Here is a 55,560-nt window from a genome sequence, read left to right on the forward strand (position 1 = left end):
CGCCTGCGGAACCTCCAGGCCACGATCCCCCAGTTCCTGGCCGAGCTGCGGGTTCGCCTGGGTGAGGTGCGGCGACGCGTACCCGTGGCCGAGCAGGAGCTGGCCGGCCTGTCGGCACAGTACCTGCCCGAAGCGCTGCGGACGGTCGCGGGCAACGTCACCCAGGCCACGCAGCTGCTCGACTCGGCCGAGGACTTCGTCGAGACCGGCGAGGAGAATCTGCGCGAGCGCGACGACCGTCCTGCCGCGGTGGCCGCGGGCCGCGCGGCGGAGGAGGCAGTCGGCCAGGCCGACCGGCTGCTGACGTCGGTCGGCAACGCTCGCCAAGAGCTCGCGACCGCTGCCACCCGGCTCGATGCCGCCCTGGCGTCCATCTCCTCCGACGTCGCCGACGCCGAGCGGCTCGGCGCCGACGACCAGCTCACGCGCACGGCCCTGGCCGCGGCCCGCGAGGCCATCTCCCGGGGCACGGCAGCCCGGGAGGGCGGCGACCCGCTCGAGGCGCTTCGGGTGCTCGGCCGGGCCGAGAGGGACCTCGACAACGCCCTGTCCCGCTACCGGGAGGCCGAGCAGCAGCGTCAGCGCAGCCGTCAGCTCCTCGACCAGCGGATGGCTCAGGTGCGCGCCCGGATCGCCAGCATCGACGAGTGGATCCAGAGCCGTCGCGGCGCCGTGGGGAACCGTGCCCGGATGCACATCGCCAACGCCTTGCGCCTCTGTGACGAGGCCGCGGCCCGGGCCGACGACGACCCCCAGCAGGCCGGCGCGCTGCTGAACCAGGCCGAGGCCGAGGGCGAGGAAGCCCTGCGTTCGGCCCAGGACGACGTGGACTCGTGGGGCCCGCCCGGCGGCAACACGTGGGGCACCCCGACCGGTGGTGGACGCCGGGGCCTGGACCCGACCTCTCTGATCCTCGGGGGCATCCTCAGCGGCGGTTTCGGCGGCGGCTGGGGCGGTGGCCGAGGAGGCGGCTGGGGCGGCTCGCAGGGCGGCTTCGGAGGGGGCGGCGGTGGCGGTGGCTTCGGCGGGGGTGGTGGCTTCTGAGGACCGGACCACCCGAACGAAACGACCAGCTCACGATCAGCAGGACAGACACGGCGGAGACGCCGGGAGGAGAAGCAGATGACCCAGAAGACCAGCATCCTCGGACGCATCAGCCAGCTGGCCAAGGCCAACATCAACGCGTTGATCGACCGGGCCGAGGACCCAGAGAAGATGATCAACCAGCTCGTCACCGACTTCACCAACTCGATCGCCGAGGCGGAGGAGGCCGTTGCCCAGACCATCGCCAACACCCGTATGGCCGAGCAGGACCTGCAGATCGACAAGGACGCCGCGCGCGAGTGGGGCCACAAGGCCGCTGCCGCTTCGGCGAAGGCCGACGAGCTGCGCGCCGCGAGCGACACTGCCGGCGCCGACAAGTTCGACAACCTCGCCAAGGTGGCCCTGTCGCGACAGATCGGCTACGAGCGCGAGGTCAAGGAGGGCGAGCCGCGCATCGCCCAGATGAACGCGACGGTCGACCAGCTCAAGGCCGGCCTGACGACCATGCGCACCAAGCTCGAGGACCTGCAGAACCGGAGGTCCCAGCTCGTCGCCCGGGCCCGGGCTGCGGAGGCCCAGGCGCAGGTGCAGGAGTCGATGGGGGCCATCGACGTCATGGACCCGACGAGCGAGCTGTCGCGCTTCGAGGACAAGATCCGCACGCAGGAGGCGATGGTGCAGGGCCGCGCCGAGGCCCGCGCCACGACGCTCGAGGACCAGTTCGCCGAGCTCGAGGACCACGGCGACGACGCCGAGGTCGAGGCCCGGCTCGCCGCCCTCAAGGGCGGGGCCGGCGGATGAGTCACGAGCGCGGCAGCGCCTAGGCCGAAGGGAGGATGCGGCCGTCGCGGAGCACCACGTCCGCGGCGGCCGCCCCAGCGGCGACGAGCACGGCGTTGGCCTCGTCGGAGCGGTGCACCCACTCCACGGCGTCGTCCGGCTCACGACCGGCTGCCACGTGGCGGGCGACCAGCCGGTCGCGCCGCACGTCGTCCGCCAGCGCGCAGAACCACACCTCGTCGAGCAGGGCCCGCACCGCACGCCACGGGCCGCCGTCGAGCAGCAGGTAGTTGCCCTCGGTCAGCACGACATCCGCGCCGGCCGGCACCGTGATCGAGTCGGGCACCGGCTCGCCCTCCGCGTGGTCGAAGCTCGGCGCGGTGACCACCGGGCGAGCAGGGTCGCGGACGGCGGCCAGCACCGCGGCATACGCGTGGGCGTCGAAGGTGTCGGGGGCGCCCTTGCGGTCACGCCTCCCGAGCCGGTCGAGCTCGGCGTTGGTCAGGTGGAAGCCGTCCATGGGCACGTGCGCCACGCGGCCGGCGAGGCCGGGCCGGTCCTCGGCGGCGGCGAGCAGGTCGAGGACGAGCGAGGTCTTACCGGCCCCCGGCGGCCCCGCGACCCCGACGACCACGCGGCGGCGGTGCTGTCCGCACAGGCGTTCGACGCGGTCGAGGAGGCGGTTGACGTCGGGGGTCATGTCAGGACCAGACCCCGAGGACCGACCCGCCGATGCGGATGATGAACGCGACCAGCACGATGATGAAGACGATGCGCACGAACGCGCTGCCCTTGGCCACCGCGGTCCGGGCGCCGGTGTAGCCCCCGGCCAGGTTCATCACCGCCATCACCGCACCAACCTTCCACATGACGTGCCCGCCCGGGATGAAGACGACCAGCGCGCCGAGGTTGGTGGCGAAGTTGGCGATCTTGGCCTTGGCGCTGGCCTCGAGGAACGCGTAGCCCATGAGGCCCACCAGGGCGAAGACCATGAAGGAGCCGGTGCCGGGCCCGAGGGCGCCGTCGTAGACGCCGATGCAGAAGCCGGTCAGCATCGCGATGACCGTGTGCTTGTGGCCGTCGAACCGCAGCGCGGTCTCGTGGCCCATCTTCGGCCGGGCGACGGTGTAGGCACCGACCACGACGAGCATGACGAGGATGATCGGGTTGAACGCGCTCTTGGGTATGTGCAGCCCGATGAGAGCACCGCCCACCGCTCCGAGGAAGGCCACGGCCGCCATGGGCAGGGCGGTCCGCAGGTCGGGCCGCACCCGGCGCACGTAGGTCAGCGAGCTGGTCGCGGTGCCGAAGATCGACCCGAACTTGTTTGTCGCGAGCAGCTGGGCCGGGGTGGCACCGGGGAAGCCGAGCAGCAGGGCGGGCAGCTGGATCAGCCCCCCGCCACCGACGACCGCATCGATCCAGCCGGCGCTGAAGGCGGCCACGGCCATCAGCGCCAAGGTGGTCAGGTCGGGATCCGGCACGGGGCTACCGCGACAGCTCCGCCAGCCACCCGTCGACGATGTCGAGGATGTCGAGCAGCTCGTGGGCCTTGGCGTCGGGGGTGGCGTCGACCGACACCTGCTGGTCGAGCGGGATGTCGGAGTGCGGGATCCAGATGGCGCGCATGCCGACCTGCTGCGGCCCGTGGACGTCCTCGAACAGCCGGTCGCCGACGTAGACCGACCGCTCGGGAGCCACCCCGACGGAGGCGCACGCGGCCCGGAACGCGTCCGGGTGGGGCTTCACCACGTGGATCTCGGAGGAGTACACGTCGCCGTCGAGCAGGTGCAACACGCCGTCGCGCTGGAACACCTCGCGGTGGAAGGCACGGGTCCAGATGGTGTTGGAGAGCACGCCCACGCGGATGCCGCGGTCGCGCAGCCCCTCCCACAACGGTCGCACCTGCGGGTCGGTGTGGGTGTGCGGCTCCCAGAAGCGCCGGTATGCCGCGAGCGCCAGGTGGTGCCGGTCGTGCCCCGGGTCGACGCCGGCCTCCTCGAGGATGGCGGCGATCGAGGCGCTCTCGTGCGTGGACCTGCCGCGCTTCCAGGCACGCTCCTCCGCCTCGTGGATGCGCAGGGCGAGGCTGTCCGCCTCCGCGAGGTCCTCGGCGGGCATCGCGGTGTCCTCGATGGCCAGGCCGTGCACCTCGCGGGCGAAGACGCGCCACTGCTGCGGCAGGTCGACCTCGTGCCAGGGCGTCAGCGTGCCGCCCCAGTCGAAGATGACCGCCTCGATGGCCGGGGTGCGCTCGCTCACTCCCCCGCTCCGCGGACGGCTCCGGCCACCGTCGCCACGACGTCGTCGACGGCCACCTCGGTGCGCTCGCCGGTGCGGCGGTCCTTGATCTCGACCTTGCCCTCGGCGAGGCCGCGGCCGACGACGACGATGGTCGGCACGCCGATGAGCTCGGAGTCCTTGAACTTCACGCCCGGGCTGACGCCCTTGCGGTCGTCGTAGATGACCTCGAGCCCCTCGCCCTCGAGGGCCCGGGCGATCTCGGCGGCCCTGACGAAGACCTCGTCGTCCTTGCCGGTGGCCACGAGGTGGACGTCGGCGGGGCTGATCTCGCGGGGCCAGACCAGGCCGAGCTCGTCGTGGTTGCCCTCGGCGACGGCGGCCACCGCGCGCGAGACCCCGACCCCGTAGGAGCCCATCGTCACGACGACGAGCCTGCCGTTCTGGTCGAGCACCTTCAGGTCGAGCGCCTCGGCGTACTTCCGGCCCAGCTGGAAGATGTGGCCCATCTCGATGCCGCGGGCGGTCTCGAGCACGTGCCCGCAGCTGGGGCACTCGTCGCCCGCGCGCACCTCGGCGGCCTCGATGGTGCCGTCAGCGGTGAAGTCGCGGCCGACCACCAGGTCGAGGACGTGCTTGCCGGGCTCGTTGGCGCCGGTGACCCAGCGGGTGCCCTCGACGACGCGCGGGTCGAGGAGGTAGCGCACCTTGGCGGTGCCGGTCTCGCCGAGCGCACCGGGCCCGATGTAGCCCTTGACCAGCGCCGAGTTCTCGGCGAACGCCTTCTCATCGAAGGCCTCGACCTCGGCGGGGGCCACCTGGGCCTCGAGTCGCTTCTCGTCGATCTCGCGGTCACCGGGCACGCCGATGGCCAGCGGCTCGCGGTGGCCGTCGGGGTAGGCGAGCGTGACGAGCACGTTCTTGAGGGTGTCGGCCGCGGTCCAGGATCGGTCCGCGCGCGGGAAGCGCTCGTTGAGGTGGTCGACCAGCGTCTCGATCGTCGGGGTGTCCGGGGTGTCCTCGACGTGCGCCGCAGGCGCGTCGTCGTACGGCAGCGCGTCGGGCACCGGCACCCGCACGGCCTCGACGTTCGCGGCATACCCACAGCTGGTGCAGCGCACGTAGGTGTCCTCGCCGTGCTCGGCGGTGGCGAGGAACTCCTCGGACTTGCTGCCGCCCATGGCGCCCGCCATCGCCTCGACGATGACGTAGTGGAAGCCGAGGCGGTTGAAGATGCGGACGTAGGCCTCGCGGTGCAGCTGGTAGGCCTTCTCCAAGCCGGCCTCGTCGACGTCGAAGGAGTAGGAGTCCTTCATCACGAACTCGCGGCCGCGCAGAAGGCCGGCGCGGGGGCGCGCCTCGTCGCGGTACTTCGTCTGGATCTGGTACAGCGACAGCGGCAGGTCCTTGTAGGACGAGAACAGGTCCTTGACCGTGAGGGTGAACATCTCCTCGTGGGTCGGTCCGAGCAGGTAGTCGGCGTCCTTGCGGTCCTTGAGGCGGAAGATGTTGTCGCCGTACTCCTCCCAGCGGCCGGTCGCCTCGAAGGGCTCCTTCGGCAGCAGGGCGGGGAAGAGCAGCTCCTGGGCGCCGATGGCGTCCATCTCCTCGCGGACGATCTGCTCGACGTTGCGCAGGACCTTCAGGCCGAGGGGCAGCCAGGTGTAGATGCCGGGGCTGACGCGGCGGATGTAGCCCGCCCGGACCAGCAGCTTGTGGCTCGGCAGCTCGGCATCGGCCGGGTCCTCGCGAAGGGTTCGCAGGAACAGGGCGGACATGCGCAGAACCACTGGAGTCTCCTCAGGGGGTGTCGGAACCACCCGAGGATATCGGTCGGGCTCGCACTCCCGGCACCGCGGCGTGCTCCGGCTCGGCGTAGCGGCCCGGCTGCCGTGGACGGTGAAGCCCAGCCTCTCGTAGAGCGCGCTGGCGCTGGGGTTGTCGACGTTGACGCGCTCCGTCCTCGCGGAGACACGCCTGGGTCAGGCGGCGCAGCCCGGGCAGGTCGGCCTCCGTGAGAGGCGCCCACGCGAGTCCGGGCACTCAGAACCTGCCGGCAGCGCGCAGGGCTGCGCGGATCAGGGGGACCTGCAGCGGCAGCCGGGCGAGGGTCGCCGCGAAGGTCGCCTTGGCGGTCGTGTCGTCGCGGCTCGCCGCTCGCCTCCCGTGGCTGACGCTCATCTGGACGTTGCCGGGAAACACCGCGAGCAGCAGTGCGGCGCTCGCCCAGCCCGCGGCGCGGCGCGTGCGGGGGTGGAGCAGACCGGCGGCGCAGACGAGCTCCGCGACGCCGGAGGCGTAGACAAGCCCGCGCCGGGTCGGCAGGGCTCGGGGCACGAGCGGCTCGAAGACGTCGGGCTTGACCAGATGCGTGACTCCCGAGACGAGGAACAGCCCCGCCAGGCCGGCGATGTCCCTCGTGAGGGCCGGGGGCTCCGTGGTCCGGACCAGGTCGGGGAGGTCAGCGCTCATGCGGCCATCCTGTCAGACCCCCGGGGGCCGATCCGGTGCCTCGGTGTCAGAGCAGGACGGTGGTGAAGGAGCCGACGTCCTCGAAACCCACATGGGCGTAGGTGGCCCGGGCGCTGGTGTTGAAGTCGTTGACGTAGAGCGTGACCCACGGCGCACGCGCGTCCATGACCTGCTCCACCACGGCTGCCATGGCCGGCACCGCGATCCCCTGGCCGCGCAGGCGAGGGGCCAGCCACACGCCCTGGATCTGAGCGCAGCCCAGCGCCACGGAGCCGATGTCGGCCTTGAAGACGACCTCGCCGTCCTCGACGATCACGTAGGTGTGCTGCCGCTCGATGAGCGCGAGGAGCGACGTGCGGTAGGCGTGCCCGCTGCCGGTGTAGGGCGCGTAGCCGATCTCGGCGGTGAACATGTGGGCCGCGGCGGGCAGGACGAGGTCGACCTCGTCGGGGCTGGCCGGCCGCACCCTGGGGTCGAGCGGCACGCCGAGCTCGGAGGGTCGCTCCATGGTGCTCATCAGGGGCTGGTGCGGTCGCACGGCGCGGGCCGGGCCCCAGGACGGCGACAGCAGCCGCCACAGCTCGTTCACCTGCTCGGTGGGGCCGAGCAGGGAGGCGCAGTGGCGGCGCCAGCGGCGCACACGCTCGGCGAAGGCGGGGATGCTGTCGGCGTCGGCGGCGACGGGCACGAGGTTGGCGCTGGCCCAGCACAGCGACTGGAGCCGACCGTCCTCCCGGTAGCCGAGGAGCGTGCCGGGCTGGCTGCTGAGCACCCCTTCGAGGATGCGCGCCGCCACGAAGACGTTGGCGGCGAGGTCACGGCTGCAGAGCTCGAGCGCGTCGTCGCGGTCGGCTGTGGTCAGCGCCTGCACAGGCGACTTGGTGCGCAGCACGGGGCCAGCCTATGTGCTGGCGTGCTCGGCGGGCGCGTCATTGAGCCCTTGACTACGGTCGGCACCATGCGCATCGGCAGGAACCTCGAGGTCCGACCGCTCGGCGGCCTGCCCGGCTGCCTGGCCATGATCCTCTTCTCGATCGTGGCCTCGATCCTGCTCACGGTGCTGCTGAACCTGTTTCTCCGCTGACGCTGTCGGCGCCGATCGCGGACGCTGTCCACACAAGGACCGCGCCGCCGCCACGTCGTCCACAGACGGTGACGCTCGGGTTGCCTTTCAAGCATCGGTATGCAGTCGAATCCCCTTGTGCGCCACTGTTTTCCGCGCAGGTGTGGTCCATCTGGGTTGTCGGTGGTCGCCCCTACTGTGGTCGTCATGGAGGGGAAGCAGCTGCGTCTGAGCCTGGCGGAGCGCCGGGCGGTGCTGGCTGCTGCGCGGGAGGCACTGGTCGGGTTCGACGCCGAGCTGTGGCAGGCACCGTCAGGTGGTGGGCCCGACTGCCTGGCCGGGCTGCTCGGTGAGGTCGACGCACTCGGTGTGGCCTGCGGCACCGCGATGGTGGCGGTGGTCGGTGAGGCCATGGGCCGCGGTGAGACTGCCGGTGGGGCGGCGGCGATGTCGGTGACCCAGTGGGTGCGCCATCACGCGCCGTCGACCAGGGCCGGCGGCGCCGGGACCATCGTCAGCGTCGCGCTGGCGTTCCAGAAGCGGGTCAACGCCCCGGTGAAGGAGGCGGTGGACGCGGGCCGGTTGCCGGTGAGGTCGGCGGCGGCGGTGGTCTCGGAGGCGGACAAGCTGCGGCCGTTGCTGGCCGAGGGCGTCGAGCCCCCTGTGCTCGAGGGCCTGGTCAGCCTGGCCGAGCAGCACGGGCCGTCCGGGTGCCGGATGCTGCGTGACGCCCTGCTGGCCAGGTACGGACGCCAGGGGGTGCTGCAGGACCAGCAGAACCTGGGCAAGTCCTTCATCTCCCTCTCACAGCCGCAGGACACCGGCGCGGAGACGTTCGAGTACCGGCTGACCCTCGACGTCGAGGGCAAGGCAGTCCTGGAGGCCGCGCTGGGGCCGTTGTCGGCGCCGAAGCCGGTCGACGGGGAACGCGACCTGCGCTCCAGCGACCGCAGACGGGGCGACGCCCTGGTGACGTTGGTGCGGCGGGCGGTGGCGGCCGGGGACGAGGTGGGCAGGACGAACAAGACCACCCTGCTGCTGACCATGGACTTCGAGTCGCTCAAGGCCGGGCTCGGCGCGGCGACCACCCTGGGTAGTCTCGACGCCGGCACCCACCTCGCCCCGGAGACGGTGCGCCGGTTGTGCTGCGACGGCTCGGTCATCCCGATCGTCCTGGGCGGCCGGGGTGAGGTCGTGGACTGGGGGCTGGAGAAGCGGTACGAACGCAGTCGCCCAGACCAAGCGGCTCTGGCTCCGCGACGGCGGGTGCACCTACCCCGGCTGCGATGCCCCGCCGCAGTGGACCGACGCCCACCACCTGGTCCACTGGGCAGATGCCGGCCCCTCGAACCTGGGCAACGCTGCCCTGCTGTGCGAGCGGCACCACACGGTCGTGCACAGCCGCCGCTACGCCGGCCGGGTCGTGCGCGACGCGCACGGCGAACGGGTCGAGTGGGACCTGGTCCGCGGCTCCTACGACGAGCTCCTGGCCCGTCGTGCCGCGCAGGAGCCAGCGTGACCCCGCCCCACACCCCGCCAACCCCGGCGGGGTGTCACGCGTGGATGCGGTCAGCGCGTGAGCGAGACCTGGGCATCCAGGGTGAGGTCGCCGGGGCTGTTGCCGCGCTGGTGCACCTCGATGGCCAGCGAGTTGGTGCCCGTCACGACGGCACCGGAAGGCAGGCTGATCGTCACCGGCGTCGTCTCGTCGTCTCCGCCCACCGCCGTGGCCGCCTTGGTCGTGAAGGTGACCGCACCGGAGGGCATGTTCGACCGGGCGACCTCGACGCCGTTCAGGTAGACCACCGCGCCGTCGTCCCGGAGCAGGTCGAGGGTCACGGCCGTGACGGGGTCGCCGGCCGGCACGGAGAACGAGGTGCGGAAGTAGTAGGTGTTGCGCCCGTTGGTCGCGGGGATGGTGGTGGCGTTGCGGTTGCGGAAGCCGAGGTCGCCCACACCGGTCGGCCAGGCGGAGTCGTCGTAGGTCGCGGCTCGCCACGCGGTGCCCAGGTCGCCGCCGGTGGCCAGGTAGCGCCACGTGGACCCGAAGGGCAGGACCGTCCCCCCGCCGCCACCGCCGCCGCCGCCGCCGCCGCCGAAGACGCTGTTGCGGGCCACAGGCGTGCCCCCCGTGGTGCTGGCGGCCCAGCTGGAGGAGTCGGCGTTGTCGAGCGCCGGGTCCTTGAGCTCCAGGGAGGAGCCAACGCCCACCGACGGCCACGGCGCCGCGGCCGAGTAGGCGACCTCGTCGACCAGCCTGCTCCCCTGCCGGAGGCGCACCGTGCCACCGGTGTCGCCGAGCGAGCCGGGGTACTCACCGCCCACCCACAGGGCAGGGCCGTGCACCGACCGGAACGTCGGGTCGTCCTTGACGAACACGGCATACGCACCGGGAAGGAGCACGGTGCCGGGCGGGATGGCGTAGGTGCCGACACCCTCGAGGACCCAGTCGGACAGGTCCACGGACTCGGTGGTCGAGGGGTTGTGGAGCTCGACGTACTCGGCTGCGGGGTTCGCGGGCGCGTACTGGATCTCGTTGATGACCACCGCCGGTGCGCTGGTCTGCGAGATCGGGATCTCCCCCGGCCCGGTGTGGGCCGCGATCTGGTCGCGGCGCTCCTGCACCCCGTCGACGACCTTCTGCCGGCTGTTCGTCAACGAGGGCGTGCCCCACCGCTGCCGGTCCAGCGAGATGTCGCTCGCGCAGCAGGTGGTCCAGGAGTCGAAGGTGCCGAGCAGGCCGTTTCCGACGAGGAAGCGGTCGTGCAGGGTGCGGACCCTGCGGAAGTGCATGGCCTTGACCTCGGGGATCGCCAGGAGCGAGGCGTGCAGCTTGTTGAAACTGGTGGTCGGCGTGACGAGGTCGCCCTTGCCGTCGCGGCCCGCCGAGAAGATGCCGTCGAGGTCCCAGTGCAGCAGGCGCCAGCGACCGTCGCCCTCCACGTCCCGCACGATGTAGAAGTTCTTCCCGCCGACGTCCCACTGCCGCATCGCGACGACCAGCGCCATGAAGTTGACCATCTGGCTGATGTCGACGTGCTCGTGGAGCCACGCCCGCTTGGCCGCCGAGTCGGGCTTGGCCAGCCACTGCGTCAGCTCCCAGGCATCGGTGTAGTCGCCCTCGCCGTTCTTCTTGTCGAGGTCCAGGGACGCCTCGAGCTCTGCCGGGGTGGCATAGGTGCGCAGCCCACCGGCATCGACCTTGTAGATGGCCCAGTCGTCGTAGCCGCGCTGGCCGCGCCACACGTTGTCGTACTTCTCGAGCAGCTCGACGACGCTGTAGAAGTCGCCGTTGCGGTGGGTGCGCACCATCGAGTATCTCAGCGGGGCGTTGCCCGCTTCCTCGACCATCTTCCACCCCAGCCCGGGGATGGGGGCGTTCTTGCTGTTGAGGGCGAACTCGTCCATCGGGTAGGCGTACGGCTCGCCGAGGTCGATGAGGTGCCCCTTGGGCAGGGTGACGTCCCACTTGACCTTGGCGTCGGTGCAGCTGCTCTGGCCGCGGATATGCATCAGCGCACCGTCGAACACCTTGCCCTGCCAGGCGATGACGGCGGGCGCGTCGACCCCGTCGCACCGGTGGTTGGTGAGCAGGTCGTTGTAGTCGGCGTCGGCCATGAACCACTCGAGCACCCGGTACCGGGCCGTGTCCTGCTCGGGGTCAGTGGCGACGACGCCCTCGTAGCGCCGCGAGTCCCCGGCCGGCGGGTGGGCCGCGGTCGAGGAGCCGGCCACGACGTCGACGCGGTAGCGCAGCAGCTGGCCGGCCGGGACGCCGGGGACCGTCGCGGCATACACGCCGTCGCCCGCCCCTCCGGGGCTCGCCGCGTCGTCGAGCATCGGTCGGGTCGTGTCCGGCCCGAACATGGCCTTCGTGGTCAGGGTGACGGCCGCACCGAGGGTGGCGCGGGCGCTGACGGTGACGGCCTCGTTCGGCGCCGGGCGCTGTGGCGAGGCGGTGACCTGGCTGATGCCGGCCGGCGGGTTCAGCTCGACCGAGTTCACCGCCCGCGGCGTGCCGTAGGCGGCCTGGCTCGGTGCCCAGCTCGCCGCGTGGGCATTGTCGGCTGAGAGGCCGAGCAGCTCGAGGGAGGGGCCTGCCCCGTCGGGCGAGACCGGCCAGGGTGCCGCGTCGTCGTAGGTGACCTCGTCGACCACCGCCGAGGAGTCGTCGACGAGGGTCACCTGCTCCCCACCGTTGGAGAGGCTGGTGCCGGCGAAGGTGAAGTCCGGTGCGAAGCCGTAGCGCTGTTCGAAGACCGCCGCGTCGGGCGCACCCACGACCCGCGAGCGGCCCGGGACCACCGTCCCGGCGGGGAACGGCGCCGCGAGCGTGATGCCCGCCCCGAAAGACCACCCCGAGATGTCGACCGGGTCGCTCCCGCGGTTGGCGAGCTCGATGAACTCCAAGGGGTCGGGGTCGACCGCGTGGTACATCAGCTCGGAGATCACGATGTCGGAGGGTGCCGCGCTGGCGCCCGTCGGCTGGGCCACGGCGAGCCCGCCGACGACCGTGGCGGCCGCGCAGAGCGCAGCCAGTCGCTGTGTGGTCCGAACGCCCATGGCACACCCCTCGTGGTCGTGCCATGCAGTCTTCCTACGCACCCTCCCGGGCCACAGCGCAGTTCTCCGTAGGGCGCCTACGCAGATCGGTCGAGGCACCGCCCGGTTCGCACTACTCCGGCGCGAACACACACACGAGCGGTCCAGCCCCCTTCCCGAGGCTGGGGGGCGTGGGTGGCCGTGGGTCAGCCGACGGTGACGCTCGGTGCGCCCGCGCTCTCCTCGTCGATGGGCTCCCCCATCTCCTCGGCGATGCGCATGGCCTCCTCGATGAGCGTCTCGACGATCTGGGACTCGGGCACGGTCTTGATGACCTCGCCCTTGACGAAGATCTGGCCCTTGCCGTTGCCCGAGGCCACGCCGAGGTCGGCCTCGCGGGCCTCACCGGGGCCGTTGACGACACAGCCCATGACCGCCACGCGCAGCGGCACGGTCATGCCCTCGAGGCCGGCGGTCACCTCGTCGGCGAGCTTGTAGACGTCGACCTGGGCCCGGCCGCACGAGGGGCAGGAGACGATCTCGAGCTTGCGCGGCTTGAGGTTGAGCGACTGGAGGATCTGGTTGCCCACCTTGACCTCCTCGACGGGAGGCGCGGACAGCGAGACGCGGATGGTGTCACCGATGCCCTTCGACAGCAGCGCGCCGAAGGCGGTGGCCGACTTGATGGTGCCCTGGAACGCCGGGCCGGCCTCGGTCACGCCGAGGTGCAGCGGCCAGTCGCCCCGCTCGGAGAGCATCTCGTAGGCGCGGACCATGACGACCGGGTCGTTGTGCTTCACCGAGATCTTGAAGTCGTGGAAGTCGTGCTCCTCGAAGAGGCTGGCCTCCCACACCGCCGACTCCACGAGCGCCTCGGCCGTGGGCTTGCCGTACTTCTCGAGCAGCCGGCGGTCGAGCGAGCCCGCGTTGACACCGATGCGGATCGAGACGCCGGCGTCCTTGGCCGCCCGGGCGATCTCCTTGACCTGGTCGTCGAACTTGCGGATGTTGCCGGGGTTCACCCTCACCGCTGCGCAGCCGGCGTCGATCGCGGCGAAGACGTACTTCGGCTGGAAGTGGATGTCGGCGATCACCGGGATCTGCGACTTGCGGGCGATCGCCGGCAGCGCGTCGGCGTCGTCCTGGCTGGGGCAGGCAACCCGCACGATGTCGCAGCCGGATGCCGTGAGCTCGGCGATCTGCTGGAGGGTCGCGTTGATGTCCGTGGTCGGCGTGGTGCACATGGACTGCACCGAGATGGGGGCGTCGCCCCCGACCTCGACCTTGCCCACCCGGATCTTGCGGGTCTTGCGGCGCGGGGCCAGCACGGGGGCGGGGGCGGAGGGCATGCCAAGCGAGACGGTCATGGAGGAAGTATCTCCCAGGTGTCGTGGAGGGCCGTGTCGTGAGGGCGGTCAGCCGCCGAGGCGGACCGGTTTGACGATGTCGGCGTAGATCAGCAGCACGGACATGACGATGAGCACCGACGACACGGCATACGCCACGGGCAGCGCCTTGGCCACGTCGACGTAGCCGGGGTCCGGCCGTCCGAGCAGCCGCGCGGTGCGGCGCTTCAGTCCCTCCCACAGGGCGCCCGCCACGTGGCCCCCGTCGAGGGGCAGCAGCGGGATGAGGTTGAAGACGAACAGCGCGAGGTTCAGCGAGGCGATCAGGCCGACGAGCGTGACGAACTTGGCCATCGCGCCGCCGTCGATCTGCGAGGTGTCGGTGCTGGCGACCTCGCCGGCGACCCGGCCGACGCCCACCACGGAGATCGGGCCCTCGGGGTCGCGCTCGCCGGAGCCGAACGCGGCCTCGGCCACACCGACCATCTTCTCGGGGATCCGCAGCACGACCCCGGCCGTGCGGGCGACCTGCTCCCAGATCAGCCCCGGCACCGCCGCAACGGGCTGCTGGACGATCTCCGGGGTGCCGCTGGTGCCGAGGAACCCGGCCCGCTCGGTGATGACCTCGCCGGAGGCATCGGTCTCGGGACGGCCCTGCTCGTCGTAGACCGGCAGGTCGAGCACCAGCGGCTTGGCGGTGACGCTCTGCTGCTGGCCGTCGCGTTCGAACACGATGGTCATCGGCTTGTCGAGGTTGCCCCGGATGGCGGCGCGCACGTCGTCCCAGGTCGAGACCTGCCGGCCGGCCACCGAGATGAGCTCGTCGCCCGGCTTGAGCCCGGCGGCGTTGGCCGGCGCGACCGGCATGTCAGGGGTGCACTCCTGCGAGGTGTTCTGCCCCGCCTTCTTGACGTCGACGCACTCGCTGACGCTGGACAGCTTCGGGGTGACCTCGGGCAGCCCGTAGAGGGTGAAGATGGCGCCGAACAGGACGGTGGCGATGAGCAGGTTCATCACCGGACCACCGAGCATGACGGTGAGCTTCCTGGGCACCGAGAGGCGGTAGAAGACGCGCCGCTCGTCGCCCGGCTGGACCTCCTCGAGGCTGGCCTGCCGGGCCTCGTCCATGAGCTGGGAGAACCGCCCGGTGCTCGACACCCGCAGCGTGTCGGGGTCGTCGCCCGGCCGGGGCGGGAACATGCCGATCATGCGGATGTAACCGCCGAGCGGGATCGCCTTGACGCCGTACTCCGTCTCGCCGCGGTGCCGCGACCACACGGTGGGCCCGAACCCGACCATGTACTGGGTGACCTTGACCCCGAACCTCTTGGCCGGCACGAGGTGGCCGATCTCGTGGAGGGCGATCGAGGCACCGATGCCGACGGCGACGAAGAGGACGCCGAGGAGGTACATCACGTGGCGGCCCCTGCGATCTCGGTGGCTTCAGCGTCGATCTGCGGCAAACCCAACACCTTCCGTGCGCGTGCGCGGGCCCAGGCGTCGGCCCGCAACACCTCCTCAACGCTCAGGGCGTCCGATTCACTCCCCGCCGCGTCACCGTGCCCGTCGACACTGTGCTCGTCGACGACCCGCGACACGGTGTCGACGATGTCGAGGAACCCGATGCGGCCCTCGTGGAACGCGTCGACGCCCACCTCGTTGGCCGCGTTGTAGACCGCTGGGTAGGTCCCGCCGGCCGTGCCGACCTGCCGGGCCAGCCGGACCGCGGGAAACGCGTCGTCGTCGAGCGGGAAGAAGTCCCACGACTGCGCCTGCGTCCAGTCGCACGGCACGTCGACGTCGGCCAGCCGCTCGGGCCACGAGAGCCCGAGGGCGATCGGCACGAGCATCCGCGGCGGCCCCATCTGCGCGATGGTCGAGCCGTCGTGGAACTCCACCATCGAGTGGATCCACTGCTGGGGGTGCACGACGACGTCGATCCGCTCGAACGGGATGTCGAAGAGCAGGTGGGCCTCGATCACCTCGAGGCCCTTGTTGACCAGCGTGGCGGAGTTCGTGGTGACGACGCGGCCCATGGCGTAGTTGGGGTGGGCCAGCGCCTCGGCGGGGGTCACGTGGCGCAGCTGCTCGCGGGTCCGCCCGCGGAACGGCCCGCCGCTGGCGGTGACGACCAGCCGCCGCACCTCGTCCGACCGTCCGCCGCGCAGGCTCTGGGCGATGGCCGAGTGCTCGGAGTCGACGGGCACGATCTGGTCGGGTCGGGCCAGCGCCTTGACGAGGGGGCCGCCGACGATGAGCGACTCCTTGTTGGCCAGCGCGAGCACGGAGCCGGCCTCGAGTGCCGCGAGCGTGGGCCGCAGCCCGATGGAGCCGGTGATCCCGTTGAGCACCACGTTCGCGCCGCAGCCGGCGGCGAGCACGCTCGCCTCCTCGCCCACCACCACCTCGGGCCGGTATGCCGTGCGGCCGGCCCGGGCGGCATACGCACCGATCGCGTCGGTGACCTGCTCGCGGGTGGCGCCCGCCACGGCCACGAACGGGGCCCGGGTCGCCACGGCCTGCTGCGCGACGAGGTCGACGTTGCCGCCGGCGCTGAGCGCGGCGACGGTGAACCGGTCGGGGTTGCGGGCGATGACGTCGAGGGCCTGGGTGCCGATCGAGCCGGTCGACCCGAGCACGGCGACGGAGCGGGAGGAGGTCACTGCCCCATTCTCCCCCATGGGACCCGTGCGACCGGACGGGCGGGCGTGGGCCCGGTCCGGAGCAGGGTCAGTCGACGAAGATCCGCTCCTCGATGAGCTGCTCCTGCACGATGCGGCCCTCGCGCTCGAACCGGCCCTGCTCGAACCGCTTCATGAACTCGAGCTCGACCTTGTCGATGCCGCCCCGGTTCTTCTCGATGGTCAGCACCACCCACTGGCGGAACCGCTCGGCGTTGTCGAGGTGGTACATCAGGTGGTGCCGGGCGACGATGTCGTACTTGTCGTTCAGGATGAAGACGACGTCGGCCTCGTAGGCGAGCGCGGAGGAGCCCCGCAGGTCGTGCACGCGCATCCTTTTGCCGGCGACCAGGCTGGCCTTGTCGGCGGCGACGACGGCGAGCACGGGGGCCTCCATCGTCAGCGCGATGTCCTTGAGCTGCTCCACGACGTGGGTGATGCGGTCCTCGTCGTTCAGTCCCGAGCCTCGCACCGGCACCTTCTGCAGGTAGTCGACGAGGACGAACGGCGGCTGGCCATGCTCCTCGGCGACCGCCTCCACGGCCGCCCGGATCTCGTCGATGCCGGTGTGCATGCCGCTTGAGCTGTGGATGTGCAGGCGGTCGGCGTAGCGCTCGAGGGCTCGCACCGCGTGGGCCCCACCCTTGGTGCTCCCGAACTGCTCCTCGAGGGAGGTCGCCCGGGTGTGGCGGGACTCGAAGACCTGGCGGATCGTGTTGAGGGTCAGCGCTTCCGTGCCGCCGAGGTCGGCAGCCTCGATCGCGATGAGGCGCTCGAGCACCGCGTGGGCGTCGTGCTCGTAGGAGAAGAAGATCGCCGGGCGCGTGCCGGTGACGACTGCACGGCGGAGCATCTGCAGCGCCATGGTGGTCTTGCCGAGGCCCTGGGGCCCGCCCATGAGGATCAGCTCACCCGAACGCAACCCGCCGGCGAGGGCGGTGTCGAGCGCGTCGAACCCCGTGGGCCACACCCGTGCTCCCGCCGAACGTCCCTGCTGGATCTTGTGGGTGGTGTCCGCGAGGACGCTGGTGAGGGACTTCAGGCGCGGGTCGGCGGGCGCAGTGGTGGACGCCCCGTCCTCCTCGAGGAGGCCGGCCTGGTCTGCGGCGGAGACCGTGGCTGTCATGGCGCAATTCGACCCGCGCATCGGCAGGGCCCGAAAGGCCGTTGCGCGAAATGTGCCCGAACGGCCCATCCGCAAACCGGGCGAAGAGGGACGAAACCCTCCCGTGCCGGTCAGCCCCGTTCGGATCGCGGGAAGGAGATGCCCGAGCTGAGGATGCGCAGGGCCGTGCCGATGTAGATGAGGTTGAAGAGCATCTGCACCGTGACCATCAACCGGGCCACCGTCTCTGCCGCGTGGATGTCGCCGAAGCCGACGGTCGCCGTGGTCGTCACGGAGAAGTACAGCGCGTCGGAGCGGTTCTCCAGGCCGGAGAACTGCTCGGGGGCGGCGGCCGAGGTGATGGCGTAGAGCAGCGCGAAGCCGAGGACGAGCAGGTAAAGGGATGTGAGCAACTGCTGGACCCGGTGGTACTCGGGCGGCTGCCGGTCGTGGCTGCGCCGGGCCGCCGTCCGCAGGAAGAACAGCAGCACACCCCAGGCGACGACGGAGCCCGCGAGCCTGCCCGCCGCGGTCGCGTCGCCCCAGGGTGACCGGAGCGGCAGCAGGTAGTAGCCGATGGTCAGGAGCACCAGGACGACGGTGGTGTGCCACAGCAGACCCACCAACGGTTCCTGCCTGCCCCGGAGCGGCATACCCGGTCCCGCCTCTCCCCTGCTCGCCCCCGGTCAGGGGGCGATGCCGACGTACTTGGTCTCGAGGTACTCCTCGATGCCCTCGAACCCTCCCTCGCGGCCGAACCCGGAGGCCTTGACACCTCCGAAGGGGGCCGCGGGGTTGGAGACGATCCCCTGGTTGAACCCGATCATGCCGAACTCCAGCGCCTCGCTCACCCGGATCATCCGAGACAGGTCCCGGGTGAAGACGTAGGCGACCAGCCCGTACTCGGTGCCGTTGGCCATCTCCAGCACCTCCTCCTCGGAGGTGAACGCCGCGATGGGGGCGACCGGGCCGAAGATCTCCTCCGTCATCACGCGGGCGTCCTTCGGCACACCGGTGACGACGGTCGGCTCGAAGAAGTAGCCCTTGCCCTCGGAGGGGCTGCCACCGAGCACCACGTTGGCGCCCTTGTCGCGGGCGTCGCGCACCAGCTCGGCGACCCCGTCGCGAGCCTTGGCGTCGATGAGCGGGCCGACGTCGACACCTTCCTCGGTGCCGCGGCCGACCGTGAGGGCGCCCATCCGCTCGGCGAAGCGGCGGCCGAACTCGTCCATGAGGCTGTCGTGGACGTAGAACCGGTTCGCCGCCGTGCAGGCCTCTCCGATGTTGCGCATCTTCGCGAGCATGGCGCCATCGACCGCACGGTCGAGGTCGGCGTCCTCGAAGACGATGAACGGCGCGTTGCCGCCGAGCTCCATCGAGACGCGCAGCAGCTGCTCCGCCGACTGCTCGACGAGCTTGCGACCGACGGGCGTGGAGCCGGTGAAGGTGAGCTTGCGCAGCCGCGGGTCTCGGATGATCGGCTCCATGACCTCGCCGGTGCGCGTCGTGGTGACGACGTTGAGCACCCCGTCGGGCAGGCCGCACTCCCGCAGCACCTCGGCCAGGGCCAGCATGCTGAGCGGGGTCTGGCCGGCTGGCTTGACGACCATGGTGCAGCCGGCGGCGATCGCCGGACCGATCTTGCGGGTGCCCATGGCGAGCGGGAAGTTCCACGGCGTGATCATCAGCGTCGGGCCCACCGGCGCCTTCATGGTCATCAGCCGGGTGGCGCCGTTGGGCGAGGTGGACCAGCGGCCGTGGATGCGCACGGCCTCCTCGGAGAACCAGCGGAAGAACTCGGCCCCGTAGGTGACCTCGCCCTTGGACTCGGCGAGCGTCTTGCCCATCTCGAGGGTCATGAGCATCGCGAAGTCGTCGGCACGCGCGGTGATCGTCTCGAAGGCCGCCCGCAGGATCTCCCCCCGGTCGCGCGGCGGCGTCGCGGCCCAGTCCTTCTGGGCGGCGGCCGCCGCGTCGAGCGCAGCCAGGCCGTCCTCGACGGTGGCGTCTGCGACCTCGGTCAGGACCTCGCCGGTGGAGGGGTCCTCGACCTTGATGGTGGCGCCGTCGGCGCTGTCCCGCCACGAGCCCCCGATGAGGAGCTGCGTCGGAACGGAGTCGATCAGGTCCTTCTGCGACATGGCCATCAGGTGCTCTCCTCGGTCTCGTCTGGGGTCTCGTGGGCGGTCGGCGTGCCATGGGGGTATGCCGGGTGGCCGCCCTTGGGCGGCCAGGTCTCGTTGTGGTCGTGCGACAGGCCGGTGCTGTGGTGCTGGCCGTGCGCGTGCGGCGTGCCGCCGAACGGCTGCGTGGGCTCGGGCACCCGCCCGGCGAGGAGCGGCTGTGCGGGGTCCCAGCGGGTGCCGTCGCGCTCGTCCCTGCGCTTGCGGGCGATGGCCGAGAGCGCTTCCAGCACAACGCGGTTCGCGAGGGCCGCCGTGATGTCGGCGTGGTCGTAGGGCGGGCTGACCTCGACGACGTCGATGCCGACGACCGGCAGCTCGAGGCAGATCCGCCGCACCGAGTCGAGCAGCTCGCGGGCGGACAGGCCGCCGGGCTCCGGTGTGCCGGTGCCCGGGGCGTGTCCCGGGTCGCACACGTCGATGTCGACCGAGAGGAAGACGCCGTCGCACTCGTCGGTCGCGATGGTGAACGCCTCGGTGAGGCAGTCCTGCAGGCCGCGGTGCACGATCTCCGTCATCTCGAACGAGCGCATCCGCTGGCCGGCCATCCAGTCGAGGGTCTCCGGCGGTGGCCAGTAGCCGCGCAGCCCGACCTGGAGGAAGCGGTCGCCGCGCAGGGCCCCCGACTCGATGAGCCGTCGCATGGGCTGCCCGTGCCCCCACAGCGAGCCGAACTCGATGTCGCCGGTGTCGGCGTGCGCGTCGAAGTGGATCATCGAGACCCGCCCGTGCCCGAGGACGTTGGCCACGCCCTTGGCGTCGGGGAAGGCGATCGAGTGGTCGCCGCCGAGGACGACGGGGATGGCTCCGGCCCGGGCGACCTTCTCCACCGCGGCCTCGAGCGCCGGGAGCGCCACCTCGATGTCCCCGGAGTACATCTCGACGTCGCCGGCGTCGACGACCTTGAGGTCGACGAGGCCGTCGGTGCGCAGCGCCAGCGACGGGCGCGAGCCGTCGTGCGGCAGGTAGTCGGTCATCCGGATGGCCTGCGGGCCGAACCGGGTACCGGGGCGGTGGGAGGTGCCGCCGTCGAACGGTGCGCCGAGCACCACGACGTCGGCGCCGGCATACGTCTCCGGCTCGTCGAGGTCGCAGGCGGGAACACCGAGGAACGTGATGTCGGGCCCGAACTGGGCGCCGTAGCGGGTCATGGCTCGACCCTAGTCCGCCGACGTGGCGGCCGTCGGGCGGTCCTCCATGCCCCACGGGGAGCCGTAGCCCTCCGGCTTCGGCGCCTTCAGCAGGTCGAGGAAGGGCACGGCGTCGAACGCCTCGGGGCCCAGCACACCGGCGCCCGACCACGCGCCGGTCGCGAGGAGCTCGAGGGCCACGACGGGGTTGACCGCGGTCTGCCACACCACGCACTGGGCGCCGTAGTCGCGCATCGTCTGCTCGTTGTCGGCGACGTGGTAGAGGTACGTCGCGCGCGGCCTGCTGTCCTTGCCCCTGCCCGTCACCCACAGGCCCGCACAGGTCTTGCCGGTCATCCGTGGCCCGATGGTCGCGGGGTCCGGCAGGCACGCGGCCACGACGTCGCGCGGCGAGACCTCCACTCCCCCGACCCGGACCTTCTCGGTGCGGTCGAGGCCCAGGGTGTTGAGGGTCTTCAGGACGCCGATGAACTCGTCACCGAGGCCGTACTTGAACGTCACCCGCCTGGCGTCGACCCAGCGCGGCATGAGGAGCACCTCCTCGTGCTCGACGTTGACGCACTCGACCGGCCCGATGCCCTCGGGGAAGTCGAACACCTCCGGCTCCGAGAAGGGCGCCGTGGTGTACCAGCCGCGCTCCTTCTCCCAGACGACCGGCGGGTTCAGGCACTCCTCGATGGTGGTCCAGATCGAGAAGCTCGGCGCGAAGACCTCGTTGCCATCCTCGTCGTGCACCGCGAGGTTGGCGCCGTCGCGGGTGCCCAGCTCGTCGATCTCCGAGAACAGGTGGTCGGCGGCATACCGGGCGAACACGTCGGACAGGCCGGGCTCGACGCCGATGCCCACCAGGGCCAGGCGTCCGGCCGACTCCCAGTCCCCCACCATCGCGAACTGCTCATCCCCGAGCTTGACCCCGGTCTGCGCGTAGGGCTGCTCGGGGTGCCGCTGCGACAGGCTCATGGCCATGTCGAGGTAGTCGGCGCCCGCGGCCAGCGCACCACGGAAGATCGGCATGACGAAGCGCGGGTCGACGGCGTTGAGGACGTGCGTGATGCCGTGCTCGCGCGCCAGCGCCTCGACCTCCTCGGCGCTGGAGGCGTCGACGCGTGCGGCCACGAGCCGGCCCTCACCGGGCCGGCGGGCCGTCGCCGCCTCGACGGTGGCCTTGGCTCTCGCCTCGTCGTAGTCGGCGACGACCAGAAGGTCGAAGAAGTCTCGCTCGACGGCGATCCGGGCTGCGGCGTCACCGACGCCGCCGGAGCCGACCAGAAGGATGCGCACGGGAGTCAGGCTGCTTTCTCTCGGCGGCTGGCGAGGACCTGGCCGGTGATCACGGCGAGCAGCGCCAGCAGGAACATGATCGTGCCGATGACGTTGACCTGCACCGGCGCTCCGCGCTGGGCGGCGCCCCACACGTACATCGGGAAGGTGATCGAGCTGGGGCTCGCGTTGAAGTTGGTGATGATGTAGTCGTCGAAGCTCAGCGAGAACGCCAGGAGCGCACCGGCCGCGATGCCCGGTGCTGCCAGGGGCAGCGTGATGCGCACGAACGTGTGGAACGCGTTGGCGCCGAGGTCGGCGGCCGCCTCCTCCAGGCGGGGGTCGAGGGTGGCCACCCTGGCCTTGACGGCGACGACGACGAACGAGATGCAGAACATGATGTGCGCGATGGTGATCGCGAGCCCACCCGCGGGCAGGCCCATCATGAGGAACAGCGTCAGCAGGCTCGACCCCATGACGACCTCGGGGGTCGCCATGGGCATGAAGATGAGCAGGTTGGTCGACGAGCGCCCGCGGAAGCGGTGCCGGCCCAGGGCGAAGGCGATCATCGTGCCGAGGGCGGTGGCGACCAGCGCGGCGACGAACCCGATCCGGAGGCTGAGCCCCACGGACTCGCAGATGCCCTGCGCCCCACAGGGGTTGGCCCACGCCTCGGTGGAGAACTTGGTCCACGTGTAGTTGTAGCGACCGACGGGGTCGTTGAAGGAGAAGACCGCGACGATGATGTTGGGCACCAGCATGTACGCGAGCACGGCCAACGCGGCGAAGGCCAGCAGGTGGCGGCGGATCCACGCCATGGCTACACCAGCTCCTCGGTGCCGGCCCGGCGCACGTAGAGGGCGACGAGGGTGACGATCAGGATGAGCAGGATGAAGGAGAGGGCCGCGGCCATCGGGTAGTCGAGGACGCGCAGGAACTGGCTGTCGATGACCTGCCCGACCATCACGGTCTGGGTGTTGCCGAGGAGCCGGGAGTTGATGAAGTCACCGGCGGCGGGGATGAAGGTGAGCAGCGTGCCGGCCACGACGCCCGGCAGCGAGAGCGGCCAGGTGACGTGCCGGAAGGCCCGCCACGGCGTCGCGTACAGGTCACCGGCCGCCTCGACCAGACGGGGGTCGAGGCGCTCGAGGCTGGCGTAGAGCGGCAGGATCATGAACGGGAGGAAGTTGTAGGTCAGGCCCGCGATCACGGCGAACTTGCTGGCGAGCAGCGTCTCGTTGTTGGTCAGGCCGACGGCCTGCAGCAACGTGGTGAAACCGGTCGCCTGTGCGAGCTCCGTCACGGGGCCGGTGTCGGAGAGGATCGTGCGCCACGCCAGGGTGCGGATGAGGAAGCTGGTGAAGAACGGTGCGATGACCAGCACCAGCAGGACGTTCTTCCACCGCCCCGCCTTCTGCGCCATGAAGTAGGCCAGGGGGTAGCCCAGCAGGAGCGCGACCAGGGTCGCGGTCGCGGCATACCCCACGGACCGCAGCAGGTGCGGCCAGTAGCGCGAGAGGGCGTCGGCGTAGATCGCCACGTTGCCGGTGAAGGTGTAGCCCTCGTCGACGCTGCCCTCCTGCAGCGACTGCGAGCCCAGGGTGATCATCGGCGCGACGAAGAAGACCACCAGCCACAGCAGGCCCGGCGCGAGGAGCGCATAGGGAACCCAGTTCCGGCGTGCCCGGGAGGGGTGGTCGCTGATCCCGGTCGACAGCGCCGGCGCCTCAGCCACGGTCGTCTTCCAGCTCGGCCCCTGCCTCGGCGTCCTCCCTGGCGTCGAGCGCGAACCCGTGCTCTGCCGCCCAGGAGATCGTCACGTTCTCCCCCACGGTGGCCCGCGCGGAGCCGTCGTTCTGTTGCACGACGACGAGCTCGCGGCCCCACGGCATGCGCACGAGGTACTGCGTGGCGACGCCGGAGAAGGAGACGTCGGTGACCGTGCCCTTGAGCTGGTTCGGGCCACCGGTGGTGCCGAGCCGCAGCTTCTCCGGGCGCACGCCGAGGAAGATGTCGCGGATGCCGTCGGGCAGGTGCTCGCGGGAGACCTCGAGGTCGGCGTCGTGGGTGCGCACGATGACCGTGCCCTCCGAGCCGGGCTCGCCGGTGACGGTCGCCTTGAGCAGGTTGGACTGCCCGAGGAAGTTGGCCACGAAGGTCGACCGCGGCTGCTCGTAGAGCGTCGCCGGGTCGCCGAGCTGCTCGAGCCTGCCGGCGTTCATCACCGCGATGGTGTCGGCCATGGTCATGGCCTCTTCCTGGTCGTGGGTGACGTGGATGAACGTCAGGCCGACCTCGGACTGGATCCGCTTGAGCTCGATCTGCATCTGCCGCCGGAGCTTGAGGTCGAGGGCCCCGAGCGGCTCGTCGAGCAGCAGCACGTCGGGCCGGTTGACCACGGCGCGCGCCAGCGCGACCCGCTGCTGCATGCCGCCGGAGAGCTGGGACGGCTTCTTCGTGGCGACCTGGCCGAGCTGGACCAGCTCGAGGGCCTCCTGCGCCTTCTTCCGGGCGTCCTTGTCGCCGCGCCGCTTGAGGCCGAAGGACACGTTGTCGAGCACGGTCATGTGTGGGAAGAGGGCGTAGGACTGGAACACCGTGTTGACGTTGCGCTGGTACGCCTTGGTCCTGGTGATGTCCTTGTCCCCGATGAGGATCTGCCCCGCAGTGGGGTCCTCCAGGCCCGCGATCATCCGCAGGGTGGTGGTCTTGCCGCAGCCGGAGGGGCCGAGCAGGGCGAAGAACGAGCCCTGCTCGATCGTCAGGTCGAGCGGGTGGACGGCGGTGAACTGCTCGAAGGACTTCGTCAGCCCGACGAGGCGCAGCGAGCCTGCGCCGTGCTCTGGGACCTGCGCCGCCATCAGCCCGTGGTCAGCTCGGAGAACATGGCGTTGTACTTGGTCTCCTCCTCCGGGGAGAGGCCGCGGAAGACGCGGGCCCGCGACAGCACCTCCTCGCTGGGGAAGATCAGCGGGTTCTCGGCAGTCTCCGGGTCGTCCTTGGTCAGGGCCTCCTTGGTGCCCTTCACCGGCGGGATGTAGTTCACCCAGGCCTCGACCTGCGCCATGACGGCGGGGTCGTAGTAGTAGTTGATGAGGGTCTCGGCGTTCTTCTTGTGCTTGGCCATCGCGGGGATGACGAAGTTGTCCGACCAGAGCGTGAAGCCCTTCTCCGGCAGGGTGTAACCGACCTTCGGGTTCTCGAACTGCAGCTGCACGACGTCACCGGTCCAGGCGACGCACGCGGCGATGTCACCCTTGGTGAGCCCGTCGGTGTAGTCGTTGCCGGTGAACCCCTTGATCTGGCCGGCGTCCTTGGCCTTCTGGATCATGGCGATGGCGGCCTCGTAGTCGGCGTCGGTGAAGTCGGCCGGGTTCTTGCCCTGCTCCATCAGCACGAGGCCCACGGTGTCGCGCATCTCCGACAGGAGGGTGACCTTGCCCTTCAGGGACGGGTCGGTGAGGAGCTGCTCCATCGTCTCGATCTTCTTGCCCCCCGTGGCGTCGAGGTTGTAGGCGATGCCGGCGAACCCGCTCTGCCAGGGCAGCGAGTAGGCGCGGCCCGGGTCGAACTCGACGTTCCTCAGCGACTCCTCGAGGTTCTTGGCGTTGGGGATGTTCGCCATGTCGAGCTTCTGCACGTAGCCCTGGCGGATCAGGCGCGCCACCATCCAGTCGGTGCTGCACCAGACGTCACGGCCGGTGTCGTTCCCCGCAGCGAGCAGCGGGCGGACCTTGGCGTAGAACTCGTCGTTGTCGTTGTAGTCCTCGGTGTAGTTCACCTTGATGCCGGTCTGCTTGGTGAAGGCATCCAGCGTCGGACGGCTCTTCTCGTCCTCGGACACGTCGATGTACTGCGTCCAGTTGGACCAGTTGACGATCTTCTCGGTGTCGGACAGGTCCTCTGCCGCCTTGGCGGTGGCGCTCGTGCCGCTCGCCGCCGGGCTGCGACCCTCGGAACCACACGCGGCCAGTGCCGTGACGCCGAGGCCTGCGGCGCCCAGCATCAGCGTCCGGCGGGACAGGAGCCCTCGCGCCAGGGCGGCGCTGAGGGTGGGGGGGATCTGGTCGTTCATGCGTGCTCTCCTGGTGCCGGCGCCGCGGGGGCGAGGTTGGTGCTGGTGCGTGGTCGGGGGGATCAGCTCTCGATGTTGGCCATGACGTGCTTGATGCGGGTGTAGTCCTCGAACCCGTACATGGACAGGTCCTTGCCGTAGCCGCTCTTCTTGAATCCACCGTGCGGCATCTCGGCAACGATCGGGATGTGCGTGTTGATCCAGACCGCGCCGAAGTCGAGCCGCTTGGACATGCGCATCGCCCTGCCGAAGTCCCTGGTCCACACGCTGGAGGCCAGGCCGTACTCCACGCCGTTGGCCCAGCGCACCGCCTCGTCCTCGTCGGAGAACTGCTGGACGGTGATGACCGGCCCGAAGATCTCGTTCTGGATGGCCTCGTCGTCCTGGCGCAGCCCGGACAGCACGGTGGGCTCGAGGAAGAAGCCGTCGCCGAGCGAGGAGACCCGGTGTCCGCCGGCGGCGACACTGGCGTGGTCGGGCAGGCGCTCGAGGAAGCCCTGGACCCGCTGCAGCTGGTTGGCGTTGTTCACGGGCCCGAAGGCGGCTTCCTCGTCCTCGGGCATGCCGACCTTCGTCGAGCTCCTGGCGTACTCGGCGAGGGCATCGACAAAGTCGTTGTGGATGCGCGGGGCCGCGAGCACGCGCGTGGCCGCGGTGCAGTCCTGTCCGGCGTTGAAGTAGCCGGCGCCGGCGATGCCCTCGACGGCGGCCTCGATGTCGGCGTCGTCGAAGACCACCACGGGCGCCTTTCCGCCGAGCTCGAGGTGCACCCGCTTGACGTCGTGGGCCGCGCTCTCGGCGACCTGCATGCCGGCGCGCACCGAGCCGGTGATGGCCACGAGGGCGGGCGTCTTGTGGGACACGACGGCACGGCCGGTGTTGTGGTCACCCGTGACGACGTTGAAGGTGCCCGGCGGGAGGAACTCGGCCGCGATCTCGGCCATCAGCAGCGTGGTCTCGGGCGTGGTGTCGGACGGCTTGAGGACGATCGTGTTGCCGGCGGCGAGCGCGGGCCCGATCTTCCAGACCGCCATCATCATCGGGTAGTTCCACGGCGTCACCTGGCCAACGACACCGATCGGCTCGCGCCGGATCCACGAGGTGTGGCCCTTCATGTACTCACCGGCCGACCTGCCCTCGAGGACGCGCGCCGCGCCGGCGAAGAACCTCAGCTGGTCGACCATCGGCGGCACCTCCTCGCTGGCGGTCAGGGCGTGCGGCTTGCCGGTGTTCTCCGCCTCGAGGCGCACGAACTCGTCGGCCCGCCGCTCGATCGCGTCGGCGAAGTCGAGCAGCGCCTTCTGCCGCTCGCTCGGGGTGGCCTGGCCCCACTCGGCGAAGGCGGCGTCAGCGGCGGCATACGCCTTGTCGACGTCGGCCTGCGTCGACACCGGCGCCTTGGCCACGACCTGCGCCGTGGCGGGGTTGACGATGTCGGTCGTCGCGTCGGTCTCCGGGTCGACGTACTCACCGTTGACGAAGTTGCGCAGGACACGAGGGGTGGCAGTCACGAGGGCTCTCCCGGGGGGATCGGTACGGATTCCGGTGTCTCGAACTGTAGCCACCGTCGCAGCGATTTCAATAGGTTCGGCGCATCTGATTGCGGAAATCAACATCGATTTGACAATTCGACGACGGATTCCGTCGTCTGGGTACTTGCGCGCCTGTGCCGAAGAGGACACCATGGCGGGCGTGACCCGCTCCCCGAACCACCACGAGGCGCGCCTCGACGACGTCTCCAAGGCGATCATCGAGCACCTCCAGGAGGACGGACGGCAGTCGTACGCGACGATCGCCAAGCAGGTGGGCCTGTCGGAGGCGGCGGTGCGCCAGCGCGTGCAGCGCCTGCTCGACTCGGGAGTCATGCAGATCGTCGCGGTGACCGATCCGCTGCAGGTGGGCTTCCGCCGGCAGGCCATGATCGGCATCCGCGTGGACGGCGACCTGACCTCCGTGGCCGAGGCGCTGAGCGCGATGCCCGAGGTCGACTACGTCGTCACCACGGCCGGCAGCTTCGACCTGCTCGCCGAGGTCGTGTGCGAGGACGACGACCAGCTGCTCGAGCTGCTCACGAAGCGGGTGCGGACCCTGGGAGGGGTCCTGACCACCGAGACCTTCGTCTATCTGAAACTCAACAAACAGCACTACAACTGGGGTACACGATGACCACCGAGCCTTCCGCCATCTTCGAGCCGTCGAGCGACACCCGCACGCCGATGGGCACCCTCCACAGCGAGGCCGCCCGCGACCACCTGTGGATGCACTTCACCCGGCACTCGGTCTTCGAGGACCGCAGCGAGGGAGGCCAGGGCCACTCGGTGCCCATCATCACCCGCGGCGAGGGGCACAAGATCTGGGATGACCGGGGCAACGAGTACATCGACGGCCTCGCCGGGCTGTTCGTGGTCCAGGTCGGCCACGGCCGCGAGGAGATCGCCGAGGCGGCGGCCAAGCAGGCGAAGGAGCTCGCCTTCTTCCCGTTGTGGTCCTACGCCCACCCGCGGGCCATCGAGCTCGCCGAGCGCCTGGCCGCCAGCGCCCCCGGCGACCTCAACCGCGTCTTCTTCACCACCGGCGGCGGCGAGGCCGTCGAGACCGCCTGGAAGCTGGCCAAGCAGTACTACAAGCTGATGGGCAAGCCGACCAAGCACAAGGTCATCAGCCGCAACGTGGCCTACCACGGCACCCCGCAGGGCGCCCTCTCCATCACCGGCATCCCGGCCGCGAAGGAGATGTTCGAGCCGCTGGTGCCCGGCGCTTTCAAGGTGCCCAACACCAACCACTACCGGGCGCCGGAGCACCTGCGCGACGACGAGAAGGCCTTCGGCCGCTGGGCGGCCGACCGCATCGGCGAGGCCATCGAGTTCGAGGGCCCCGACACCGTGGCCGCCGTCTTCCTCGAGCCGGTGCAGAACTCCGGCGGCTGCTTCCCGCCGCCGCCCGGCTACTTCGAGCGCGTGCGCGAGATCTGCGACGAGTACGACGTGCTGCTCGTCTCCGACGAGGTCATCTGCTCGTTCGGCCGCATCGGGTCGATGTTCGCCTGCGACGACTTCAACTACGTGCCGGACATCATCACCTGCGCCAAGGGCATGACCTCGGGCTACTCCCCCATCGGAGCCATGATCGCCAGCGACCGGCTGTTCGAGCCGTTCAAGCAGGGCACGACGTTCTTCCCCCACGGCTACACCTTCGGCGGCCACCCCGTCAGCGCCGCCGTGGCGATGGCCAACCTCGACATCTTCGAGCGCGAGGGCCTGAACCAGCACGTGATGGACAACGCCCCGAAGTTCCGCGACGCGCTCGAGGGCCTGCTCGACCTGCCGATCGTCGGCGACGTCCGCGGCGCCGGGTACTTCTACGGCATCGAGCTCGTCAAGGACAAGGAGACCCGCGAGACCTTCAACGACGACGAGTCCGAGCGGCTGCTGCGCGGCTACCTCTCCAAGGCGCTGTTCGACGCCGGCCTCTACTGCCGCGCCGACGACCGGGGCGACCCCGTCATCCAGCTCGCGCCGCCGCTCATCATCGGCCAGGCCGAGTTCGACGACATCGCCTCGCGCCTGCGCTCGGTGCTCAAGGACGCCGAGAAGCACCTCTAGGCCCTGGCCCGCAAGGGTTTCCGGCCGTGACCACACCCGTGCGCCCCCTGTGGTGGGAGGGCGCCAGGGTGGCTGCCGACTCCGCCTCCAGCCTGACCGACGACACCGCCGCCGACGTCGTCATCGTCGGCGGCGGCTACACCGGGCTCTGGACGGCCTACTACCTCCTGCGCGACGAGCCGTCGCTCGACGTGCTCGTGCTCGAGGCGGAGCACGTCGGCTTCGGGGCAAGCGGGCGCAACGGGGGCTGGGTCTCCGCCCTCTGGCCGGTGGGGCCCGAGTCCATCGCCCGGGAGAGCGGCCCGGACGCCGCGCGCGCGATGGTGCGAGCCCTGCAGGAGACGGTCACCGAGGTGGGTGAGGTCGCCCGCGCCGAGGACGTCGACTGCGGCTTCCACAGGGGCGGCACGGTGGTGCTCGCCCGCAACCGGGCCCAGGCCGTCCGGGCCCGCGCCGACGTCGAGTCCGGGCAGCACTGGGGCGACGGGACGCAGTGGCTCGACGCCGAGGAGGCCCGCGAGCGCCTGGCCGCCAGTGACGTCCACGGCGGCACGTGGAACCCGCACTGCGCCCGGGTGCACCCACGGCGCCTCGTCGACGGGCTGGCAGCCGCGGTGCGGCGGCGCGGCGGGGGGATCGCCGAGGGCACCCGGGTGGTCTCGCTCGGCCCGGGTGCGGTGCACACCGCCGGGGGCCACCGCGTCACCGCCCGCGTCATCATCCGCGCCACCGAGGCCTGGACGCCCTCGCTCCCCGGGCGGCGCCGCTCCCTCGCACCGGTCTACTCACTGATGGTGGCGACCGAGCCGCTGTCCCGCGCCCAGTGGGACGAGATCGGGCTCGTCCACCGAGAGGTGTTCGCCGACCACCGGCACGTGGTCACCTACGGCCAGCGCACCGTCGACGACCGCATTGCCTTCGGCGGACGAGGCGCCCCCTACCACTGGGGCTCACGGGTGCGCCCGGGCTTCGACCACGAGGAGAGTGTCTTCGACGACCTGCGGGCGACGCTGCGGCAGATGCTGCCGCAGCTCGACGGTGTGGCGTTCACCCACGCGTGGGGCGGCCCCCTCGGCATCGCCCGCGACTGGCACCCGGCGGTCGGCTACGACGCCGCGACGGGGCTCGGCTGGGCCGGCGGCTACGTCGGCGACGGCGTCGCGGCCAGCAACCTCGCCGGTCGCACCCTGGCAGACCTGGTGCGCGGTCGGCGGACGCCGCTCACCACGCTGCCGTGGGTGGGGCACCGCTCACGGAAGTGGGAGCCCGAACCACTGCGCTGGCTCGGCGTCAACGCCGGGCTGCGGCTGGCCCACGCGGCGGACTTCGAGGAGGAGCGCACCGGGCGCCCCGCCGTGCAGGCCAGGCTGCTCAGCGCGCTCACGGGCCACTGAGCGGAGCGGCACCTGGCCCCCTCCCCTGGTGGGCGGGGGCGCCTGCGTGGGGCCGTCTAGGGTCGGGACATGTCCGACCCGCACCCGGTCACCGCGCGCCGCCACCCCGCCGACAACGAGATCGAGAGCCTGCACGCCCTCGAGGACGCCCTCGCCCGGCGAATCCCCTTGTGCGGCCTGCGACTCCAGGACCTCGACCTCACCGGGCACGAGGAGGAGCTGCTCGCGCGCACCGACGTCGAGGGCATGGTGGTGCTCGGAGGGCGGCTGCCACCGGCGCTCGAGGTGCACCTGCGGGAGCACGGGGCCCTCATCTTCCCCACCGACCCGCACGCGCCGGTCAACCCCTACCGCGCCACGCCCTACCAGCCGCACGAGCTCTACGCCGGGCTCGCCGAACAGGGTTACGACAAGACGCCGGACGCGCTGGCCTACACCTGGTCGCGAGACGCCCGGCTGCACCACGACGCGTTCGTCACGCTGCTGCGGGCCATCCACGACGACTCGATGACCGATGCCCTGACCGAGTTCATCGGTCACCGCCCGGTCGTGGGCGTCATGGGCGGGCACGCGCTCGCGCGCGGCACCGACGGGTATGCCGAGGCCGCCAGGCTCGGCCACATCCTCGCCGCGGAGGGGCTCGTCGTGGCGACCGGTGGTGGTCCCGGGGCCATGGAGGCCGCCAACCTCGGCGCCTTCTGCGCCGACACGAATCGGCTCGAGGACGCCCTCGGCCGGCTGGCGGCAGTGCCGTCGTTCTCCCCGGACATCGCACCCTGGGCGCGGGTCGCCCTGCAGCTGCACGACGAGCTGATGGAGTCAGGCCGGCCGCGGGCCGTGAGCAGCGTCGGCATCCCGACGTGGTTCTACGGCCACGAGCCCCCGAACGTCTTCTGCGACGGCATCGGCAAGTACTTCTCCAACGCCATCCGCGAGGACGGCCTGCTGGCCCGGTGCACGGCAGGACTGGTGGTGCTGCCCGGTGCCGCGGGCACCGCGCAGGAGGTCTTCCAGGCCGCCACCCGCCTGTACTACGCGCCTGCCGGCTCCGTGCTGCCGCCGATGGTGCTGGTCGGCGTCAGGCACTGGACCGAGACCGTGCCGGTCTGGGCGGGCCTGACGGCGCTGGCGGCGGGACGGGACATGGAGCAGGCGCTCCACCTCGTGGACGACATCGACGAGGTGCCGAGGCTGCTGCACGGGTGACTGGGCGCACCTGAGCTTCAGTCGAAGACGATGGTGCGCCGACCACGCAGGATCACCCGGTGCTCGACGTGCCAGCGCACCGCGCGGGCGAGCGCCATCGCCTCGAGCTCCTGGCCGACCCCGGCGAGCTCGGCGGGGCTCATCCGGTGGTCGACGCGCCGGAAGTCCTGCTCGATGATCGGCCCCTCGTCGAGGTCGGCCGTCACGTAGTGCGCGGTGGCCCCGATGACCTTCACGCCACGGTCGTGCGCCTGGGTGTAGGGCTTGGCGCCCTTGAAGCTCGGCAGCAGCGAGTGGTGGATGTTGATGATCCGCCCGGGGAAGTCGGCGCACAGCTCGGCCGAGAGGATCTGCATGTAGCGGGCGAGCACGATGGTGTCGGCCTGGTGCTCGACCACGAGTCGGCGCAGCTCGGCCTCGGCCTGCGCCTTGGTGTCCCGGGTGACGGGCACGTGGTGGAAGGGGATGTCGTGCCACTGCGCGAGCCCGCGGAAGTCGTCGTGGTTGGAGACGATGGCCGGGATCTCCACGGGCAGCGAACCGGTCTCCGCGCGGTACAGCAGGTCGTTGAGGCAGTGCCCCTGCCGGCTGACCATGACGAGCACCCGGTGGCGCACCGACTGGTCGTGCAGGGCCCAGGCCATCGAGAACTCCGCGGCGGTGCGCTCCATCGCCGCGCGCAGGTCGGCGACGTCGATGGGCGGGCCCTCTCGCACGAGGTGCATCCGCAGGTGGAACTCCCCTGACGACGGGTCGCCGAACTGCTGGGCGTCGGCGATGGTGAGGCTCTGCTCGAGCGCCACGCCGGTGACGGCGTGCACGATGCCCCGCCGGTCGGGGCACGACACGGTCAGCACGAACTCGCGACCGGCCTCCAGGGTCGGGGTGGGCTCGCCGTGCACGCTCGCTCCTCGCTGTCGGGCTGTTCCACTCGGGAGGGCCGTCACCCTACCGATCCGCCGTCGGACCGGTCGCGGATGACCACTCCCAGGGACGGTGCCAGCCCCGGGACGGGTGGCGCCACCGCCGTCGGGCCGCAGGTCGGCTATGCCGTCGAGGCGGCCAGCTGCCCGCAGGCGCCGTCGATGTCCTGCCCCCGGGTGTCGCGGACCGTCGTCGGGACACCGTGCGCGCGCAGCCGCTCCACGAACTGCTGCTCCACACCTGGCCGGGAGGCTGTCCACTTCGAGCCGGGGGTGGGGTTGAGCGGGATGGGGTTGACGTGCACCCAGCCGCGGCCCCGGGCGTTCAACTTCTCCCCCAGCAGGTCGGCCCGCCACGCCTGGTCGTTGATGTCCTTGATGAGGGCGTACTCGATGCTCACCCGGCGGCCCGTGGCCTCGAAGTAGCGGCGAGCCGCGTCGAGGGCCTCGTCGACGCTCCAGCGGGTGTTGATCGGCACGAGCTCGTTGCGCAGCTCGTCGTCCGGGGCGTGCAGCGACAGGGCGAGGGTCACCGGGATGCCCTCGGCGGCCAGCTTGTCGATCGCGGGCACGAGGCCGACGGTCGACATGGTGATCCCGCGCGCCGACATGCCGAGGCCGTCGGGAGCCGGGTCCGTCAGCCGGCGGATGGCGCCGATGGCCGCCTTGTAGTTGGCCAGCGCCTCCCCCATGCCCATGAAGACGACGTTGGAGATGCGCGTCGGCCCGGTCACCTCCGGGGGGCCGTCCTCGTCACCGAGCTCGGCGCCCGTCACCGCCGCCACGCTGGGAGCGAGCTCGCCGCGGCGCAGCTGCCGCGCGGCATACACGACCTGCTCGACGATCTCGGCGGCCGACATGTTGCGGGTCAAACCGGCCTGGCCGGTGGCGCAGAAGGGGCAGTTCATGCCGCAGCCGGCCTGGCTCGAGATACAGATGGTCACCCGGTTGGGGTAGCGCATGAGCACCGACTCGACGATCGCGCCGTCGTGCAGCCGCCAGGCCGACTTGATGGTGGCGCCGTCGTCGGCAGTGCGCTGCACGTGCGGGGTCAGCAGCGGCGGCAGCAGGTCTCGCACGAGGTCGTCGCGGATCGACTTGGGCAGGTCGGTCATCTCGTCGGGCGACTCGACGAGCCGCTCGAAGTAGTGCGTCGAGAGCTGCTTGGCCCGGAAGCCCTTGTGGCCCAGTGACTCCACCGCCTCCTTGCGCTCGGTCGGCGTGAGGTCGGCGAGGTGTCGCGGCGGCTTGCCCCGCCGCGGGGCGGTGAACGTGAGCTGGCCCGGCCTCGGCTTCTCGGTGCTCGGCTCGGGCAGGGCCACGGGGGTGGGGTTCTCGGACATCCCCACCAGTGTCTCAGCCGAGGCGCCCCAGCGGAAAACGCCGGTGCGCCGGGCGCGCGGCGTCCCGACGTCAGTGGAGCGGGACGAAGACCAGCAGCAGCGCCCAGCTCAGCGGCGCGGTGACGAGCAGGGAGTCGAGCCGGTCCATGATGCCGCCGTGGCCGGGCAGGACGTGGCTCATGTCCTTGATGCCGAGGTCACGCTTGATGGTCGACTCGGTCAGGTCACCGACGGTGGCCCCGACGGCGACTGCCGCGCCCATGATGAGACCCGCCCACCACGGCCCGCCGAGGGCCAGCGAGATGCTGACGGAGGCGCCGACCATGCAGGCCAGGACCGAGCCGGCGAAGCCCTCCCAGGACTTCTTGGGGCTCACGGCAGGGGCCATCGGGTGCCGTCCCCACAGCACACCGAAGACGTAGCCGCCGATGTCGCTGAGCACGGTGACCAGGACGAAGACGACGACCCGGGCCACCCCGTCCGGGGCCGCGAGCAGCAGCGCGGCGAAGCCGGCGAGGAACGACGGGTAGAGGGCCACGAACATGCCGCCGGCGATGTCGCGCACCGCGTCTCGAACGCCGTCGGCCACGCGCCAGAGCAGCACGCCGACGCAGGTGAGCCCCAGGGTGACCGAGAGGGCCTGGGCCCCTCCCCAGTAGGCCGACCCCAGCATGCTGACCATGCCCACGAGCGACGGGACGAGCGGCACGTGGATGCCGACCTGGGCCAGGGCCTTGCGCAGCTCCCACACCCCGACGGCCACCGCCATCGCCACGATGCCCAGGAACAGCTCCTTGGCGAGGACCAGCGAGACGATGATCAGGGCGCCGAGGGTGACGCCCACGGCGATCGCGGCGGGGAGGTTCCTGCCTGCGCGGGAGGTCTTCGGCGCGGCGGCGGCCCGGCGTGCGGTGCCGCCGCCCGAGGAGTCGTCGGCAACCGCGGTCGAGCCGGCAGCCCGGCTGTCCCGCAGCGAGCGGCGGGTGGGGTACGACGAGGTCATGGCGGGTGGTGCGGGAGCTGTCGGGTCGCTCAGACCTCGAGCAGCTCGGCCTCCTTGTGCCGCATCAGCTCGTCGACTGAGTCGACGTACTTCTTCGTCGTCGCGTCGAGGTCCTTCTCCGCGCGCTTGCCCTCGTCCTCACCGACCTCGCCGTCCTTGACGAACCGGTCGAGCTGGTCCTTGGCGTGGCGGCGGATGTTGCGGATGGAGACCTTGGCGTCCTCGCCCTTGTGGCGGGCGAGCTTGATGTAGTCCCTGCGGCGCTCCTCGGTGAGGGCTGGCAGCACGCAACGGATGACGTTGCCGTCGTTGCTCGGGTTCACGCCGAGGTCGGAGTCGCGCAGCGTCTTCTCGATGGCAGCCATGGCGGACTTGTCGAACGGCGAGATGAGGATGGTGCGTGCCTCGGGCGTCTGGAAGGACGCCAGCTGCTGCAGCGGCGTGGGAGCGCCGTAGTAGTCGACGACCAGCTTGTTGAACATGCCCGGGGTCGCCCGGCCGGTGCGGATGCCGGCGAAGTCCTCCTTGGCCACCTCGACGGCCTTCTCCATCTTCTCCTCGGCCTCGAGCAGGGTCTCGTCAATCATGTCGGCTCCTTCGGGGCCGTGGGTGCCGGCCTCTCGGTCGTTGTTCTCGTGCGGGGTGTGCTCGCTGCTGGTGGTGCGCGTCGTGCCGTGGTGCGGTCAGTCCGCCGTCACCAGCGTCCCGATCCTCTCACCGCGGATGGCCCGGACGACGTTGCCCTCGCCCTCCATGCCGAAGACCACCATGGGGAGCTTGTTGTCCATGCAGAGGCTGAACGCGGCGGCGTCGACGACGCGCAGGCCCTGCTGGATGGCCTCGCTGTAGGTGATCTCGTCGAGCTTCTTCGCGTCGGGGTTGGTGCGCGGGTCGGAGTCGTAGACGCCGTCGACGCCGCTCTTGCTCATGAGCACCGCGTCGCACTTGATCTCGAGGGCGCGCTGCGCCGAGACGGTGTCGGTGGAGAAGAACGGCATGCCGGCGCCGGCACCGAAGATCACCACGCGCCCCTTCTCGAGGTGGCGGATGGCCCGGCGGGGGATGTAGGGCTCGGCGACCTGGCCCATCGCGATGGCGGTCTGCACCCGGGTCTCGACGCCCTCCTTCTCGAGGAAGTCCTGCAGCGCGAGGCAGTTCATGACCGTGCCCAGCATGCCCATGTAGTCGGCGCGGGTGCGGTCCATGCCCTGCTGCTGCAGCTCGGCGCCGCGGAAGAAGTTGCCCCCGCCCACGACGACGGCGACCTCGCTGCCCTCGCGCACGGCACGCGCGATCTGCTGGGCGATGCCGCGGACGACATCCGGGGCCAGGCCGATCCGGCCGCCTCCGAAGACCTCTCCCGACAGCTTCAGCAGCACGCGTCGGTATGAGCGGCTCTCGGTGACGTCGGCTCCGTCAGTGGTCACAGGCTTCCTCCATCAGGGCTCGGCGGCGGTCGCTCGATCTTTCCACACCGGGGGCCCCCGGTTCGACCCGGGCGGGACTGGCCGCGTGATCTGGGACAATCATCCGGCCATGCCTGAGACACCCGCCGCCCCCGACAGCACCGCCCGCCACCCGGTCACCGTCGCGATCACCCGCAGGGTGCGCCCCGAGGACGAGCTGCTCATGCAGGCGTGGGTGCACGCCGGCACCTCCATGGCCGAGCGCTTCCCCGGCTTCCTGGGCACCGGATGGGTGCGGCCGGCTGCGGACTCCTCCGACTGGCACATGCTCTACCGCTTCGACTCCCCCGAGACCCTGCAGGGCTGGGAGAGCTCGCCCGAGCGGACCCGCTGGCTGCGCTCGGCGCAGGACCTCGTGGAGCACACCCGGGTCGAGCACCGCACGGGAATCGAGGGCTGGTTCGACGAGCCCCGCGAGCGCTCGGTGAGCGACCTCCCGCCCCCTGCTCCCCCGCGGTGGAAGCAGGCGGTGGTCATCTGGGTGGCGTTCTTCCCGACCAACCTGCTCTTCACGTGGCTGCTGACGCCCCTGCTGGGGCACTGGCCGCTGGTGCTGCGGGTCCTCGTCTCCACGCTGCTGCTGACCCCGCTGATGACCTACCTCGTGCTGCCGCAGGTGACCCGCCTGCTGCAGCCCTGGCTGAGCGGCCGCCGGGCTAGAACCCGGCGTTCCTGAGCACGAACTCGGTCTCGGTGTCGCGCCCGCCCCGGGGGTCGGGCGCGGGCTCGACCTCCTGGGTCGTCACCATGTCCTCCGGCCGCACCCGCTCGGGAAGCTCGCTGAAGTCGGGCAGCGGGCGGTGCACCTTCCGGTGCCCGTCGCGGCGCTCGTGCCGCCCTCTGCGTCTCCCCATGCCTGCAGTATGCCGCGTGCCCGCGATGAGCGGGCGGCATACCGGGGTGACGCCGAAGCGGCGCCCACAACGGCACGAGGCCCGCCCCCCGAAGGGGACGGGCCTCGCCGCTCGATGTCGCGTCAGGAACCGACGCGGAAGCGGGCGAAGGCCTGGGCCTTGGCGCCGGCCTCCTCGAGGACCTTGGCGACGGTCTTCTTGGCGTCCTTGGCGAACGGCTGCTCGAGCAGGACGTTCTCCTTGAAGTAGCCGTTGACACGACCCTCGACGATCTTCGGCAGGGCAGCCTCGGGCTTGCCCTCCTCCTTCGCGGTGGCCTCGGCGACACGGCGCTCGTTCTCGACCGTCTCGGAGTCGACCTCCTCGCGGGTCAGCACCGACGGGCTGAACGCGGCGATGTGCATCGCGACGTCGCGGCCGACCTGCTCGTCGCCACCCTCGGTGGCGAACAGCACACCGATCTGCGCGGGCAGGTCGGGGCTGGTCTTGTGCAGGTAGGACACGACGGTGCCGCCCTCGAGGCGGGCGACCCGCTTGACCTCGATCTTCTCGCCGATGGTGGCGTTGGCCTCGTCGAGCAGCTGCTGGACGGTCCTGCCGTCGGCCAGGGTGCTCCCCAGCAGGGAGTCGGCGTCGGCCGCGCCGGAGGCGACGGCCTGGTCGAGCACCTGCTGGGACAGCTCGCCGAACTTCTCGCCCTTGGCGACGAAGTCGGTCTCGCAGAGGACCTCGACGAGGGTGCCCACGCCGTCCTCGACCCTGGCGGCCACCAGGCCGTTGGAGGTGGTGCGGCCCTCGCGCTTGGTGACGCCCTTCAGGCCCTTGACGCGCAGGATCTCGGTGGCCTTGGCGCGGTCGCCGTCAGCCTCCTCGAGAGCCTTCTTGACGTCGAGCATGCCGGCGCCGGTCTGCTCGCGCAGCGCCTTGATGTCAGCGGCGGTGTAGTTCGCCATAGATGTTGTCTCGCTTCTCGTCGTGTGTCGTCGATGCGGTGGGGTGCGGGAGGCGCCTCAGGCCTTGGCGTCGGCGTCGGCGTCGGTCGCGGCCTCGGGGGCAGCGGCCTCGGCGGCAGCCGGAGCGTCGGCGGCAGCGGTCTCGCCGGCCTCGGGGGCGGCCTGCTCGGCAGCCTGGGCGGCGTCGCCACCGAGGAGCTCGCGCTCCCACTCGGCCAGCGGCTCGTCACCGGCGACACCGGTGTCCTCGCCGGTCTTGGCACCGGAGCGGGCGATGAGGCCCTCGGCCACGGCGTCGGCGATCACGCGGGTCAGCAGGGTGACGGAGCGGATGGCGTCGTCGTTGCCCGGGATCTTGTAGTCGACCTCGTCGGGGTCGCAGTTGGTGTCGAGGATCGCGATGACCGGCAGGCCGAGCTTGCGGGCCTCGTCGACCGCGAGGTGCTCCTTCTTGGTGTCCACGATCCACACGGCCGAGGGGACCTTGGCCATGTCGCGGATGCCGCCGAGGGTCTTCTCGAGCTTGTCCTTCTCGCGGTTGAGGATCAGGAGCTCCTTCTTCGTGCGGCCCGAGCCGGCCACGTCGTCGAAGTTGATCTCCTCGAGCTCCTTGAGGCGCGTGAGGCGCTTGGAGATCGTCTGGAAGTTGGTGAGCATGCCACCGAGCCAGCGCTGGTTGACGTACGGCATGCCGACCCGGGTCGCCTGCTCGGCGATGGGCTCCTGGGCCTGCTTCTTGGTGCCGACGAAGAGAATGGTGCCGCCGTGGGCGACGGTCTCCTTGACGAACTCGTAGGCGTTGTTGATGTACGTCAGCGACTGCTGCAGGTCGATGATGTAGATGCCGTTGCGCTCGGTCATGATGAAGCGCTTCATCTTCGGGTTCCAGCGACGGGTCTGGTGCCCGAAGTGGACGCCGCTCTCGAGGAGCTGGCGCATGGTGACGACGGCCATGCCGTGTTCTCCCTTGTGTCGTTGTCAGTTGCGTCGGTGTGCCGGGTGTCCCGGCCACCTGCCTGGCGTCTGCACGCACCCCGCCGCACGACGCGCGGCACGGGATCGGACCCGGCCGCACGGCATACGGACTGCCGTGGTGCGCCCCAGTTCGGAGGTTGACCTCGTCACTGGTGGGAAGACGCGCGAATTCGGCCGCGTGCACCTGGGCACACGTGACCGCCGCCCATCGTACGGCGTGCCGGCCGGGGTTGGGAAATCAGCGGCCGCTGCCGAGCCCGCGATCCGCCTCGGGGGCCGCACGCCGCTGGTAGAGCTGCTCGAACAGGTCGACGTACTGCGTGAGGTGGCGGTCGCCCAGGTAGAGGTCGAGCACCCGCGAACGGGCGCCGGTGCCGAGCATCCGGGCGTACTCCTCGTCGGTCAGCACGTCCTGCAGCAGCTTGGCGAAGGTGTCGAGGTCCTGCGGGTCGTTGAGGAGCAGGCCGCTCTGGCCGTGCACGATCTGGTCCTGGATGCCCCCGATCGCCGAGGCCACCACGGGCTTGCTCTTCCACATCGGCTCGGTGACGGTGAGGCCGAAGCCCTCGACGAGGCTCTTCTGCACCACGATGGCTGCCCTGCGCTGCAGCGCGTTGACGAGGTGGGCGTTCTCGTCGATGTCGTCCATGGGCAGGCACACCAGGTGCACGCGGCTGCGCCGCTCCGCCGGCAGCGTCGCCCACAGCCCCTCGCACTCGGCCAGCACCTCGGCGCCCTCCGGGTCGTCGCTCACGCCGGTGACGTCCGGCCCGACCAGCATCAGGTGCACGTCGGGCGGGAACTGGTCGAGGTGGTCGGAGAAGCCGGTGAGCACCCCACCCATGTCCTTGAGCCGGTCCCAGCGGCTGACCTGCAGGACGAGGCGGGCGCCCCTCGCCACCGGGGAGCCGTCGAGCACGAGCCGGCGGTGCCCGCGGACCGTGCCGGTCGAGCCGTTGCGACGCGTGAACTGCAGGCTGCCGTGGTCGCGGTCGGCGTCGACCAGCGAGGCCTCCCGCAGCGCCGCGTCGACGTCGGCCGGCGACAGCTCGGCATTCTTCGCGCTGAACGGGTCGAGGGAGGGCGGGATGACCCAGAGCCGGTCCCCCGGCACCCACGCCGGGGCGTAGGCGCGCCGCGAGAAGATGAAGGCGTCGGCGGCCTCGATGTGCGGCCGCAGGAAGCCCCAGCCGATGTCGGTCAGGGGAGTCGGGGTGTCGCGCCCGATGTGGCAGCGCCAGACGATGTGGGCGCCGGCCTCGCTGAGCATGCCGGCCAGGCCCGCGGTCTGCGGGTCGTGGAGCAGCACGATGTCGCCGGGCCGCACCATCGGCCGGAGCACCTCGAAGTTCTGGGCCAGCACGTCGTGGTAGTGCCGCTGCTCCGCCAGCCCGAGCGGTCCGCCGTCGCCGGCCATCCCGTGCAGCACGTTGTGCAGCCGCTTGGTGATCGTGAAGAACTCGGCGTCGCCACGCAGCACGAGCCACCGGGTCTGCACGCCGGCACCCTTGGTGTAGGCCAGCAGCGCCTGGAGCATCTCGGCCACACCGCCGCCCTGGGCGGTCGCGTTGACGTTCCAGATGGTGCGGCCCGCGAGGATCTCCCGGGCGCGGTCCGCGTAGCGGGCGAGGCGAGCCGCCCGCTCGGGGGCCAGCAGGCTCACCAGGCGGTCCAGGGGGATGGCGTCGATCTCGACTTCCCTCATGGCGTTCATGCTGTCACGCCGGGCACGGCGGGACCTGTCTTTGCCCCGTTTGCCCCGCTAGCCTCCCCGCATGGGCACTCCCCTGGTGGCACGGATGCGCGGCTTCGGCACGACCATCTTCGCGGAGATGTCGGCGCTGGCCGCCGACACCGGCGCCATCAACCTCGGCCAGGGCTTCCCCGACACCGACGGGCCTGCTCAGATGCTCGAGGCTGCCCGGGCGGCGATCGCCTCCGGCCGCAACCAGTACCCGCCCGGCCCCGGCGTCCCTGAGCTCCTCGAGGCCGTCGCAGCGCACCAGTGGCGCTTCTACGGCATCCACCTCGACCCGGCGTCGGAGGTGCTGGTGACGGTCGGGGCCACCGAGGCGATCGCCGCCACCGTGCTCGCCCTCTGCGAGCCCGGCGACGAGGTGGTCACCTTCGAGCCCTACTACGACTCGTATGCCGCCACGATCGCCCTCGCCGGCGCCGTGCGCCGCACATCGGTGCTCCGGTTCCCCGACTTCGCCGTGGACGAGGCCTCGCTGCGGGCGGCGTTCTCCGACCGGACCCGCCTGGTGCTGCTCAACACGCCGCACAACCCCACCGGCAAGGTGTTCACCCGGGACGAGCTGGAGCTGGTCTGTGCGCTGGCGCGCGAGCACGACGCCTGGGTCGTCACCGACGAGGTCTACGAGCACCTGGTCTTCGACGGCCTGGAGCACGTCCCCGTGGCGACCCTGCCCGGCATGGCCGAGCGCACCCTGACGATCTCCTCGGCGGGCAAGACGTTCTCCGCCACGGGCTGGAAGGTCGGCTGGGTCACCGGCCCGGCGGAGGCGGTGGCCGCGGTCCGCACCGTCAAGCAGTTCCTCACCTACGTCGGCTCGGGTCCGTTCCAGCCGGCGGTCGCGCTGGCCCTCGGGCTGGGCGAGGAGGTGTATGCCGGGCTGGCCACGGCGCTGCAGGCCAAGCGCGACCTGCTCGTGCAGGGCCTCCGCTCGGCGGGGCTGGAGGTGGCGGTGCCGTCGGGCACCTACTTCGTGGTGGCCGACGCCGCGCCCCTCGGGGCTGCCAGCGGGTTGGAGCTCTGCCGCCGGCTGCCGTCGCTGGCCGGGGTGGTCGGGGTGCCGGTGTCGGTGTTCCACGACGACCCCGACGCTGCTGCGACCCTGGTCCGGTTCGCCTTCTGCAAGCGGGACGAGGTCCTCACCGAGGCGGTGGCCCGGCTGTCGCGGGCCGGGACCAGCGCCTGAGACTGCGGCGGGAGCGCGCCTCAGGCCACGTGGGCGGAGCTGCGCGCGCCGTGCTCGGGGGGCGTCACCACGACGTCCCAGAGCAGGACAGCGGCGTCGCAGACGGTGCAGCAGTACTCCCCCGTGTCGTCGGCGGGCATGAGGATCTGCTCGACCGCACAGTCGCCGCAGCGGGCCAGCACCCCGGTCACGAGCATCAGATCGGCTGTCGTCTCCATGGCCCTCACGGTGCCACGAAGCGCCGACAGCGCCGGCGTGCCACGCCGGGGCCGGCGACCGCGGGGGCTGGCGACGACCGGCGCCTCCACAGCACCCCGTTCGCGGTCCCGCGGTCCACAGGGCGACGAACGCAGCTCGCCGGCAGCGCGCCACGGGCCCACGCTCGACCCATGGTGACCCTCGCCCCGGCCCTGCTGTCCGCCGCCACCCTGGCCCTCGGCGCGGTCACGCTCGCGCCGCCCGCGACCACTGAACCGGCTCGGTCGGTTGCACCTGCACCGCCGCCGGCAGCCGTGCTGACCGCGGCACGGCCCCACCCGCCGGATGCAACCGATGTCGGGCTCGGTTCGCCCGGCCTGGCACCACGAGGCGGGTGGCGCTGGCCGCTCGAGCCGCAACCTGCCGTGACCAGGGCGTTCCGGGCCCCTCTGAGCACGTGGGGTCGGGGTCATCGTGGCGTCGACCTGCGGGCGGGTGCAGGGCAACTGGTGCTGGCGGCCGCCGCCGGACGGGTCACCCACGTGGGAGTCGTCGCGGGCCGCGGCACCGTGACCCTGCTGCACGCAGGGGGTGTCCGCACGACCTACGAACCCGTGGAGGCCGGCGTGCGGACCGGCGACGCGGTCTCGTCAGGCCAGGTCATCGGGGTGCTGCAGCCGGGCGGCTCGCACTGCCGAGGGTGCCTGCACCTCGGGGCGGTCCGAGGAGGGGTGTACCTCGACCCGCTCAGGCTCCTGCGGCCGAGCCGGGTCGTCCTGCTGCCGCTGACCGACCCCTGAGCGTGCCCGCGGCGCTCAGGCGCCCACGGGGTACGGCCAAGGTTTGCATCCCTGCAGGCCGAGCGTCTGCTGGACCATGATGGGGGCCCGCTCGCCCTGGCCGGGGCAGGACTGGTGCTGGTGCCCCAGTCCGTGGCCGACCTCGTGGTTCACCTGGTAGATCCGGTAGCGCTCCACGTCCTCGCCGTAGCTGTCATCCCCCAGCATCCAGCGGCGCAGGTTCAGCACCGAGCGCCCGTTGTTCCAGCAGGAGACCTTCGAGAGCGTCCGCAGCGGTGCACAGAGGCGGTCGGTGAGGCCGGGGCTCGCCAGGGTGACCCGGATGTCGACGTGGGAGCCCGCCCGTTCCTCGGAGGGGCTGACGTTGACGAAGCGGATGCCGTCCTCCTGCTGCCAGCCCCGCTTGTCGAGCAGCACGGTGCGCACGGTCCTGGCCACCTCGGCCTCGTCGATGCCGAGGCCCTGCTCGATCTCGACGGTGTAGCGCACCTCGCGGCCCTGCGCCGTCGACTGCGGCCCGGGGACGCTGACGACCCTGATCTTCCCCGTGCCGTCCTGGGGGACGGCTATCTCCGTGCGACGCGGAGCCTCGGTGGTGGTCGAGCCGTCCTGGCTGTCCGGGGGCGGCGTCTGCGACGGCGTCGACGCCTGGGGCGCTGGGGGTGCGGGCGCGGTGGCCGTCGCCTGCACGCCGGGAAGCCGGTCGGCCGCGGCCGCAGCCACCTCGGTGGCGTCCTCGCGCGAGACCAGCCGCACGGTGGTCACCGCGACGAGAGCGAGGACCACGACGCCGAGCACGGTGCGACGCAGCCGGATGGTGCGGCTGACCGACCGGTGCCGTGGTCGACGATGTGGCTGGCTCACGGGTTCCCTCGGGCTGGTTCGCGGGGTGCCGTGCCGGCGCCCTCGTGCACCATCTTTCCCTGAAACAACGGGCTGTCGCGAGCCGCCTCGCCCGCACGGCCGAAAACCACGGGCCCGCTGTTGCCCGAGTCGCCAAACCTCGGTGGAAGCAGGTCGACCGTGGTCAGGCTCGTGGGTGGGCTTGGCGGTAGGACTGCTTGAGCCGGTCGACGGAGACGTGCGTGTAGATCTGCGTCGTGGCGAGCGAGGCGTGGCCCAGCATCTCCTGGACCAGGCGCAGGTCGGCGCCTCCCTCGAGCAGGTGGGTTGCCGTGCTGTGGCGCAGCCCGTGGGGGCCGACGTCCGGGGCGTCCGGCACGTGGGCGAGCAGCCGGTGCACCGCGGTGCGCACCTGCCGGGGGTCGACCCTGCGCCCCCGCCGGCCGAGGAAGACGGCCGGCCCGCTCTGCCCGGTGACCACCTGGGGACGGCCGTGGCGCAGCCACCGGTCGAGGGCGTCCCTGGCGGGTCCGCCGAACGGCACCGTGCGCTCCTTGGCGCCCTTGCCCATGACGCGCACGACACCCCCGGCGAGGTCGAGGTCGTCGACGTCGAGCGCGGCGAGCTCGCCGACGCGGATGCCGCTGGCGTAGAGCAGCTCCAGGACGGCCCGGTCGCGCAGGTGCATGGGGTCCTCGTCGTCGGCGGCGACGGCCGCCACGTCGAGCAGCGCACTCGCCTCTGCCTGCTTGAGGACGCCGGGCAGGTGGCGCTGACGCTTGGGAGCTGCGAGGCGCACCGACGGGTCGCTGGGGATGCGCCCCGTGCGGGTGGCCCAGCCGAGGAAGGTGCGCGCAGCCGCGGAGCGCCGGGCGATGGTGGCGCGGGCCGCACCGGAGTCGGCGAGGTGCGCCAGCCAGGAGCGCAGGTCGCGGAGCGTGACGTCGGCCAGCTCGTTCACCCCGCACTGCTCTTCCAGGAAGCCGAGCAGGCTGCGCACGTCGCCGAGGTAGGCCCTCGTGGTGTGCTCGGAGCGCCCGCGCTCGGAGCGCAGGTGCCGGGCGAACCCCTCCACCGCCTCGGTCGTCGCGTCGCTCACGATGGGCACCGTCGCAAACCCGCCGGCCGCCTTCAAGGCGCCTCGCCGCTCAGGGCTTCGACCGCGCCGGCTGCGCGGGAACCGCCACCCGAGGCCTGGTCATCCCGACGGCTGGCGCGCAGGACGCCGCCACGCGTCGCCGTCCCGGCGGGCCAGGCCCAGCAGCTCGAGCCGCCCCAGGCAGGCCAGGACATCCCGCTCGGCCAGGGCCGTGCGCACCGCGAGCGCCGCCACCTTTGCGGCAGCGCGAACGGGCAGGGCTGACCACACGACCGACTCCACCGCCCCCAGGACGTCCTCGGGCCGCTCCTGACCCCGCTTGACCGGGGCCAGGTCGGTGCCGAGGTCGCCGAGCAGCTCGGCCACCTCTGCCGCGTCGGTCACGAGCGCCGCCTCGCCGCTGCGGATGAGCTCGTGGCAGCCGGCGGACACCGCGGAAGTCACCGGTCCCGGAACTGCCGCCACGACCCGAGCCAGCTTGGTCGCCTCGCCCGCGGTGCTGCGCGAGCCGGACCGCAGTCCTGCCTCCACGACCACCGTGCCTCGGGTCATGGCGGCGATGAGCCGGTTCCGTCGGAGGAACCGCCACCGCGTCGGCGCACAGCCGGGCGGCACCTCGCTGACGACGGCACCGGTCGCGACGATCTTCTCGAGCAGCCCGCGGTGGGCGTCCGGATAGGCCCGCTCGACGCCTCCGGCGAGCACGGCCACGGTCACGCCCTGCACCGCCAGCGCTCCCCGGTGGGCGGCGCCGTCGATGCCGAACGCGGCACCCGAGACCACCGAGAAGGCACGCTCGCAGAGCCCTGCGGCGATGTCGTTGGCCGTGGTCTCGCCGTAGTGCGTCGCGCTTCGTGCCCCCACGATCGCGGCGCTGCGCTCGCAGGCCCCGCCCAGGTGCTCCGACCCACGCACCCAGAGGCAGTGTGGTGGCACCTCGAGGTCGTCGAGTCCGGCGGGCCACTCGTCGTCGCCCGGGACGACCACCCGGGCCTGCACCTTCGCGGCCACGCGCAGGTCGTGGTCGATGTCGAGGGTCTCGAGCCGAGGCATGAACCGGGCCCCGTCACGGGCGGTGCCGCCGAGCACCGCGGCCAGGGCACCCTCGGCGCCGGCCTCACGGACGAGCTCGAGTGCCCTGGGGTCGGCCGGTTCGGAGATCCGGCTCCACGCCATGCGCGCCTCGCGCTCGCCGGCCGGCATCCGCCCCCTCACGCCGCCACCGGGCCCTGGTTGCGCAGGGTCAGGGCGAGGCCGAGGTCGTCGCGGGTGGGCGCGGCATGGCCGGCGAGGTCAGCCACGGTCCAGCCCAGCCGCAGCACCCGGTCGTATCCGCGCAGGGTGATCAGCCCGCGGTCGAGCGCCCGGTCGAGGTCGGCGGTGACGGCCCGCGAGAGCCGGTAGGGAGCGCGTCGGAGCGCACTGCCGGCAGCCTGCCCGTTGAGCGACCAGGACGCCCCCTCCCATCGAGCGGCCTGCAGCGCACGGGCCTGCTCCACCCGTGCCCCGACGACCGAGCTGGTCTCGCCCACCCCCTCCCCGAGGGCGGCCAGGTTGATGGCGGGCATCGCGACCTGGAGGTCGACCCGGTCCAGCAGTGGCCCGCCCAGCTTGGCCGCGTACGCCCGCTTCGCCTGCGGCCGGCAGGAGCACTCGGCCCCCTTGCCGAACCCCAGGCCGCACGGGCACGGGTTGGCTGCCATCACGAGCTGGAACCGGGCGGGGAACCGCACGGACGAACGGGCCCGGGAGACCCACACCTCGCCGGACTCCAGCGGCTGGCGCAGGGCCTGCAGGGTGGTCACCTTGAACTCGGGCGCTTCGTCGAGGAACAGCACGCCGTGGTGTGCCTGCGACACGGCGCCCGGCCGGATGGCACCGCTGCCGCCGCCGACGATGGCTGCCGTGGACGCGCTGTGGTGGGGTGCCACGAAGGGCGGCGTGCCCACGACCGCCAGGGCGTCGGGCACCGGCCCGAGCAACGAGCGGACGGCGAGCACCTCCAGGGACTGCTGCGGCTCCAGCCGGGGCAGCACCGAGGCGAGACGCTCGGCCAGCATCGTCTTGCCTGCTCCGGGGGGTCCCATGAGGAAGAGGTGGTGGCCCCCTGCGGCGGCCAGCTCGAGGGCCATCCTGGCCTCCGGCTGCCCGACGACGTCGGCGAGGTCCTTCACGGCCGCGGGCGATGTCTGCCCGGCCTCGGCCTCGCCCAGCGGCACGACGGGCAGCCGTCCGCCGAGGGCCCGGGCGTACCGCTCGCGCAACGTGGCCAGGTCGGGCACGGCGTGCACCCGCACACCGGGGACCAGCGACGCCTCGGAGGCGTTCGCCAGCGGCACCACCACGTCCTGCACGCCGTGCGCGGCGGCGGCCAGCACGCTCGGCAGGACGCCGCGCACCGCCCGGATCGACCCGTCGAGCCCCACCTCGCCGAGGTGCACCACCTCCTCGGCGGCATCGGCGGGCAGCACCTGCGCGGCCACGAGTGCCGCCACCGCGATCGCCAGGTCGAAGGCGGTGCCGGCCTTGGGGATCGAGGCCGGCGAGAGGTTGACCGTGATGCGGCGCTGTGGCAGCGGCAGGCCGCTGTTGGCGGTGCCTGCCTTGATGCGGTCGGTGGACTGCAGGCACGCGGTGTCGGGCAGCCCGCTCACCGCGAAGTGCGGCAGCCCCTGCGCGATGTCGGCCTCGACCTGCACCAGGGCGCCGTCGAGTCCCGTGAGCGCCACCGACCGTGTGCGGCCCAGGCCCATCAGCCCACTCCTCGCACGTGGCGCAGGGCGGCAGGACCGGAGCGGGGGCGCAGCACGCCCACCACGTCGATCCTCAGCGCGGCCGGTCGCAGCTCGTGGTGTGCCAGCCAGGCGGAGGCCAGCCGGCGCAGCCGAGCCGCCTTGCGCCACGTCACCGCCTCCACGGGCTCACCGAAGGCGGTGCTCCGGCGCGTCTTGACCTCGCACACCACGAGGCAGTCGCCGTCGAGGGCGACCAGGTCGATCTCGCCGTGCTCGCACCGCCAGTTGCGGTCGAGCACCTCCATGCCGCGCTCGGCGAGGTATCGCGCCGCGAGGTCCTCGCCGTAGCGCCCGAGAGCGAGGGTCGCCGCGGGTGCTGCCTTCTCGTCCATGCCCCGACGGTGCCGCAGCGGGCGGGGGCGGTCCGCAGACCGGTGCCGGGCTGTGGACGACGTGACGCCGACCGGGCCGGCTGTGGACGCAGGGGGGCTGGAAGCCGGGGGTTGCTAGAAGCCGGGGCCCTTCGGCATCTCGAGCTCGGACTTGGCGAGCTCCTCGACGTTGACGTCCTTGAACGTCACGACGCGCACGTTCTTGGCGAACCGGGCCGGCCGGTAGATGTCCCAGACCCAGGCGTCCTGCATGGTGACGTCGAAGTAGACCTCGCCGCCCTCGCTGCGGACCTTTACGTCGACCGAGTTGCACAGGTAGAAGCGGCGCTCGGTCTCGACGACGTGCGTGAAGAGACCAACGACGTCCCGGTACTCGCGGTAGAGCGCGAGCTCCATCTCGCTCTCGTACTTCTCGAGGTCCTCCGAGCTCATGCCCATCCCGCGTCTCTCTCGTCCAGTACGCCGTGGTCGTCCGGGGTCGGCCCGGCTGCCTCCCCGACCTCATCTTCCACCATCGTCCCGGGCAGGCGCCACGAGCGGCGGTGCAGCGCGCACGGCCCCTCGGACTCGAGGGCCGCGATGTGCTCGGGCGCGGCATACCCCTTGTTCTCGGCCCAGCGGTATGCCGGGTGCTCCAGCGCCGCCTGCGTCATCAGGGAGTCCCTGGCGACCTTCGCGAGCACGCTCGCAGCGGCGACCGACGAGCACTTCAGGTCCGCCTTGACCATCGTGGTGACCGGCGGGGTGGTGGGGCCGTCGCCGGCGATGGCGAGCAGACCCACCTCCCCGGGCTCGGTGAGCCAGTCGTGGTTGCCGTCGAGGATCACCAGGTCGGGCGCCGTGCCCACGGCCTCGAGTGCACGCAGGCCGGCCAGCCTCAGGGCGGCGATGATCCCGATCCGGTCGATCTCCTCCGCGGACGCGTGCCCCACGGCATGGCCCAGGCACCACCGCTGGATCCTGGGCACCATGGCCGCGCGGGCTGCGGGGGTCAGCAGCTTGGAGTCGCGCACGCCGGCCGGCGCGCTGCGGCAGGTCTCGTCGATGAGCACCACGCCCACCGTCACCGGCCCCGCGAGCGCCCCGCGGCCGACCTCGTCCATCCCGGCCAGCACGCGGTGACCGTCACGCTGCAGCGCTCGCTCCACCCGCAGGCTGGGCTTGCGGGTGCGCGGTGGTGCGGTGGGCATGGGTCAGCCGCCACCCGTGGTCGTCGTCGGAGCCGGGGTCGGTGCGGGAGTGGTCCCCCTGCCGGCAGCGGGCACCTTCGCGAAGGTGGCCTTGGGGTTCGACAGCCACGTGAGGTGGTCGAGCGGCCACACCAGGGCGACGGCCCGCCCGACGACCAGGCTCTGGGGCACGGACCCGTCCGCACCGTTGCCGGCCGGGTCGTGGAAGCGCGAGTCGGAGGAGTCCGAGCGGTGGTCCCCCATGACCCACACCGACCCCTCGGGCACGGTGATGTCGAAGTCCGTGCTGCTCGGCGCGTCGCCCGGCTTGATGTAGGACTCCACGAGCGGGACGCCGTTGACGGTGAGCCGCTCGCCCTCGTCGCAGCAGACCACCCGGTCCCCGGGCAGGCCGATCACGCGCTTGATGAGGTGGTCCTCGGCGTCGTTGGGCAGCAGCCCCACGAACATCAGGCCCTGCCGGATGGCCGTCACCGCCGGGCCGTGCTCGGCCTTCGGCAGCGGGTCGACCCAGTCGCCAGGGTCCGAGAACACCACGATGTCGCCGCGCTTGAGGTCGAAGGCGCCGGGCGTCAGCTTGCTCACGATCACCCGGTCGTTGAGGACCAGCGTGTCCTCCATGGAGCCCGACGGGATGTAGAAGGCCTGGAGCAGCCAGGTCTTGACGACGAACGAGAGCACGAGCGCCATGCCGATGACGATGACGAACTCCTTCGTCGCCGCCCTGACCATGCTCCCGGCCCCGCTCCCGCCCGCGTGCCGACGCCGCTCGGTGCGGCCTTCGTCGACGTGGCGCTCCTCGGCACGGCGCTCCTCGGCACGGCTCTCCGAGGCGTGGCCCTCCGCGGCATGCGGCTCGTCGACCACCCTGCGTGCAGGTTCGTCGACCGGAACCCCTTGGTGGCTCCCGTCGTGGCGCAGCCAGCCGTCGTCCGGGGTGGCGTCGTCCGGCGCGGCGTCGCCCGGGGCGGCCCCGTCGAAGTCGTGACGCAGCCAGGCCGGGTCCGCCTCGTGGCCGGCGCCGGTGCGGCCGCGACCCTGGTCCTCGCTCATCGTGCCCCTTCTGCCGCCGGGATGGACCGGAGTGCCGGCGACGTGGCCAGACCCCCGAGCCGGTCCAGCGGCCAGTAGATCGCCGTGGCCCTGCCCACGACGTCGTCGGTCCGCACCATGCCGCCCCCCGGGTCACCGAGGTGCGCCCTGGAGTCGGCGGAGTTGCTGCGATTGTCTCCCATCAGCCAGAGCCGCCCGGCGGGGACTGTCACGTCGAACGTCGTCTCGCTCGGCTTGGTTCCCTCGGGCAGGTAGTCCTCCTCGACGGCCCGGCCGTTGACCGTGAGCCGACCCTGCGCGTCGCAGCAGAGCACCCGGTCCCCCGGCAGGCCGACGATCCGCTTGACGTAGTCCTGCTCCGCGAGGTCCACACCGAAGAGCGAGGCCGCGCCACCGAGCACCCGCCCGACGAGGCCGTCGGCCTGCTGCGGGCTGCGGTCGGCCACCGCGAACGAGCGGGTGCCGTCGAAGACGACGACGTCACCGCGCCGCAGGTCGTCGGCGCCGGCCGTCTTGTCGACGAGGATGCGGTCACCGGGGGTGATGGCGGGCTCCATCGAGGCAGAGGGGACGTAGAAGGACTGCACGAGGAACGCCCGGACCAGCATCATCACGAGCAGCGCGATGCCGGCCAGGAGCAGCCACGAGGGGCGGCGCGGGGGCGCAGACGACGCGGCCGCCGCGTCTGCCGGGGCAGGCGCGGCGGCCGGTGTCGACTGCGGGGAGTCAGGTCCGGAGTTCATCGTGACCGGAGCCTAGCTCTCGTGCCGGAGCTGCGAGCGCACCAGGGCGCCTCGCGGTGGGAGTCGACCCGCTCAGCTGGCGGGGGTCGTCTCGCGCTTCTCCTTGATCTTGGCGGCCTTGCCGCGCAGCTCGCGCAGGTAGTACAGCTTCGCGCGACGGACGTCACCGCGGGTGACGACCTCGACCTTGTCGATGATCGGGGTGTGCACCGGGAAGGTGCGCTCCACACCGACGCCGAAGGAGACCTTGCGGACGGTGAAGGTCTCGCCAACGCCGCCGCCGTGGCGGCGGATCACGACGCCCTTGAACACCTGGACGCGGGAGCGGTTGCCCTCGACGACCTTGACGTGCACGTTGACGGTGTCGCCCGCGCGGAAGTCGGGGATGTCGTCGCGCAGGGAGGCCTTGTCGAGCTCGTCGAAACGCTGCATGGCTGGTTCGCTTTCTCGCAGGTGCCACAGGCCACCCACGTGTCCGGTACGTCTTCGTGATGGGGTGCGCTGTCCCTGGGGCCGCGTGACCTGGCTCTGCAGGGTCACTCCCCCTGTGGCAGGGGCCGGTGTCCAGTGGGCGCGAAGAGCCATTCTGCCACGGCGTCCCGCCCGGACCGAAATCCGTGAGGAGCGCCCCACCGCGGCGGACCGACGTCCGTATGCCGTGCCGCGCCGTGCGTGGTGGTCCCCACCCTCCGGGGCGGCGACCACCCCTCCGGCGGCCTCAGCGCTGCGGGTGGGGTGCCTCCGCGGCTGGCTGCCCGGGCGTCGCCGGAGGCGGCAGCTCCTCGAGCACCTCGCGGTCGCGGGCGTCGAGGTCCTGCTCGTCGAGGGCCGCGACCATGTCGGGGCGGCGGCGCAAGGTGCGCCGGAGCCGCTCGTCGCGCCGCCAGCGCGCGATGGCCGCGTGGTGGCCCGACAGGAGCACGTCGGGCACGGCTCGCCCGCGCCACACCGCGGGTTTGGTGTAGACGGGGTACTCGAGCAGCCCGTCCTCGTGGGACTCCTCGACCAGCGACTCCGCGTTGCCGATGACGCCGGGCACCAGCCGCGCGATCGCCTCGACCATCGCTAGCACCGCGACCTCGCCGCCGTTGAGCACGTAGTCGCCGAGCGAGACCACGGAGACCGGCATGTGCTCCCGGGCCTCCTCGTAGACCCGCTCGTCGATGCCCTCGTAGCGGCCGCAGGCGAAGGCCAGCCACGGCTGCCGGGCCAGGTCGCGCGCCATGGCCTGGGTGAAGGGCAGCCCGCCGGGCCCTGGCACGATGAGGTGGGGTGGCGCGTCGGCCGCCCCCTGCGCGAGCACGTGGTCGAGCGCCTCGCCCCACGGCTCGGGTCGCATCACCATGCCAGCGCCGCCACCGTATGGCGTGTCGTCGACCGTGCGGTGGCGGTCGTGCGTGAAGTCCCGCAGGTCGTGCACGTGCAGGTCGATCAGACCTCTGCGGCGGGCAGTGCCGATGAGCGACAGGTCCAGCGGCGCCAGGTAGTCGGGGAAGATCGAGACGACGTCGAGGCGCATGCTCACCCTTCGCCGGGCTCGGCGTTGAGCTCGAGCAGGCCGGGCGGCGGGGCGATGACGACGCGGCCCGCCTCGACGTCGACCTCGGGCACGATCTCCGCGACGAACGGCACGTAGGCCGTGCCGCCGCCGGGCAGGGTGAGCACCAGGAGGTCCTGCGCCGGCCCGACCTCGAGCCCGCTGACGGTTCCGAGCTCGGCCCCCGCGGGGTCGACGGCCCTCAGGCCCACGAGCTCGTCCTCGTACCAGGCGTCCTCCTCGGCCTCGTCCTCGACGGTCTCGGTGTCGACGAACAGCCGCGTCCCGCGCAGCCCCTCGGCGCCGGTGCGGTCGGGGATGCCCTCGAAGGCGAGCAGCCAGATGCCGTTGTGGACCCGCACGCTGCGCAGCACGAGCTCGCGTGGCACCCCCGAGCCGTCTGCGGCCTCGGTGGCGAACTGCGCCCCGGGCACGAAGCGGGTCTCGGGGTCGTCGGTGTGCACCTGCACGGTCACCTCACCGCGCAGGCTGTGTGCTTTCCCGATCCGGGCTACGAGCAGGTGCATCTGGGGGCCTCCTTGAGGGCAGAACTACGGGGTATGCCGGGAGGTGGACTCCCGGCATACCCCGTGGTTGGCGTGGTGTGGACGCTCGGTCAGCGGACCCGATCCGTGTCGACGATGTCGATCCGGACGGCGTGGCCGCCGGCGAGGGCGCCCATCACGGTGCGCAGCGCGCTGGCGGTGCGGCCCGAGCGGCCGATGACCCGCCCGAGGTCGTCCGGGTGCACCCGGACCTCGAGGACCTCACCGCGGCGCAGGTCCCTGCGTCGCACGGCGACGTCGTCCTTGTGGTCGACGATGCCCTTGACGAGGTGCTCGAGCGCCTCCTCCAGCACGGTCAGGCCTCGCTCTTCTCAGCCTCGGCCTCGGTGGCCTCGGCAGCCGGGGCCTCCTCGACCTTGGGCTCCGCGGCCTTCTTCTCGGCCTTCTTCTTCGGGGTCGTCGCAGTGTCCTTGACGTCCTCGGCCTTGCCCGCGGCGGCGACGGCAGCCTCGTACAGGTCCTTCTTGGACGGCTTGGGCTCCTTGACCTTCAGGGTGCCCTCGGCGCCCGGAAGGCCCTTGAACTTCTGCCAGTCACCGGTCACCTTGAGCAGGGCCTCGACGGCCTCGGTCGGCTGCGCGCCCTGGCCCAGCCAGTACTGCGCACGCTCGGTGTCGATGTCGATGACCGAGGGCTCCTCGGTCGGGTGGTACTTGCCGATCTCCTCGATGGCACGGCCATCGCGCTTGGTGCGCGAGTCCATGACGACAACGCGGTAGAAGGGGCTGCGGATCTTGCCCATCCGCTTCAGGCGAATCTTGACGGCCACGGGTGTGGTCACTCCTGTTTCTGTGTTGTGAGCGCGGCGAGACCGGGTGGGGAACACGCGGGGTACCGGGGGCTCGGTGTAGGCGTCCGGTCCTGCCGAGAGGGTGCTGGCCGGACGGGTACAGCCGACCATTCTGCCAGACGCCGGCCGGTGCCCTGACCACGCGGCAGGGCGCCCGGTCGCGGCCTCAGCGGTTCCGCCAGGCGTCCGGCGCCTCGGCCAGCGCCCGCACCGAGGCGGGGAGCTCACCGGAGAGGGCCTGGCTCAGGCTGGTCTCGTCGAGCACCTGGCGCAGGCTCGCCCGCACCGCCACCCACACCGTCGGCAGGTGCTGCGCGACCCCCTCGTAGCGGGTCTCGTGCGGCCGCAGGCCACGCACCTCCGCCAGCGGGCCGTCGACGGCGCGGAAGACGTCTCCCAGGCTGATCTGCCCCGGCTCGCGGCTCAGGGAGTAGCCGCCGCGGGCCCCCCTCGTGCTCACCACCAGCCCCGCCCGACGCAGGTCCGAGACGATCGCCTCGAGGAACTTGCGGGGCAGGTCCTGGCGGGTCGCGAGGCTCTCGACGCTCACCGGGCCCGCCCGGGTCAGCGACGCCTCGGCGAGGGTCAGCATCGCCCTGATCGCATATTCGGTGCGCGCCGAGATGTCCACGGCACGCATTGTGGCGTACGAGGGCGCGGGACGTCGCCGCACCGGCCTACACAGCCAGCGTGCGACCCAGTTGCCTGCCTCGCTCGTCCTCGGCGGGCACACTGGCGTGCACGGTCTCCCCGGGTCGCAGGCCGAGGGCGTCACTCATGACCCGGGTGATCTGGGCGGCGAATCGCTCACCGTTGGCGTCGTCGACGAGGTCGACCCGCACCTCGAAGCCCAACCGCACGATGCGCTCGACCGTGGCCCGCACCCGCGTCGGTGCCTGCTCCCCCGGCGAGAGCGCTGTCACGGTGGCCTCACGCTCGAGCCGGATGTCGTGCGGGCGCACCATGGTGCCGCCCAGGTTGGCGACCGATCCGAGGAACGACATGACGAA

58 protein-coding genes (2 of these 58 cut by a window edge) are annotated in these 55,560 nt (G+C 71.7%); 11 read left to right on the top strand and 47 right to left on the bottom strand.

What is annotated here, in order from left to right; genetic code table 11:
• Positions 1-1,044 carry the 3' portion of a TPM domain-containing protein gene (locus tag P2F65_RS02930; RefSeq protein WP_275803984.1) on the top strand. The gene continues 1,026 nt to the left of window position 1, outside the view, so only the last 1,044 of its 2,070 coding nucleotides appear in the window; the start codon falls outside the window, past its left edge; its stop codon occupies positions 1,042-1,044.
• A gap of 78 nt (positions 1,045-1,122) precedes the next feature.
• Positions 1,123-1,845, top strand: a complete 723-nt coding sequence (locus tag P2F65_RS02935; RefSeq protein WP_275803986.1) for a PspA/IM30 family protein — start codon at positions 1,123-1,125, stop codon at positions 1,843-1,845.
• A 19-nt stretch (positions 1,846-1,864) separates the two neighbouring features.
• On the opposite strand, the gene P2F65_RS02940 is transcribed toward P2F65_RS02935, so the two are convergent.
• The 6 genes from P2F65_RS02940 to P2F65_RS02965 all read right to left on the bottom strand — a co-directional run bounded on the left by P2F65_RS02940 (position 1,865) and on the right by P2F65_RS02965 (position 7,429).
• Positions 1,865-2,524, bottom strand: a complete 660-nt coding sequence (locus tag P2F65_RS02940) for a nucleoside/nucleotide kinase family protein (RefSeq protein WP_275803988.1) — start codon at positions 2,522-2,524, stop codon at positions 1,865-1,867.
• Position 2,525: 1 nt separating this feature from the next.
• Entirely contained in the window at positions 2,526-3,308 is a 783-nt protein-coding gene (locus P2F65_RS02945; RefSeq protein ID WP_275803990.1) for a TSUP family transporter, read from the bottom strand.
• Between the two features lie 4 nt (positions 3,309-3,312).
• The gene (locus P2F65_RS02950) at positions 3,313-4,086 is read right to left on the bottom strand and encodes an HAD family hydrolase (protein WP_275803992.1); all 774 of its coding nucleotides are present in this window, start codon (positions 4,084-4,086) and stop codon (positions 3,313-3,315) included.
• Positions 4,083-5,855 (bottom strand): proline--tRNA ligase, encoded by a 1,773-nt coding sequence (locus P2F65_RS02955; protein WP_275803994.1) that lies wholly within the window; start codon positions 5,853-5,855, stop codon positions 4,083-4,085. The genes P2F65_RS02950 and P2F65_RS02955 overlap by 4 nt, the downstream gene beginning before the upstream one ends.
• Positions 5,856-6,108: 253 nt before the next feature.
• Positions 6,109-6,537 (bottom strand): MauE/DoxX family redox-associated membrane protein, encoded by a 429-nt coding sequence (locus P2F65_RS02960; RefSeq protein WP_275803996.1) that lies wholly within the window; start codon positions 6,535-6,537, stop codon positions 6,109-6,111.
• 46 nt (positions 6,538-6,583) lie between these two features.
• A complete protein-coding gene (locus P2F65_RS02965) occupies positions 6,584-7,429 on the bottom strand; it encodes a GNAT family N-acetyltransferase (RefSeq protein ID WP_275803998.1) in 846 nt (281 codons plus the stop codon).
• 66 nt (positions 7,430-7,495) lie between these two features.
• Here P2F65_RS02965 and P2F65_RS02970 point away from each other — a divergent pair, with 66 nt between their 5' ends.
• Positions 7,496-7,621, top strand: coding sequence for a hypothetical protein (locus P2F65_RS02970; RefSeq protein ID WP_275804000.1), 126 nt, complete (start codon positions 7,496-7,498; stop codon positions 7,619-7,621).
• 452 nt (positions 7,622-8,073) lie between these two features.
• Here the strand turns inward: P2F65_RS02970 and P2F65_RS02975 are convergent, their stop codons facing one another.
• Complete coding sequence (locus P2F65_RS02975) at positions 8,074-8,226, bottom strand: hypothetical protein (RefSeq protein WP_275804002.1); 153 nt, start codon at positions 8,224-8,226, stop codon at positions 8,074-8,076.
• 560 nt (positions 8,227-8,786) lie between these two features.
• Between P2F65_RS02975 and P2F65_RS02980 the strand changes: the two genes are divergently transcribed.
• Positions 8,787-9,119, top strand: coding sequence for an HNH endonuclease signature motif containing protein (locus P2F65_RS02980; protein WP_275804004.1), 333 nt, complete (start codon positions 8,787-8,789; stop codon positions 9,117-9,119).
• Positions 9,120-9,169: 50 nt separating this feature from the next.
• Here P2F65_RS02980 and P2F65_RS02985 read toward each other — a convergent pair whose 3' ends face one another.
• From P2F65_RS02985 to P2F65_RS03050, 14 genes are all read right to left on the bottom strand, one after another.
• Complete coding sequence (locus tag P2F65_RS02985) at positions 9,170-12,163, bottom strand: lamin tail domain-containing protein (protein ID WP_275804006.1); 2,994 nt, start codon at positions 12,161-12,163, stop codon at positions 9,170-9,172.
• A 185-nt stretch (positions 12,164-12,348) separates the two neighbouring features.
• Positions 12,349-13,509 (bottom strand): flavodoxin-dependent (E)-4-hydroxy-3-methylbut-2-enyl-diphosphate synthase, encoded by a 1,161-nt coding sequence (gene ispG / locus P2F65_RS02990; RefSeq protein WP_275804008.1) that lies wholly within the window; start codon positions 13,507-13,509, stop codon positions 12,349-12,351.
• A 48-nt stretch (positions 13,510-13,557) separates the two neighbouring features.
• Positions 13,558-14,901, bottom strand: coding sequence for a site-2 protease family protein (locus P2F65_RS02995; RefSeq protein WP_275807236.1), 1,344 nt, complete (start codon positions 14,899-14,901; stop codon positions 13,558-13,560).
• Positions 14,901-16,169, bottom strand: coding sequence for a 1-deoxy-D-xylulose-5-phosphate reductoisomerase (gene dxr / locus P2F65_RS03000; RefSeq protein ID WP_275804010.1), 1,269 nt, complete (start codon positions 16,167-16,169; stop codon positions 14,901-14,903). The genes P2F65_RS02995 and dxr overlap by 1 nt, the downstream gene beginning before the upstream one ends.
• Positions 16,170-16,218: 49 nt before the next feature.
• Positions 16,219-17,295 (bottom strand): DnaB-like helicase C-terminal domain-containing protein, encoded by a 1,077-nt coding sequence (locus tag P2F65_RS03005; protein WP_275804011.1) that lies wholly within the window; start codon positions 17,293-17,295, stop codon positions 16,219-16,221.
• Positions 17,296-17,405: 110 nt separating this feature from the next.
• Complete coding sequence (locus P2F65_RS03010) at positions 17,406-17,897, bottom strand: ion channel (RefSeq protein ID WP_275804013.1); 492 nt, start codon at positions 17,895-17,897, stop codon at positions 17,406-17,408.
• Between the two features lie 63 nt (positions 17,898-17,960).
• Positions 17,961-19,415, bottom strand: coding sequence for an NAD-dependent succinate-semialdehyde dehydrogenase (locus P2F65_RS03015; protein ID WP_345803689.1), 1,455 nt, complete (start codon positions 19,413-19,415; stop codon positions 17,961-17,963).
• 5 nt (positions 19,416-19,420) lie between these two features.
• Entirely contained in the window at positions 19,421-20,608 is a 1,188-nt protein-coding gene (gene speB / locus P2F65_RS03020; protein ID WP_275804017.1) for an agmatinase, read from the bottom strand.
• A 9-nt stretch (positions 20,609-20,617) separates the two neighbouring features.
• The gene (locus tag P2F65_RS03025; RefSeq protein WP_275804018.1) at positions 20,618-21,889 is read right to left on the bottom strand and encodes a saccharopine dehydrogenase C-terminal domain-containing protein; all 1,272 of its coding nucleotides are present in this window, start codon (positions 21,887-21,889) and stop codon (positions 20,618-20,620) included.
• A gap of 5 nt (positions 21,890-21,894) precedes the next feature.
• Entirely contained in the window at positions 21,895-22,686 is a 792-nt protein-coding gene (locus P2F65_RS03030; RefSeq protein ID WP_275804020.1) for an ABC transporter permease, read from the bottom strand.
• A 2-nt stretch (positions 22,687-22,688) separates the two neighbouring features.
• Positions 22,689-23,603, bottom strand: a complete 915-nt coding sequence (locus P2F65_RS03035; protein WP_275804022.1) for an ABC transporter permease — start codon at positions 23,601-23,603, stop codon at positions 22,689-22,691.
• Positions 23,596-24,729 (bottom strand): ABC transporter ATP-binding protein, encoded by a 1,134-nt coding sequence (locus tag P2F65_RS03040; protein ID WP_275804024.1) that lies wholly within the window; start codon positions 24,727-24,729, stop codon positions 23,596-23,598. Before P2F65_RS03040 ends, P2F65_RS03035 begins: the two co-directional genes overlap by 8 nt.
• Positions 24,729-25,943 (bottom strand): extracellular solute-binding protein, encoded by a 1,215-nt coding sequence (locus tag P2F65_RS03045; protein WP_275804025.1) that lies wholly within the window; start codon positions 25,941-25,943, stop codon positions 24,729-24,731. The genes P2F65_RS03040 and P2F65_RS03045 overlap by 1 nt, the downstream gene beginning before the upstream one ends.
• A 62-nt stretch (positions 25,944-26,005) precedes the next feature.
• The gene (locus P2F65_RS03050; RefSeq protein WP_275804027.1) at positions 26,006-27,454 is read right to left on the bottom strand and encodes a gamma-aminobutyraldehyde dehydrogenase; all 1,449 of its coding nucleotides are present in this window, start codon (positions 27,452-27,454) and stop codon (positions 26,006-26,008) included.
• 181 nt (positions 27,455-27,635) lie between these two features.
• Here P2F65_RS03050 and P2F65_RS03055 point away from each other — a divergent pair, with 181 nt between their 5' ends.
• From P2F65_RS03055 to P2F65_RS03070, 4 genes are all read left to right on the top strand, one after another.
• Complete coding sequence (locus P2F65_RS03055) at positions 27,636-28,109, top strand: Lrp/AsnC family transcriptional regulator (RefSeq protein WP_275804029.1); 474 nt, start codon at positions 27,636-27,638, stop codon at positions 28,107-28,109.
• Positions 28,106-29,545, top strand: coding sequence for an aspartate aminotransferase family protein (locus P2F65_RS03060; RefSeq protein WP_275804031.1), 1,440 nt, complete (start codon positions 28,106-28,108; stop codon positions 29,543-29,545). The genes P2F65_RS03055 and P2F65_RS03060 overlap by 4 nt, the downstream gene beginning before the upstream one ends.
• Before the next feature lie 26 nt (positions 29,546-29,571).
• Positions 29,572-30,939, top strand: a complete 1,368-nt coding sequence (locus P2F65_RS03065; RefSeq protein ID WP_275804033.1) for an FAD-dependent oxidoreductase — start codon at positions 29,572-29,574, stop codon at positions 30,937-30,939.
• Between the two features lie 69 nt (positions 30,940-31,008).
• On the top strand, positions 31,009-32,145 hold the full coding sequence (locus P2F65_RS03070) for an LOG family protein (protein WP_275804036.1): 1,137 nt from the start codon (positions 31,009-31,011) through the stop codon (positions 32,143-32,145).
• 17 nt (positions 32,146-32,162) lie between these two features.
• Here the strand turns inward: P2F65_RS03070 and purU are convergent, their stop codons facing one another.
• From purU to pyrH, 5 genes are all read right to left on the bottom strand, one after another.
• Positions 32,163-33,047: a formyltetrahydrofolate deformylase gene (gene purU / locus P2F65_RS03075; RefSeq protein ID WP_275804038.1), complete on the bottom strand. Its 885-nt coding sequence runs from the start codon at positions 33,045-33,047 to the stop codon at positions 32,163-32,165.
• Positions 33,048-33,190: 143 nt separating this feature from the next.
• Positions 33,191-34,411 carry a 23S rRNA (adenine(2503)-C(2))-methyltransferase RlmN gene (gene rlmN / locus P2F65_RS03080; protein ID WP_275804040.1) on the bottom strand — a complete coding sequence of 407 codons (1,221 nt, stop codon included), beginning with the start codon at positions 34,409-34,411 and terminating at the stop codon, positions 33,191-33,193.
• A gap of 70 nt (positions 34,412-34,481) precedes the next feature.
• Positions 34,482-35,414, bottom strand: a complete 933-nt coding sequence (locus P2F65_RS03085; RefSeq protein ID WP_275804042.1) for a phosphatidate cytidylyltransferase — start codon at positions 35,412-35,414, stop codon at positions 34,482-34,484.
• A 29-nt stretch (positions 35,415-35,443) separates the two neighbouring features.
• The gene (frr, locus tag P2F65_RS03090) at positions 35,444-36,001 is read right to left on the bottom strand and encodes a ribosome recycling factor (RefSeq protein WP_275804044.1); all 558 of its coding nucleotides are present in this window, start codon (positions 35,999-36,001) and stop codon (positions 35,444-35,446) included.
• A gap of 96 nt (positions 36,002-36,097) precedes the next feature.
• A complete protein-coding gene (gene pyrH, locus P2F65_RS03095; RefSeq protein ID WP_275804046.1) occupies positions 36,098-36,841 on the bottom strand; it encodes a UMP kinase in 744 nt (247 codons plus the stop codon).
• 109 nt (positions 36,842-36,950) lie between these two features.
• On the opposite strand from pyrH, the gene P2F65_RS03100 reads away from it, so the two are divergent.
• Positions 36,951-37,556, top strand: a complete 606-nt coding sequence (locus P2F65_RS03100; protein WP_275804048.1) for an antibiotic biosynthesis monooxygenase — start codon at positions 36,951-36,953, stop codon at positions 37,554-37,556.
• Here the strand turns inward: P2F65_RS03100 and P2F65_RS03105 are convergent.
• The 4 genes from P2F65_RS03105 to P2F65_RS03120 all read right to left on the bottom strand — a co-directional run bounded on the left by P2F65_RS03105 (position 37,537) and on the right by P2F65_RS03120 (position 41,367).
• Positions 37,537-37,734 (bottom strand): hypothetical protein, encoded by a 198-nt coding sequence (locus tag P2F65_RS03105; RefSeq protein WP_275804051.1) that lies wholly within the window; start codon positions 37,732-37,734, stop codon positions 37,537-37,539. The genes P2F65_RS03100 and P2F65_RS03105 overlap by 20 nt on opposite strands.
• A gap of 122 nt (positions 37,735-37,856) precedes the next feature.
• Complete coding sequence (gene tsf, locus P2F65_RS03110; protein ID WP_275804053.1) at positions 37,857-38,687, bottom strand: translation elongation factor Ts; 831 nt, start codon at positions 38,685-38,687, stop codon at positions 37,857-37,859.
• Positions 38,688-38,744: 57 nt separating this feature from the next.
• Complete coding sequence (gene rpsB, locus P2F65_RS03115; protein ID WP_275804055.1) at positions 38,745-39,641, bottom strand: 30S ribosomal protein S2; 897 nt, start codon at positions 39,639-39,641, stop codon at positions 38,745-38,747.
• Between the two features lie 259 nt (positions 39,642-39,900).
• Positions 39,901-41,367 (bottom strand): glycosyltransferase, encoded by a 1,467-nt coding sequence (locus tag P2F65_RS03120; protein WP_275804057.1) that lies wholly within the window; start codon positions 41,365-41,367, stop codon positions 39,901-39,903.
• 70 nt (positions 41,368-41,437) lie between these two features.
• On the opposite strand from P2F65_RS03120, the gene P2F65_RS03125 reads away from it, so the two are divergent.
• The gene (locus tag P2F65_RS03125; protein ID WP_275804059.1) at positions 41,438-42,604 is read left to right on the top strand and encodes a pyridoxal phosphate-dependent aminotransferase; all 1,167 of its coding nucleotides are present in this window, start codon (positions 41,438-41,440) and stop codon (positions 42,602-42,604) included.
• Positions 42,605-42,624: 20 nt separating this feature from the next.
• Here P2F65_RS03125 and P2F65_RS03130 read toward each other — a convergent pair whose 3' ends face one another.
• Positions 42,625-42,822: a hypothetical protein gene (locus P2F65_RS03130; protein WP_275804060.1), complete on the bottom strand. Its 198-nt coding sequence runs from the start codon at positions 42,820-42,822 to the stop codon at positions 42,625-42,627.
• Between the two features lie 171 nt (positions 42,823-42,993).
• Between P2F65_RS03130 and P2F65_RS03135 the strand changes: the two genes are divergently transcribed.
• Positions 42,994-43,602, top strand: coding sequence for a M23 family metallopeptidase (locus tag P2F65_RS03135; RefSeq protein ID WP_275804062.1), 609 nt, complete (start codon positions 42,994-42,996; stop codon positions 43,600-43,602).
• A gap of 15 nt (positions 43,603-43,617) precedes the next feature.
• On the opposite strand, the gene P2F65_RS03140 is transcribed toward P2F65_RS03135, so the two are convergent.
• The 16 genes from P2F65_RS03140 to P2F65_RS03215 form a co-directional block, all read right to left on the bottom strand.
• A complete protein-coding gene (locus P2F65_RS03140) occupies positions 43,618-44,466 on the bottom strand; it encodes a DUF3152 domain-containing protein (protein WP_275804064.1) in 849 nt (282 codons plus the stop codon).
• Between the two features lie 163 nt (positions 44,467-44,629).
• On the bottom strand, positions 44,630-45,544 hold the full coding sequence (locus P2F65_RS03145) for a tyrosine recombinase XerC (RefSeq protein ID WP_275804066.1): 915 nt from the start codon (positions 45,542-45,544) through the stop codon (positions 44,630-44,632).
• 99 nt (positions 45,545-45,643) lie between these two features.
• Positions 45,644-46,747 (bottom strand): DNA-processing protein DprA, encoded by a 1,104-nt coding sequence (dprA, locus tag P2F65_RS03150; RefSeq protein ID WP_275804068.1) that lies wholly within the window; start codon positions 46,745-46,747, stop codon positions 45,644-45,646.
• 8 nt (positions 46,748-46,755) lie between these two features.
• Positions 46,756-48,297 carry a YifB family Mg chelatase-like AAA ATPase gene (locus P2F65_RS03155; RefSeq protein WP_275804070.1) on the bottom strand — a complete coding sequence of 514 codons (1,542 nt, stop codon included), beginning with the start codon at positions 48,295-48,297 and terminating at the stop codon, positions 46,756-46,758.
• Complete coding sequence (locus tag P2F65_RS03160) at positions 48,297-48,671, bottom strand: YraN family protein (RefSeq protein WP_275804072.1); 375 nt, start codon at positions 48,669-48,671, stop codon at positions 48,297-48,299. Before P2F65_RS03160 ends, P2F65_RS03155 begins: the two co-directional genes overlap by 1 nt.
• A gap of 114 nt (positions 48,672-48,785) precedes the next feature.
• Positions 48,786-49,103: a DUF2469 domain-containing protein gene (locus P2F65_RS03165; RefSeq protein ID WP_275804074.1), complete on the bottom strand. Its 318-nt coding sequence runs from the start codon at positions 49,101-49,103 to the stop codon at positions 48,786-48,788.
• On the bottom strand, positions 49,100-49,861 hold the full coding sequence (locus P2F65_RS03170; RefSeq protein ID WP_275804076.1) for a ribonuclease HII: 762 nt from the start codon (positions 49,859-49,861) through the stop codon (positions 49,100-49,102). Before P2F65_RS03170 ends, P2F65_RS03165 begins: the two co-directional genes overlap by 4 nt.
• A gap of 3 nt (positions 49,862-49,864) precedes the next feature.
• Complete coding sequence (lepB, locus tag P2F65_RS03175; protein WP_345803669.1) at positions 49,865-50,914, bottom strand: signal peptidase I; 1,050 nt, start codon at positions 50,912-50,914, stop codon at positions 49,865-49,867.
• Positions 50,911-51,657, bottom strand: a complete 747-nt coding sequence (gene lepB, locus P2F65_RS03180; RefSeq protein WP_275804078.1) for a signal peptidase I — start codon at positions 51,655-51,657, stop codon at positions 50,911-50,913. Before lepB (P2F65_RS03180) ends, lepB (P2F65_RS03175) begins: the two co-directional genes overlap by 4 nt.
• Positions 51,658-51,729: 72 nt before the next feature.
• Positions 51,730-52,089 (bottom strand): 50S ribosomal protein L19, encoded by a 360-nt coding sequence (gene rplS, locus P2F65_RS03185; RefSeq protein ID WP_275804080.1) that lies wholly within the window; start codon positions 52,087-52,089, stop codon positions 51,730-51,732.
• Between the two features lie 286 nt (positions 52,090-52,375).
• The gene (gene trmD / locus P2F65_RS03190; RefSeq protein WP_275804082.1) at positions 52,376-53,176 is read right to left on the bottom strand and encodes a tRNA (guanosine(37)-N1)-methyltransferase TrmD; all 801 of its coding nucleotides are present in this window, start codon (positions 53,174-53,176) and stop codon (positions 52,376-52,378) included.
• A 2-nt stretch (positions 53,177-53,178) separates the two neighbouring features.
• Positions 53,179-53,721, bottom strand: coding sequence for a ribosome maturation factor RimM (gene rimM / locus P2F65_RS03195; RefSeq protein ID WP_275804084.1), 543 nt, complete (start codon positions 53,719-53,721; stop codon positions 53,179-53,181).
• Between the two features lie 89 nt (positions 53,722-53,810).
• Positions 53,811-54,053: an RNA-binding protein gene (locus tag P2F65_RS03200; RefSeq protein ID WP_275804086.1), complete on the bottom strand. Its 243-nt coding sequence runs from the start codon at positions 54,051-54,053 to the stop codon at positions 53,811-53,813.
• Between the two features lie 2 nt (positions 54,054-54,055).
• On the bottom strand, positions 54,056-54,529 hold the full coding sequence (gene rpsP, locus P2F65_RS03205) for a 30S ribosomal protein S16 (RefSeq protein ID WP_275807240.1): 474 nt from the start codon (positions 54,527-54,529) through the stop codon (positions 54,056-54,058).
• Between the two features lie 187 nt (positions 54,530-54,716).
• Positions 54,717-55,190 (bottom strand): Rrf2 family transcriptional regulator, encoded by a 474-nt coding sequence (locus P2F65_RS03210; protein ID WP_345803645.1) that lies wholly within the window; start codon positions 55,188-55,190, stop codon positions 54,717-54,719.
• Between the two features lie 37 nt (positions 55,191-55,227).
• Positions 55,228-55,560, bottom strand: the 3' end of a protein-coding gene (locus tag P2F65_RS03215; protein ID WP_275804090.1) for a TOBE-like domain-containing protein. Its footprint extends 678 nt past the window's final position; only the last 333 of its 1,011 coding nucleotides appear in the window; its start codon lies off the right edge, out of view; its stop codon occupies positions 55,228-55,230.

The organism is Knoellia sp. p5-6-4 (genome assembly GCF_029222705.1).
Taxonomy (GTDB): domain Bacteria; phylum Actinomycetota; class Actinomycetes; order Actinomycetales; family Dermatophilaceae; genus Pedococcus_A.

Excerpts from the sequence above, each read along its gene's own strand:
- P2F65_RS02935 (WP_275803986.1), top strand. The coding sequence starts at position 1,123 with ATGACCCAGAAGACCAGCATCCTCGGACGCATCAGCCAGCTGGCCAAG.
- P2F65_RS02940 (WP_275803988.1), bottom strand. The coding sequence starts at position 2,524 with ATGACCCCCGACGTCAACCGCCTCCTCGACCGCGTCGAACGCCTGTGC.
- P2F65_RS02960 (WP_275803996.1), bottom strand. The coding sequence starts at position 6,537 with ATGAGCGCTGACCTCCCCGACCTGGTCCGGACCACGGAGCCCCCGGCC.
- P2F65_RS02970 (WP_275804000.1), top strand. The coding sequence starts at position 7,496 with ATGCGCATCGGCAGGAACCTCGAGGTCCGACCGCTCGGCGGCCTGCCC.
- P2F65_RS02985 (WP_275804006.1), bottom strand. The coding sequence starts at position 12,163 with ATGGGCGTTCGGACCACACAGCGACTGGCTGCGCTCTGCGCGGCCGCC.
- ispG (WP_275804008.1), bottom strand. The coding sequence starts at position 13,509 with ATGACCGTCTCGCTTGGCATGCCCTCCGCCCCCGCCCCCGTGCTGGCC.
- P2F65_RS02995 (WP_275807236.1), bottom strand. The coding sequence starts at position 14,901 with ATGTACCTCCTCGGCGTCCTCTTCGTCGCCGTCGGCATCGGTGCCTCG.
- dxr (WP_275804010.1), bottom strand. The coding sequence starts at position 16,169 with ATGGGGGAGAATGGGGCAGTGACCTCCTCCCGCTCCGTCGCCGTGCTC.
- P2F65_RS03005 (WP_275804011.1), bottom strand. The coding sequence starts at position 17,295 with ATGACAGCCACGGTCTCCGCCGCAGACCAGGCCGGCCTCCTCGAGGAG.
- P2F65_RS03015 (WP_345803689.1), bottom strand. The coding sequence starts at position 19,415 with ATGTCGCAGAAGGACCTGATCGACTCCGTTCCGACGCAGCTCCTCATC.
- speB (WP_275804017.1), bottom strand. The coding sequence starts at position 20,608 with ATGACCCGCTACGGCGCCCAGTTCGGGCCCGACATCACGTTCCTCGGT.
- P2F65_RS03030 (WP_275804020.1), bottom strand. The coding sequence starts at position 22,686 with ATGGCGTGGATCCGCCGCCACCTGCTGGCCTTCGCCGCGTTGGCCGTG.
- P2F65_RS03040 (WP_275804024.1), bottom strand. The coding sequence starts at position 24,729 with ATGGCGGCGCAGGTCCCAGAGCACGGCGCAGGCTCGCTGCGCCTCGTC.
- P2F65_RS03045 (WP_275804025.1), bottom strand. The coding sequence starts at position 25,943 with ATGAACGACCAGATCCCCCCCACCCTCAGCGCCGCCCTGGCGCGAGGG.
- P2F65_RS03060 (WP_275804031.1), top strand. The coding sequence starts at position 28,106 with ATGACCACCGAGCCTTCCGCCATCTTCGAGCCGTCGAGCGACACCCGC.
- P2F65_RS03070 (WP_275804036.1), top strand. The coding sequence starts at position 31,009 with ATGTCCGACCCGCACCCGGTCACCGCGCGCCGCCACCCCGCCGACAAC.
- rlmN (WP_275804040.1), bottom strand. The coding sequence starts at position 34,411 with ATGTCCGAGAACCCCACCCCCGTGGCCCTGCCCGAGCCGAGCACCGAG.
- P2F65_RS03085 (WP_275804042.1), bottom strand. The coding sequence starts at position 35,414 with ATGACCTCGTCGTACCCCACCCGCCGCTCGCTGCGGGACAGCCGGGCT.
- frr (WP_275804044.1), bottom strand. The coding sequence starts at position 36,001 with ATGATTGACGAGACCCTGCTCGAGGCCGAGGAGAAGATGGAGAAGGCC.
- P2F65_RS03100 (WP_275804048.1), top strand. The coding sequence starts at position 36,951 with ATGCCTGAGACACCCGCCGCCCCCGACAGCACCGCCCGCCACCCGGTC.
- P2F65_RS03105 (WP_275804051.1), bottom strand. The coding sequence starts at position 37,734 with ATGGGGAGACGCAGAGGGCGGCACGAGCGCCGCGACGGGCACCGGAAG.
- tsf (WP_275804053.1), bottom strand. The coding sequence starts at position 38,687 with ATGGCGAACTACACCGCCGCTGACATCAAGGCGCTGCGCGAGCAGACC.
- rpsB (WP_275804055.1), bottom strand. The coding sequence starts at position 39,641 with ATGGCCGTCGTCACCATGCGCCAGCTCCTCGAGAGCGGCGTCCACTTC.
- P2F65_RS03120 (WP_275804057.1), bottom strand. The coding sequence starts at position 41,367 with ATGAGGGAAGTCGAGATCGACGCCATCCCCCTGGACCGCCTGGTGAGC.
- P2F65_RS03125 (WP_275804059.1), top strand. The coding sequence starts at position 41,438 with ATGGGCACTCCCCTGGTGGCACGGATGCGCGGCTTCGGCACGACCATC.
- P2F65_RS03130 (WP_275804060.1), bottom strand. The coding sequence starts at position 42,822 with ATGGAGACGACAGCCGATCTGATGCTCGTGACCGGGGTGCTGGCCCGC.
- P2F65_RS03135 (WP_275804062.1), top strand. The coding sequence starts at position 42,994 with ATGGTGACCCTCGCCCCGGCCCTGCTGTCCGCCGCCACCCTGGCCCTC.
- dprA (WP_275804068.1), bottom strand. The coding sequence starts at position 46,747 with ATGCCGGCCGGCGAGCGCGAGGCGCGCATGGCGTGGAGCCGGATCTCC.
- P2F65_RS03155 (WP_275804070.1), bottom strand. The coding sequence starts at position 48,297 with ATGGGCCTGGGCCGCACACGGTCGGTGGCGCTCACGGGACTCGACGGC.
- P2F65_RS03160 (WP_275804072.1), bottom strand. The coding sequence starts at position 48,671 with ATGGACGAGAAGGCAGCACCCGCGGCGACCCTCGCTCTCGGGCGCTAC.
- P2F65_RS03165 (WP_275804074.1), bottom strand. The coding sequence starts at position 49,103 with ATGAGCTCGGAGGACCTCGAGAAGTACGAGAGCGAGATGGAGCTCGCG.
- P2F65_RS03170 (WP_275804076.1), bottom strand. The coding sequence starts at position 49,861 with ATGCCCACCGCACCACCGCGCACCCGCAAGCCCAGCCTGCGGGTGGAG.
- lepB (WP_345803669.1), bottom strand. The coding sequence starts at position 50,914 with ATGAGCGAGGACCAGGGTCGCGGCCGCACCGGCGCCGGCCACGAGGCG.
- lepB (WP_275804078.1), bottom strand. The coding sequence starts at position 51,657 with ATGAACTCCGGACCTGACTCCCCGCAGTCGACACCGGCCGCCGCGCCT.
- rplS (WP_275804080.1), bottom strand. The coding sequence starts at position 52,089 with ATGCAGCGTTTCGACGAGCTCGACAAGGCCTCCCTGCGCGACGACATC.
- trmD (WP_275804082.1), bottom strand. The coding sequence starts at position 53,176 with ATGCGCCTCGACGTCGTCTCGATCTTCCCCGACTACCTGGCGCCGCTG.
- rimM (WP_275804084.1), bottom strand. The coding sequence starts at position 53,721 with ATGCACCTGCTCGTAGCCCGGATCGGGAAAGCACACAGCCTGCGCGGT.
- P2F65_RS03210 (WP_345803645.1), bottom strand. The coding sequence starts at position 55,190 with ATGCGTGCCGTGGACATCTCGGCGCGCACCGAATATGCGATCAGGGCG.